General features: G+C 61.5%; 56 protein-coding genes (1 of these 56 only partly in view). 26 read left to right on the top strand and 30 right to left on the bottom strand.

Going from position 1 to position 54,810, the window contains the following annotated elements; genetic code table 11:
- From HWE17_RS21525 to HWE17_RS21515, 3 genes are all read right to left on the bottom strand, one after another.
- Positions 1–732 carry the 5' portion of a sensor histidine kinase KdpD gene (locus tag HWE17_RS21525; protein WP_176390173.1) on the bottom strand. It extends 396 nt beyond the left edge of the window, so 732 of the gene's 1,128 nt are visible here — the first part of the coding sequence; it begins with the start codon at positions 730–732; the stop codon falls past the left edge of the window.
- Between the two features lie 84 nt (positions 733–816).
- On the bottom strand, positions 817–1,692 hold the full coding sequence (locus HWE17_RS21520; protein WP_176390172.1) for a hypothetical protein: 876 nt from the start codon (positions 1,690–1,692) through the stop codon (positions 817–819).
- A 98-nt stretch (positions 1,693–1,790) separates the two neighbouring features.
- Entirely contained in the window at positions 1,791–3,998 is a 2,208-nt protein-coding gene (locus HWE17_RS21515) for a TonB-dependent siderophore receptor (RefSeq protein WP_035818826.1), read from the bottom strand.
- A gap of 234 nt (positions 3,999–4,232) precedes the next feature.
- Between HWE17_RS21515 and HWE17_RS21510 the strand changes: the two genes are divergently transcribed.
- From HWE17_RS21510 to HWE17_RS21500, 3 genes are all read left to right on the top strand, one after another.
- Positions 4,233–4,916 carry a hypothetical protein gene (locus HWE17_RS21510; RefSeq protein ID WP_176390171.1) on the top strand — a complete coding sequence of 228 codons (684 nt, stop codon included), beginning with the start codon at positions 4,233–4,235 and terminating at the stop codon, positions 4,914–4,916.
- A 177-nt stretch (positions 4,917–5,093) separates the two neighbouring features.
- On the top strand, positions 5,094–6,047 hold the full coding sequence (locus HWE17_RS21505; RefSeq protein ID WP_176390170.1) for a 2-hydroxyacid dehydrogenase: 954 nt from the start codon (positions 5,094–5,096) through the stop codon (positions 6,045–6,047).
- 46 nt (positions 6,048–6,093) lie between these two features.
- Complete coding sequence (locus tag HWE17_RS21500; protein WP_176390169.1) at positions 6,094–7,284, top strand: low temperature requirement protein A; 1,191 nt, start codon at positions 6,094–6,096, stop codon at positions 7,282–7,284.
- A 7-nt stretch (positions 7,285–7,291) separates the two neighbouring features.
- On the opposite strand, the gene HWE17_RS21495 is transcribed toward HWE17_RS21500, so the two are convergent.
- On the bottom strand, positions 7,292–7,822 hold the full coding sequence (locus HWE17_RS21495; RefSeq protein WP_099401931.1) for a GNAT family N-acetyltransferase: 531 nt from the start codon (positions 7,820–7,822) through the stop codon (positions 7,292–7,294).
- A 91-nt stretch (positions 7,823–7,913) separates the two neighbouring features.
- On the opposite strand from HWE17_RS21495, the gene HWE17_RS21490 reads away from it, so the two are divergent.
- On the top strand, positions 7,914–8,483 hold the full coding sequence (locus HWE17_RS21490) for an XRE family transcriptional regulator (protein WP_176390168.1): 570 nt from the start codon (positions 7,914–7,916) through the stop codon (positions 8,481–8,483).
- 2 nt (positions 8,484–8,485) lie between these two features.
- Here HWE17_RS21490 and HWE17_RS21485 read toward each other — a convergent pair whose 3' ends face one another.
- Positions 8,486–9,382, bottom strand: coding sequence for a LysR family transcriptional regulator (locus tag HWE17_RS21485; protein ID WP_255206341.1), 897 nt, complete (start codon positions 9,380–9,382; stop codon positions 8,486–8,488).
- A 63-nt stretch (positions 9,383–9,445) separates the two neighbouring features.
- On the opposite strand from HWE17_RS21485, the gene HWE17_RS21480 reads away from it, so the two are divergent.
- The 3 genes from HWE17_RS21480 to HWE17_RS21470 all read left to right on the top strand — a co-directional run bounded on the left by HWE17_RS21480 (position 9,446) and on the right by HWE17_RS21470 (position 12,953).
- Positions 9,446–10,942 carry an MFS transporter gene (locus tag HWE17_RS21480; protein ID WP_176390167.1) on the top strand — a complete coding sequence of 499 codons (1,497 nt, stop codon included), beginning with the start codon at positions 9,446–9,448 and terminating at the stop codon, positions 10,940–10,942.
- 92 nt (positions 10,943–11,034) lie between these two features.
- Positions 11,035–12,603 (top strand): EAL domain-containing protein, encoded by a 1,569-nt coding sequence (locus HWE17_RS21475; RefSeq protein WP_176390166.1) that lies wholly within the window; start codon positions 11,035–11,037, stop codon positions 12,601–12,603.
- Positions 12,600–12,953 (top strand): hypothetical protein, encoded by a 354-nt coding sequence (locus HWE17_RS21470; RefSeq protein WP_152598680.1) that lies wholly within the window; start codon positions 12,600–12,602, stop codon positions 12,951–12,953. The genes HWE17_RS21475 and HWE17_RS21470 overlap by 4 nt, the downstream gene beginning before the upstream one ends.
- Before the next feature lie 3 nt (positions 12,954–12,956).
- On the opposite strand, the gene HWE17_RS21465 is transcribed toward HWE17_RS21470, so the two are convergent.
- Both HWE17_RS21465 and HWE17_RS21460 read right to left on the bottom strand, forming a co-directional pair.
- Positions 12,957–14,309, bottom strand: a complete 1,353-nt coding sequence (locus tag HWE17_RS21465; protein ID WP_176390165.1) for a serine hydrolase — start codon at positions 14,307–14,309, stop codon at positions 12,957–12,959.
- Between the two features lie 104 nt (positions 14,310–14,413).
- Positions 14,414–15,361, bottom strand: a complete 948-nt coding sequence (locus HWE17_RS21460) for a DUF535 family protein (protein WP_176390164.1) — start codon at positions 15,359–15,361, stop codon at positions 14,414–14,416.
- A 188-nt stretch (positions 15,362–15,549) separates the two neighbouring features.
- Between HWE17_RS21460 and HWE17_RS21455 the strand changes: the two genes are divergently transcribed.
- The 5 genes from HWE17_RS21455 to HWE17_RS21435 are packed head-to-tail and all read left to right on the top strand — an operon-like array spanning position 15,550 to position 17,875.
- Positions 15,550–16,158, top strand: a complete 609-nt coding sequence (locus tag HWE17_RS21455) for a hypothetical protein (RefSeq protein ID WP_176390163.1) — start codon at positions 15,550–15,552, stop codon at positions 16,156–16,158.
- Between the two features lie 30 nt (positions 16,159–16,188).
- Positions 16,189–16,374: a hypothetical protein gene (locus HWE17_RS21450; RefSeq protein WP_176390162.1), complete on the top strand. Its 186-nt coding sequence runs from the start codon at positions 16,189–16,191 to the stop codon at positions 16,372–16,374.
- On the top strand, positions 16,371–16,922 hold the full coding sequence (locus tag HWE17_RS21445) for a hypothetical protein (protein WP_176390161.1): 552 nt from the start codon (positions 16,371–16,373) through the stop codon (positions 16,920–16,922). The genes HWE17_RS21450 and HWE17_RS21445 overlap by 4 nt, the downstream gene beginning before the upstream one ends.
- Before the next feature lie 21 nt (positions 16,923–16,943).
- Positions 16,944–17,387 carry a GNAT family N-acetyltransferase gene (locus HWE17_RS21440; RefSeq protein WP_176390160.1) on the top strand — a complete coding sequence of 148 codons (444 nt, stop codon included), beginning with the start codon at positions 16,944–16,946 and terminating at the stop codon, positions 17,385–17,387.
- On the top strand, positions 17,384–17,875 hold the full coding sequence (locus HWE17_RS21435; RefSeq protein ID WP_176390159.1) for a DUF3592 domain-containing protein: 492 nt from the start codon (positions 17,384–17,386) through the stop codon (positions 17,873–17,875). Before HWE17_RS21440 ends, HWE17_RS21435 begins: the two co-directional genes overlap by 4 nt.
- A gap of 268 nt (positions 17,876–18,143) precedes the next feature.
- On the opposite strand, the gene HWE17_RS21430 is transcribed toward HWE17_RS21435, so the two are convergent.
- Entirely contained in the window at positions 18,144–19,160 is a 1,017-nt protein-coding gene (locus tag HWE17_RS21430) for a DNA-binding protein (protein ID WP_176390158.1), read from the bottom strand.
- A gap of 221 nt (positions 19,161–19,381) precedes the next feature.
- Between HWE17_RS21430 and HWE17_RS21425 the strand changes: the two genes are divergently transcribed.
- Positions 19,382–20,401, top strand: coding sequence for a tyrosine-type recombinase/integrase (locus tag HWE17_RS21425; protein WP_255206340.1), 1,020 nt, complete (start codon positions 19,382–19,384; stop codon positions 20,399–20,401).
- 55 nt (positions 20,402–20,456) lie between these two features.
- Here HWE17_RS21425 and HWE17_RS21420 read toward each other — a convergent pair whose 3' ends face one another.
- The 7 genes from HWE17_RS21420 to HWE17_RS21390 all read right to left on the bottom strand — a co-directional run bounded on the left by HWE17_RS21420 (position 20,457) and on the right by HWE17_RS21390 (position 24,768).
- The gene (locus HWE17_RS21420) at positions 20,457–20,789 is read right to left on the bottom strand and encodes a hypothetical protein (RefSeq protein WP_152598682.1); all 333 of its coding nucleotides are present in this window, start codon (positions 20,787–20,789) and stop codon (positions 20,457–20,459) included.
- Entirely contained in the window at positions 20,786–21,082 is a 297-nt protein-coding gene (locus tag HWE17_RS21415) for a T6SS effector amidase Tae4 family protein (RefSeq protein WP_176390157.1), read from the bottom strand. The genes HWE17_RS21420 and HWE17_RS21415 overlap by 4 nt, the downstream gene beginning before the upstream one ends.
- A gap of 91 nt (positions 21,083–21,173) precedes the next feature.
- Positions 21,174–21,713: a hypothetical protein gene (locus HWE17_RS21410; RefSeq protein WP_035818853.1), complete on the bottom strand. Its 540-nt coding sequence runs from the start codon at positions 21,711–21,713 to the stop codon at positions 21,174–21,176.
- Between the two features lie 396 nt (positions 21,714–22,109).
- The gene (locus tag HWE17_RS21405) at positions 22,110–22,400 is read right to left on the bottom strand and encodes a hypothetical protein (protein ID WP_035818856.1); all 291 of its coding nucleotides are present in this window, start codon (positions 22,398–22,400) and stop codon (positions 22,110–22,112) included.
- 97 nt (positions 22,401–22,497) lie between these two features.
- Positions 22,498–22,950, bottom strand: a complete 453-nt coding sequence (locus HWE17_RS21400; RefSeq protein ID WP_035818857.1) for a PaaI family thioesterase — start codon at positions 22,948–22,950, stop codon at positions 22,498–22,500.
- Between the two features lie 72 nt (positions 22,951–23,022).
- The gene (locus HWE17_RS21395; RefSeq protein ID WP_176390156.1) at positions 23,023–23,547 is read right to left on the bottom strand and encodes a MarR family winged helix-turn-helix transcriptional regulator; all 525 of its coding nucleotides are present in this window, start codon (positions 23,545–23,547) and stop codon (positions 23,023–23,025) included.
- A 45-nt stretch (positions 23,548–23,592) separates the two neighbouring features.
- On the bottom strand, positions 23,593–24,768 hold the full coding sequence (locus HWE17_RS21390; protein ID WP_176390155.1) for a citrate synthase family protein: 1,176 nt from the start codon (positions 24,766–24,768) through the stop codon (positions 23,593–23,595).
- A 90-nt stretch (positions 24,769–24,858) separates the two neighbouring features.
- Between HWE17_RS21390 and HWE17_RS21385 the strand changes: the two genes are divergently transcribed.
- Positions 24,859–25,401, top strand: a complete 543-nt coding sequence (locus tag HWE17_RS21385; protein WP_176390154.1) for a GNAT family N-acetyltransferase — start codon at positions 24,859–24,861, stop codon at positions 25,399–25,401.
- A 22-nt stretch (positions 25,402–25,423) separates the two neighbouring features.
- On the top strand, positions 25,424–26,479 hold the full coding sequence (locus HWE17_RS21380; RefSeq protein WP_176390153.1) for an FAD-binding oxidoreductase: 1,056 nt from the start codon (positions 25,424–25,426) through the stop codon (positions 26,477–26,479).
- 3 nt (positions 26,480–26,482) lie between these two features.
- On the opposite strand, the gene HWE17_RS21375 is transcribed toward HWE17_RS21380, so the two are convergent.
- Both HWE17_RS21375 and HWE17_RS21370 read right to left on the bottom strand, forming a co-directional pair.
- Positions 26,483–26,941, bottom strand: coding sequence for a hypothetical protein (locus HWE17_RS21375; RefSeq protein ID WP_176390152.1), 459 nt, complete (start codon positions 26,939–26,941; stop codon positions 26,483–26,485).
- 30 nt (positions 26,942–26,971) lie between these two features.
- Positions 26,972–27,193 carry a DUF6434 domain-containing protein gene (locus tag HWE17_RS21370; RefSeq protein WP_099401951.1) on the bottom strand — a complete coding sequence of 74 codons (222 nt, stop codon included), beginning with the start codon at positions 27,191–27,193 and terminating at the stop codon, positions 26,972–26,974.
- A gap of 1,450 nt (positions 27,194–28,643) precedes the next feature.
- On the opposite strand from HWE17_RS21370, the gene HWE17_RS21365 reads away from it, so the two are divergent.
- The 5 genes from HWE17_RS21365 to HWE17_RS21345 all read left to right on the top strand — a co-directional run bounded on the left by HWE17_RS21365 (position 28,644) and on the right by HWE17_RS21345 (position 34,908).
- Positions 28,644–28,883 carry a hypothetical protein gene (locus HWE17_RS21365; protein ID WP_176390151.1) on the top strand — a complete coding sequence of 80 codons (240 nt, stop codon included), beginning with the start codon at positions 28,644–28,646 and terminating at the stop codon, positions 28,881–28,883.
- Positions 28,884–29,034: 151 nt separating this feature from the next.
- Complete coding sequence (locus HWE17_RS21360; protein ID WP_176390150.1) at positions 29,035–30,054, top strand: radical SAM protein; 1,020 nt, start codon at positions 29,035–29,037, stop codon at positions 30,052–30,054.
- 218 nt (positions 30,055–30,272) lie between these two features.
- A complete protein-coding gene (locus tag HWE17_RS21355) occupies positions 30,273–31,028 on the top strand; it encodes a hypothetical protein (protein WP_176390149.1) in 756 nt (251 codons plus the stop codon).
- A gap of 421 nt (positions 31,029–31,449) precedes the next feature.
- Positions 31,450–32,742, top strand: coding sequence for an HlyD family secretion protein (locus HWE17_RS21350; protein ID WP_176390148.1), 1,293 nt, complete (start codon positions 31,450–31,452; stop codon positions 32,740–32,742).
- A 30-nt stretch (positions 32,743–32,772) separates the two neighbouring features.
- The gene (locus HWE17_RS21345) at positions 32,773–34,908 is read left to right on the top strand and encodes a peptidase domain-containing ABC transporter (protein WP_176390147.1); all 2,136 of its coding nucleotides are present in this window, start codon (positions 32,773–32,775) and stop codon (positions 34,906–34,908) included.
- 49 nt (positions 34,909–34,957) lie between these two features.
- Here HWE17_RS21345 and HWE17_RS21340 read toward each other — a convergent pair whose 3' ends face one another.
- A complete protein-coding gene (locus HWE17_RS21340; RefSeq protein WP_176390146.1) occupies positions 34,958–35,839 on the bottom strand; it encodes a LysR family transcriptional regulator in 882 nt (293 codons plus the stop codon).
- 97 nt (positions 35,840–35,936) lie between these two features.
- Between HWE17_RS21340 and HWE17_RS21335 the strand changes: the two genes are divergently transcribed.
- On the top strand, positions 35,937–36,515 hold the full coding sequence (locus tag HWE17_RS21335; protein ID WP_176390145.1) for a GNAT family N-acetyltransferase: 579 nt from the start codon (positions 35,937–35,939) through the stop codon (positions 36,513–36,515).
- A 128-nt stretch (positions 36,516–36,643) separates the two neighbouring features.
- Positions 36,644–38,128 carry an MFS transporter gene (locus HWE17_RS21330; RefSeq protein WP_303625204.1) on the top strand — a complete coding sequence of 495 codons (1,485 nt, stop codon included), beginning with the start codon at positions 36,644–36,646 and terminating at the stop codon, positions 38,126–38,128.
- Between the two features lie 4 nt (positions 38,129–38,132).
- Here the strand turns inward: HWE17_RS21330 and HWE17_RS21325 are convergent, their stop codons facing one another.
- The 3 genes from HWE17_RS21325 to HWE17_RS21315 form a co-directional block, all read right to left on the bottom strand.
- Positions 38,133–39,176: an alpha/beta fold hydrolase gene (locus HWE17_RS21325; RefSeq protein ID WP_176390143.1), complete on the bottom strand. Its 1,044-nt coding sequence runs from the start codon at positions 39,174–39,176 to the stop codon at positions 38,133–38,135.
- Positions 39,177–39,204: 28 nt separating this feature from the next.
- A complete protein-coding gene (locus HWE17_RS21320) occupies positions 39,205–40,650 on the bottom strand; it encodes an alpha/beta fold hydrolase (RefSeq protein ID WP_176390142.1) in 1,446 nt (481 codons plus the stop codon).
- Between the two features lie 85 nt (positions 40,651–40,735).
- The gene (locus tag HWE17_RS21315; protein ID WP_176390141.1) at positions 40,736–43,045 is read right to left on the bottom strand and encodes a heavy metal translocating P-type ATPase; all 2,310 of its coding nucleotides are present in this window, start codon (positions 43,043–43,045) and stop codon (positions 40,736–40,738) included.
- A gap of 99 nt (positions 43,046–43,144) precedes the next feature.
- On the opposite strand from HWE17_RS21315, the gene cadR reads away from it, so the two are divergent.
- Both cadR and HWE17_RS21305 read left to right on the top strand, forming a co-directional pair.
- A complete protein-coding gene (gene cadR, locus HWE17_RS21310; RefSeq protein WP_035818887.1) occupies positions 43,145–43,576 on the top strand; it encodes a Cd(II)/Pb(II)-responsive transcriptional regulator in 432 nt (143 codons plus the stop codon).
- Positions 43,577–43,587: 11 nt separating this feature from the next.
- Positions 43,588–44,670: a hypothetical protein gene (locus HWE17_RS21305; protein WP_176390140.1), complete on the top strand. Its 1,083-nt coding sequence runs from the start codon at positions 43,588–43,590 to the stop codon at positions 44,668–44,670.
- Here the strand turns inward: HWE17_RS21305 and HWE17_RS21300 are convergent.
- From HWE17_RS21300 to HWE17_RS21270, 7 genes are all read right to left on the bottom strand, one after another.
- Complete coding sequence (locus tag HWE17_RS21300; protein WP_225241299.1) at positions 44,667–46,217, bottom strand: methyl-accepting chemotaxis protein; 1,551 nt, start codon at positions 46,215–46,217, stop codon at positions 44,667–44,669. The two genes, HWE17_RS21305 and HWE17_RS21300, sit on opposite strands and share 4 nt — an antisense overlap.
- Before the next feature lie 60 nt (positions 46,218–46,277).
- On the bottom strand, positions 46,278–46,745 hold the full coding sequence (locus tag HWE17_RS21295; RefSeq protein ID WP_341353794.1) for a cache domain-containing protein: 468 nt from the start codon (positions 46,743–46,745) through the stop codon (positions 46,278–46,280).
- 239 nt (positions 46,746–46,984) lie between these two features.
- Positions 46,985–47,422: a hypothetical protein gene (locus tag HWE17_RS21290; RefSeq protein ID WP_176390139.1), complete on the bottom strand. Its 438-nt coding sequence runs from the start codon at positions 47,420–47,422 to the stop codon at positions 46,985–46,987.
- A 13-nt stretch (positions 47,423–47,435) separates the two neighbouring features.
- Positions 47,436–47,822, bottom strand: coding sequence for a hypothetical protein (locus HWE17_RS21285; RefSeq protein ID WP_176390138.1), 387 nt, complete (start codon positions 47,820–47,822; stop codon positions 47,436–47,438).
- Between the two features lie 111 nt (positions 47,823–47,933).
- On the bottom strand, positions 47,934–48,485 hold the full coding sequence (locus tag HWE17_RS21280; RefSeq protein ID WP_176390137.1) for a DUF4142 domain-containing protein: 552 nt from the start codon (positions 48,483–48,485) through the stop codon (positions 47,934–47,936).
- A 566-nt stretch (positions 48,486–49,051) separates the two neighbouring features.
- Positions 49,052–49,705 carry an SMI1/KNR4 family protein gene (locus HWE17_RS21275; protein ID WP_176390136.1) on the bottom strand — a complete coding sequence of 218 codons (654 nt, stop codon included), beginning with the start codon at positions 49,703–49,705 and terminating at the stop codon, positions 49,052–49,054.
- Complete coding sequence (locus HWE17_RS21270) at positions 49,702–50,109, bottom strand: MerR family transcriptional regulator (protein WP_051958548.1); 408 nt, start codon at positions 50,107–50,109, stop codon at positions 49,702–49,704. Before HWE17_RS21270 ends, HWE17_RS21275 begins: the two co-directional genes overlap by 4 nt.
- 90 nt (positions 50,110–50,199) lie before the next feature.
- Here HWE17_RS21270 and HWE17_RS21265 point away from each other — a divergent pair, with 90 nt between their 5' ends.
- Positions 50,200–50,994 carry an SDR family oxidoreductase gene (locus HWE17_RS21265; protein ID WP_099401968.1) on the top strand — a complete coding sequence of 265 codons (795 nt, stop codon included), beginning with the start codon at positions 50,200–50,202 and terminating at the stop codon, positions 50,992–50,994.
- Between the two features lie 3 nt (positions 50,995–50,997).
- Here HWE17_RS21265 and HWE17_RS21260 read toward each other — a convergent pair whose 3' ends face one another.
- Complete coding sequence (locus HWE17_RS21260) at positions 50,998–52,299, bottom strand: NRAMP family divalent metal transporter (protein WP_176390135.1); 1,302 nt, start codon at positions 52,297–52,299, stop codon at positions 50,998–51,000.
- A 64-nt stretch (positions 52,300–52,363) separates the two neighbouring features.
- Positions 52,364–53,260 carry a LysR family transcriptional regulator gene (locus HWE17_RS21255; protein ID WP_176390134.1) on the bottom strand — a complete coding sequence of 299 codons (897 nt, stop codon included), beginning with the start codon at positions 53,258–53,260 and terminating at the stop codon, positions 52,364–52,366.
- A 101-nt stretch (positions 53,261–53,361) separates the two neighbouring features.
- On the opposite strand from HWE17_RS21255, the gene HWE17_RS21250 reads away from it, so the two are divergent.
- Positions 53,362–54,801, top strand: coding sequence for an amidase (locus HWE17_RS21250; protein ID WP_176390133.1), 1,440 nt, complete (start codon positions 53,362–53,364; stop codon positions 54,799–54,801).
- Positions 54,802–54,810 lie beyond the last annotated feature (9 nt).

Here is a 54,810-nt window from a genome sequence, read left to right as displayed (position 1 = left end):
ATGGCCCGTATTCACGCTGTCGGCCACCTGCTGCGCCAGCGGCAGGATATCGAAGCGATGCAAGACCAGCGGCAGTTTCTGCCCCCGGTGGTAGCTGAGCGTATCGAGCAATTCCTGGATCATGTCGTCGAGGCGCTTGCCGTGTTCGATGATTTTCGATGCCAGGGCCGGCACGTCGACCTGCTGCGCGCGCCGCTGCAGCAGCTGGGCGCTGTTGAGCATGACGGAGAGGGGATTGCGCATGTCGTGCGACAGGCCGGCCGCGATGCGCCGCTGGAAGCTTTCATGCATGGCCGTAAATTCCAGGATGGCTTCGCGGATGCCCGTGTCGATCGAGGCATTGATCACCTTCCAGTCGCGGCGCCGCAGCGGCACGCCCGCGTCGAGGGCGGCCTCGGCGAAACAGTCGCGGAAGATCTGGTATTCCTGGATCACCTGTTCCGGGCCATAACTGGTCATGCGCGCCCGTTCGTTGCCATGCACGGCCGGGGCGTTGGTGTTGCTGGTGGCATCGTCGCGCGGATAGCCTGGCGTCAGCGCCTCGGCCAGGTTATCGAAGAAAGTGGGCAAGGTATTGATCAGGATGGGCGTCAGCAAGGCGTCGGCGCCGCGTACCTTGGCGCGCACCTCGTGTTCCCACTGTGTCAGCACGGCATCGCGCATGCTGAAGAGCCGCCGCGTTCGCGCGGGCATGTCCAGCGTGTGCATTTTCTGGTCAGAGGCATAGGTCATCGTAGCTCTCCCTGGACAGCTCGGCATCCGCGCCGTGCATCGGCGGGAGCTAAAGTATCCTCCAAATCGGCGTGCAGGTGGTGTTCAATTCGGCGCGTCGACGCCTGCAATGACGGCGCTCAAATGGCTGAGGGTCGTATCCCATTGTTCCAGCGAAAAGTTCTGCGGATCGTCATGACCGTTCGCAAAACCTGTGTCGATCACGGCGTGGAAGGCGGGGATCAGCCACGTGCCCTTGCGCACGCTGGCGGCGATGTACAGCAAGGCCAGGCGCTCGTATTGCGCGGGCGTAAAACCGGGATCGGGCGCCAGGCCGTCGTTGCCCTTGCCGCCGCCGGGCACGGAGTGGCGCGGCTGCACCAGTTCCACGTGCAGGAACAGGCCCGCCAGCGACGGCTTGTCCTTTTCCAGCTTGCTGGCGTAGCTGGCCGTGCCGAAGTCGCGCACCAGCAGGGAGCCGCCCAGGCGGTTCACGTACACATGGCCTTTCGGACCGCCGCCCAGCGCCGGATTGCGTAGATTGAAATCGTTGAAATCCCAGCTGGCGTCGTTGATGTGATCGGGAATGGGTTCCAACAAAAAATTCGGGTAGCTGGTGTCGTGGATGACGAAATAGCGGGCCATCGGTGCGGCCAGCCGGCCCACGGCGCGCGACAATGGCGCGTCGACGGGGCCGCCCACATCCGCCTCGGCGATCCCCTGTTCCGCCAGCCAGGCCCGCAACCGGGCCGGGGCGATGCCCGTGCGCTGGCCGATGCGGGCGGCAAGAAACGCCGGCAGCGGCGCGCTGTCGCCCAGGCGCGCATACAGTTTGACGGGACGCAGCAAACACGTGGCTTGCGCCCGCGCATCACCCTTGAAGCCGCTTTTCCAGGCGGCGTACGGACAGGCGGCCTGCTTCTGGGCGGCAGCGGGCAGAGACAGGCAGAGCAGGAGCAGCAGGGCAGGGAGTCGTTTCATGCGGCATTGTCGCCCAAGCGCGGCTTGCGGCACAGGCGCGCACGCGAAAAAAAAGCTGCCCGAGCGCAGCTTTCGCGGTGCGACAGAGCGCGCGGCCTTTAAAACGCCACGCTGGCCGAGACGACCACGGTGCGCGGCGCGGCCAGCACCAGCGAGCCGATATTGAAGGACGACACGGCCGACGACCAGTAATTGCGGTCCGTCACGTTGTCCACGCGGGCGCGCAAGGTCACGTCACGGCCTGCCACTTGCGTCAGGTAGCGCGCGCCGATATCGAGGCGGGTCCACGATGGCAGTTGCTTGGTGTTGGCCTGGTCCGCGTATTGCGTCGAGGTGTAGATGGTGCGGGCGTTCAGGGTCAGGCCTGGCGCGCCGGGCACGTCCCATTCGCCGCCCACGCTCATCTGCGTTTCCGGTGCGCCAATGGGTTTCTTGCCATTATTCTCGGCCATGCCGGTATTGCTGAGCTTTGCATCGAGCCAGGTCAAGCCGCCCAGCAGGCGCACGCCCTGCATCGGCGTGCCGAAAACCGACAATTCCAGGCCACGGTTGCGCTGCTCGCCATCGAGTTCGGCCCGCTTGCCGACCACGGCCAGCAAAGGCTTGGCCGTGCTGAACAGTGCGGCGCTCATGCCCAGCTTGCCGCCGTCATATTTGACGCCGATTTCCTTTTGCTTCGATTTGTACGGCGCAAACACGTCGCCCATGTTGTCGACATTGAGCTGCTGGCCGTTTTCCACATACGTTCCAGTGGCCGTCGGACCTTTGACCAGCGCCTCGATGTAGTTGGCGTACAGCGACACGTTCCGGTTCGCCTTGAAGACGATGCCAGCCACGGGCGTCGTGGCGCTCTCGTCATAGGCCTTTCCTTGCAGCACCGAAGTGTTGTAGTCGTAGCCGGCATCCTTGATCTGCTGGCGGCGCAAGCCCACGGTCAGCAGCAGCTTGTCGTCCAGGAAGGCCATGGTGTCAGCCAGGGCATAGCTGTTGAGGATGGTTTTCTGGGTGATGCGCGGGTCGCTCATGATGCCGCCCGGGTAGGGCGTTGGCGGCGGGGCCACGCTGACCGGCGCATAAATATTGGTGGCAAACTTGTCGCCGATGGCATAGGCGTTCTTCGCCTCATTCCAGTGCCCGGACCAGCTGGCCACCAGGGTGTGCTTGACGGCGCCCGTCACGAGCTTGCCGCGAATACCCAGTTCGCCCGTGCGGATCTCCTGTTTGCGGGCGTTGTCAAAGCGCGACACTGTGGCGTCGCCATTGCTCGAGGTCAACGACGGCTCGGCAAGGCTATTGGCTTCCTTGGTCGAACGTGAACCAAATGCGGCCCAGGCCACGACATCCTTGGCCAGGTCCACCTCGGCGCGCGCCGTGCCGAACACATCGTGTTCCTTCGAATAGCTCCATGGCTGGGCAAAGTTCTTCGACGCATCGGGCGCGGATGGCAGCACGGCCACGCTGCCTATGCCGACGGAGGGGCGCGGCGCCGTCAGATCGAAATTCTGGTAGCCGGCATCGGCCGACAGGCGATAGCTGCTGCCGCGGTAGTCGAGGCCCACCGAAAACATGCCCACGTCGTGGTCTTCGCGCTTGATGCCGGTCTCGCCCTGGCGCTTGGCGGCGTTGACGCGCACGCCGAATTCCTTGTTTTCGCCAAAGCGGCGCGCCACGTCGATGGCCGCATAGGCGTGTCCGCCCGATTCCACGCCCACGGTCAATTCCGTCAGCGGCGTGTTGCCGGCGCGCTTGGGCATCAGGTTGATGGCGCCGCCGATGCCGCTGCCGCCAGGTGCCGCGCCGTTGAGGAAGGCGCTGGCGCCACGGAACACTTCCACGCGCTCAAGCAATTCCGGCGATACATATTGGCGCGGCAGCACGCCGTACAGGCCGTTGTAGGCCACATCATCGGAATCGAGGGCGAAACCGCGGATCACATACACTTCCTGGAAATTGCCATAGCCGCGCGACATGCGCACGGCCGGATCGCTCTGCAGCAGGTCGCCCACGCTGCGCGCTTGCTGGTCGGCGATGAATTGCTGCGTGTAACTGGTGCTGCCGAATGGCGTGTCCATCATGTCCACATTGCCCAGCAAACCCAGACGCCCGCCGCGCGCCACCTGGCCGCCCGCATACGCCTTCGACAAGCCTTCCGCCGACGCATCGGCCGACGCGTTGACGACCACGGTCGGCATGCTTTGCGCGTCGCCGGCCGGTGTGGTGGACGTGGTTTGGGCGTGGGCGGCGGCGCTGGCCAGCAGGAAGGCGGCCAGGGCGAACGGGGTAGGGACGAGGTGGAAGGTGCGCATGGTGTTATCTGGATATTAATGAGAATGATTATCATTATATTCCAGCGTGGCGCAGCGCGTGAGAAAGTGTGACAAAGCGATCAAAAAAGTCGCCATTCGTACAACACCGGGCACGCCAGGGTGCCGGAATCTGGCGGAAAAAGGCGCGCCAAACGATACCTTGTGGATTTATTAATGCGCATATCCAAGTTTCGCTAAAATGGACCACCGCGCCCCGCGCCCACAGGAAACCGCATGCCATTGCACCACCATCTACAGTCCGCTTCCATGCGTATGCGGGAGGGCTTGAGCCTGAAAGGCGCGGCCGTCGCGCTGATCCTGTGCATGCACGTGCTGGGCCTGTATTTTCTGCTGCTGCCGGCGCGGCAACTCAAGCAATACACGGAAGTGGCGTTCATGACCTTGCTGCCGTCCCGGCCAATGGCGCAGACGCCGCCGATGGCCTTGCCCATGCCCATGCCGGCTCCCTTGCCGCGCGCGCGGGCAACGGCACCGCCCGTCGCGCCGTCCGCCATCCTCGAACCACCCCCCGTCATAGTGGAGGCCATCACCGTGCCGGGCGAAGAGTTTCCCGCTGCGCCTGCCACGTCGCCTTCCACGGCGGACTTGCGCACGCGCGCCCGGCTGGCCGCGGGCGCCGCCGACAAGGCCTTGCGCGGCGAGCTCAAACAAGACCAGCCGTGGCTGGCCTCCGCCGACCTGAAGAGCGAAAGCACCTTCCAGAAGCTGGTCGCCTCCGCCTGGCGCGGCGGCCCCGTCATCCGCGTGGAGGAATTCCTCACGGCCGATGGCCGGCCCGCCACGCGCGTCGTCAGCGCCGGCGGCGCCACCTGCTATGGCATGGCCGACAATCCCGGCTCCGGCGCCGATCCGGCCAGGACGGGCGGCAAGGTGAAACGTGTGCCTTGCCCCGGTTGAGCCGACCTGACTATCTTCGTCGCGCCGCCCTACGCATGATGCAAGCGTGATCCATGCCGGGCAAAGACCGCACGGCGTGCAGGGTTTTAGGGGTGGTAATAGGGTATGCCACCCCCGGCAGGGTCTCAAATATGCTAAGTTGCGTCTGCAATTCATGTGACACGACCCAGGACGCCCATGCTCCCCGAACTCCTCATCCTCGCTCCCAGCCCTTCGGCAGCCGTCAACGCGCAGCTGGACCAGCAATATACCTGCCACCACGCCTGGCAAGTGCCGGCGCAAGAACGCCACGCCTGGCTGGCCCAGCGGACGCCGTCCATCCGCGGCGTCGTGACGACGGGCGCGCTGGGCTTGAACGCGACCGACATGGCCTTGCTGCCGAATCTGGAAATCATCGCCGTCAATGGCGTGGGTCTCGACGGCGTGGCGCTCGATGTGGCGCGCGAGCGCGGCATCGCCGTCACCACCACGCCGAACGTGCTGACGGATGACGTGGCCGACGTGGCGTTGGCCCTGCTGCTGGCCAGCGCGCGGCACATTGTGACGCTCGACCGTTTCGTGCGCGACGGCGGCTGGGAACGCCGTGAAGCCATCGCCCCCGCGTCCAGCCTGCGCGGCAAGACGGCCGGCATCTTCGGTTTCGGCCAGATCGGCCAGGCCATCGCGCTGCGCCTGGCCGCTTTCGGCGTCCATGTGCGCTACTTCCAGCCGCGCGCCATTCCCGGCACCGACGTGCCGCGCGCCGATTCCTTGCTGGCCCTGGCGCAGGAAAGCGATTATCTGATTGTCTGCGCGCCGGGCACGCCCGCCACGCGCAAGATCGTCGACCGCACCATACTCGAAGCGCTCGGTCCGCAAGGCACCCTGATCAACATCGCCCGCGGCGCCCTCATCGACGAAGTGGCCCTGATCGCCGCCTTGCAGGATGGCCACCTGGGCGCGGCAGGTCTCGACGTGTTTGCGGACGAACCGCGCGTACCAAACGCCTTGCGCGCCTTGCCCAACGTCGTGCTGACGCCGCACGTGGGCAGCCTGACCGTGGAAACTCGCCATGCGATGGGGCAACTGGTGGTCGATAACCTGGCCGCGCACTTCGCCGGCTTGCCCTTGTTGACACCCGTAAAGCCATAAAGTCCACGATGAACCGTTTTAATCAAGCTTGAATGAAAGAGTAGCTATGGAATTGACAAAATCGCTGTTGCGCACGCGCGGCGTGCAAGACAGCGGCAAGGTGGGCATGATCGAGCTGTTCTTCGATCTTGTGTTCGTGTTTGCCGTCACGCAACTGTCGCACGGCTTGCTGGCGCACCTGAGCGCCATGGGCTGGCTGCAGACGGGTTTGCTGCTGATGGCCGTCTGGTGGGTATGGATTTTCACGTCGTGGATCACCAACTGGCTCGACCCCGAACGCATTCCCGTGCGCATCAGCCTGTTCGCGCTGATGCTGGGCGGCCTGATCATGTCGGCCTCGATCCCCGAAGCGTTCGGCACGCGGGGCCTGGCTTTTGCCGGCGCCTACGTCGCCATGCAGGTGGGGCGGCCCCTGTTTGCCTGGTGGGCCGTGCGCCATGAAACGCTGTCGCGCCGCCGCAATTTCCAGCGCATCGCCCTGTGGGCCGTGTTGTCCGGCATCTTCTGGATCGCCGGCGGCCTCGCGTCGCCCGAGCAGCGCATCTTCTGGTGGATGCTGGCACTGGCGATCGACCTGGCCGGCCCCTGGATGCAATTCGGCCTGCCTGGCCTGGGCCGCTCGACGACGGCCGACTGGGACGTCGACGGCAGCCACATGGCCGAGCGCTGCGGCCTGTTCGTCATCATCGCCCTCGGCGAATCGTTGCTCGTGACGGGCGCCACCTTCGCGGGCCTGGAATGGACGGCCGCCAACTGGCTGGGCTTTTTGTCGGCCCTGGTCGGCAGCATCGCCATGTGGTGGATATACTTTGATACGGGCGCCGAGGCGGGCCACCACCGCATCGCCCACTCGAAGGATCCGGGCCGCATCGCCCGCAAGGCCTACACGTATATCCACGTGTTGATCGTCGGCGGCGTGATCGTCAGCGCCGTGGCCGATGAACTGGCCCTCGTGCATCCTGATGAGGCGAGTTTTGCCGGCATCAGCGCCTTGCTGGGCGGCCCGATCCTGTATCTGCTGGGCAATGCGCTGTTCAAATGGGTCAGCAGCGACCGTTCCACGCCGCCGCTGTCGCATCTGCTGGGCATTTTGATCATCCTGGCGCTGATCCCGATGGCGTATGGACGGCTGTATGCGCCCCTGCCCCTGGCCTGCATCACCAGCTGCGTGCTGGTCCTGGTGGCCGTGTGGGAACATATGGCGCTGCGCCGTCCGCCACCGGAGATTGATCCCTGATGCTTGCTTAGCCGGGCGGCGTGATGCCGTCCGGATCGCTGCGCGTATCGAGCTGCAGCTGCAAGAACGCCAGATCCAGCCAGGCGCCGAACTTGGTGCCCACCTGGCGCATCAATCCCACTTCCTCGAAGCCCAGCTGCTTGTGCAGGGCGATCGAGCCGGCATTGCCCGCCTCGATGCCCGCCACCATCACGTGCTTGCCCAGGCCGCGCGCCCGCGCGATCAATTCCGTCATCAAGGCCTTGCCGACGCCGGCGCCGCGACTATCGGCGCGCACGTACACGGAATGCTCGACCGTATGACGGAAGCCTTCGAACGGGCGCCAGTCGCCGAACGAGGCGTAGCCAGCGACAGTTCCTTCCGCATCGATGGCGACGAGCACCGGATAGCCGGCCCGCTGACGGTCGGCCAGCCAGGCGGCGCGGTTGGCGGCATCGACCGTCCGTTCATTCCAGATGGCCAGGGTGTTGCTGACGGCATCGTTGTAGATGGCCAGGATGGCTTCGATGTCGCCCGCATGGGCATCGCGTATCTGCATGTTGATTTCCTCGCAAGGCGTCTACTATAATGGACAAAGCATAGATTGCCGCTCGCACCTTGTCCAATAAAATCCGAATGGAAGCAGATATATGTCCACTAAACCAGACGAATTGAATCAGCGCATCGGCGCCAGGGTGCGCCTCGAGCGGGAAAACCTGGGCTGGTCGCTGACGGACCTGGCGGCCCGCTCGGGCGTGTCGCGCGCCATGGTGCACAAGGTGGAGCGGGGCGACTGCAGCCCTACGGCCACCTTGCTGGCGCGGCTGTCGGGCGCCTTCGACCTGAGCATGTCCGAGCTGATCGCCCGCGCCGAGATGCGGGCCGGGCGCTTGCTGCGCAAGCTTGAGCAGCCCGTGTGGGTCGACCCGCAGAGCGGCTATGTGCGGCGCCACGTGTCGCCCGCGTCCGACATGCCGCTCGACCTCGTGCATATTACCTTGCCGCCCGGCGCCGTGGTGGCCATGCCGGCCGCCGCCTATGTGTCGCGGCGACAACTCATCTGGTCGCTCAGCGGCAGCCTCGTGTTTATCGAAGGGGAGACCCGCCACGTGCTGGACGAAGGCGACTGCCTGGAACTGGGGCCGCCCGCCGACTGCGTGTTTCGCAATGAAACGGCCAGCGCCTGCACCTACGCCGTGGCGGTCTTGAAGAACAGCTGAAGTTAAACCAGCGCGTCCGCGCGCAGCTGGGCGATGAAGGCGCGCGCGGCGGGCGCCTGTTCGTGGCGGCGGAAGGCGACTGCGATTTCCGAGCTGATCTGCGGCCCTGCCAGTTCGCGAAAGCACACGCCAGGCAATTGCACGCTGGCCATCACGGAATGGGGCACGATGGCGCAGCCCACGCCCAGCGACACTTCCGTCAGCACGGCCACCAGACTGCCCGGGCGCGACACCACCTGCGCTGCAAAGCCGCCGCGCCGGCTCACTTCCAGCGTACCCAATTCCTGTTCCGGCACGATGAACGCCTGCTGCGCCAGCGCGGCCGGTGCCGCCACATCAAGCAAGGCCAACGGGCTGTCCGCCTGCACGGCCAGCACGAAGCGGTCGCGCAGCAAGACCACGCTGTCGATGCCTTCCGGCAAGTGCAGCGGCGGGCGCACGAAGGCCAGGTCAACCCGGCCCTGGTCCAGCAAGCCGGGCAGGGTATCCATCGCGGTTTCGCGCGCGCTGATGTGGATGCCGGGGTGGCTGGCGCGAAAGCGGGCAAACTGGTCTTGCAGCACGCCGGAATACGCGGCCGAGGCCACGTAGCCGATTTCCAGCCGTCCCAGTTCGCCCCGTCCGGCCCGCCGCGCCACTTCCTGCGCCTGCGCCAGTTGCCCCAGCGCGCGCGCAGCCTCGATGACGAACAGTTCCCCGGCGGCAGTCAGGGACACGGCGCGCTTGCTGCGCTGGAACAAGCGCGTGCCCAGCAGCAGCTCCGTTTCCTGCACCTGCTTGGTCAGCGCGGGCGGAGAGATGCCCAGCTCCGCGGCCGCGCGCGCGAAGTGCAGGCTGTGCGCCACGGCCAGCACGCAGCGGAAGTGCCGCAGTTCCATGTCTTTGACTATATTCACCATCAGTGAATTATAAGGCGTCTGTCTTATAACAGGAAATAATACAAGCCTGCTTACAATCGAGGCATGAAGAATACCAACTGGACCTTATACACGTGCTCGGGCGTGTGCGCGCTGATCATGCTCGACACCAACGTCGTCGCCGTCTCCTTGCCGTCGATCGCCCGCTCGCTGAACGCCAGCTTCGTCGACGTGGAATGGGTGGTCAGCGCCTACATGCTGGCGTTCGCCTCATTTTTGCTGCCCGCCGGCAGCATCGCCGACCGCCTGGGACGGCGCAGGGTCATGCTGTATGGCCTCTCCGTGTTCGCGCTGGCGTCCCTGTTGTGCGGCCTGGCGTGGACGCCGTTCGTGCTCAACGTGGCGCGCGCCGTCAAGGGACTCGGCGCGGCGCTGCTGCTGACATCCGCGCTGGCCGTCATCGGCCACACGTTTCACGCGGAAAAGGAGCGGGCGCGCGCCTGGTCCGTGTGGGGCGCAGCCATGGGCGTGGCCATGACGGTGGCGCCCCTGCTGGGCGGCCTGATCACGAGCGCCATCAACTGGCGCTGGATTTTCTATCTGAACCTGCCCGTCGTCGCCATGTTGATGTGGCTGGTAAGCAAGCACGTGGACGAGTCGAAGGATGCCTCCAACGCCAGTTTTGATCCATTCGGGGCGCTGCTGTTTTCCGCCGGCCTGTTCGCCATCATCTGGGGCTTGATCGACGCCAGCGTGGCGGGCTGGTCCAGCCGCGCCACCATGCTGCGCTTTGCCGCGGGCGCGGCACTGCTGGCCGTGTTCATCGTCGTGGAACGGCGCCAGCGCGCGCCCATGGTCGATTTGTCGCTGTTCGGCCGGCGCGTGTTCGTCGGCGCCGTGCTGGGCATGTTCGGCTACGCGATCGCCGCGCAAGTGATGATGACCTTTTTGCCCCTGTATTTGCAGAACGCCTTCGGCTTTTCCGCCGTGCTGGCCGGCTGCGCCATGCTGCCGTTTGCCGTCGCCATGGTGGCGCTGTCACGTCTGGCGCCGCGCGCCATGCGGGTTCTGGATGATCGCGGCATTCTGGTGACGGGCTTGCTGATCGTCGCCGTGGGCAACGTGGCCACGGCCCTGGCCGCCTCCAGTTTGCAATATGGCTGGGTGGCGGCCGGCATGGTGGTCACGGGCGCGGGGGCCGGATTGCTCAATGGCACGACCCAGAAGGCCATCCTTGCCTGCATCCCGCGCGAACGCACGGGCATGGGTTCCGGCATCAGCACGACGACGCGCTTTGTCGGCATCGTGCTGGCCGTGGGCGCGCTGGGCGCCGTGCTGGCCATGCGCACGGCCGCTTCGTTCAACGAGCTGGCGTGGCTGCACGGCTTGAAAGCGTCGCCTGAAATGATAGGCCGCATCGTTGCAGGCAACGCGGCCGAGGCCTTCGGCCAGTTGCCGCCTGCGATGCAGGCCGTGGCGCAGGAAGCGGCGCGCCACGCCTTCATCGACGGCTTTGCCAGCGTGCTCTACCTGGCGGGCGGACTGGCGGCCGTGGTGGCGGCGCTGGTCTTCGTGCTGGCGCGGCCGCAGGAAAAAGTGTAACTGTTCAGTAAGTTCCGCGTGCGCGGCCTCTGCTTGTAATATGATGCCATCGAGCAATACATGGCAATCATATAACTACCGCAGGTAATCACATGCGCAGAAAACGGATCATCATTACCAGTGTGCTGGTGGCAGTCATCGGCGTGGCCGCTCCCTTGAGCCTGGCCTTCTATCTGTCGTCCGTGCGCGCCGAGCAGGGCGAGCAGGAGCGCCTGCGCCTGCTGGCCGGCTACGCGCTCGAGCGCGCCCACCGTTCGATCGCCTCGGCCAGCATGGCGCTGCGCAGCGCCGATGCGCTGGACTTGGCGCCGTGTTCGGAAGCCCATGTCCAGCAATTGCGCCGCATCACCATCACCACGCGCAGCATCGACGATATCGGTTATGTGGAAAACGGCTTGCTCAAATGCACGTCGAATGGCATCGAGGACGAGCGCATCGCCATCACGCCCGCCGACTTCACGCTGGACAATGGCATGGGCCTCGATTTCAACCTGCGCCCCGTCGTCAGCGGCGGCAAGCGCATGGTGGGGCTGTCTTACCGCGCCCATAAGGTGCTGATCGATCCCGTGCGTTTTTCCGACGTCATCGTCGACAACGACATCCAGATGGCCGTGGCCATCGGCAAGGGCGGCGTGCTCGACACTTTGCACCATCCGGACCCGGCACTGGTCAATACGCTGCTCGCCGGCACGGGGGCGAAGGGCGAGCTGGCGCACGAGGACAGCATCCATGCGATGCTGTACCGCGATGGCTTGACGGCCGTCATGATCGAGCCGCGCAGCAAGCTCAGCGAGAGGTTGCGCCGCGAACAGCTGCTGCTCTTGCCGCTGGGCCTGTTGATGGCCGCCTTCATCGTCGGCATCGTCGTGTGGCTGTCGCGCCGCCGGCTGTCGCTGCGCGGCGAATTGGAAACGGCGGTCGAGCGGCGTGAATTCTTTGTCCACTATCAGCCCATCATCGCGCTCGACACGGGCGTGTGCGTGGGCGCCGAGGCGCTGATACGCTGGCGCCGCCCCGACGGCAGCATGATACGCCCCGACCTGTTCATCCCCGTGGCCGAGGAGGCCGAACTGATACTGCCGATCACCGATCAGGTCATCGATTGCGTCATTGCCGACATGCGCGCCGCGCTGCTGGCCGACCGCGAGCTGCACATCGCCATCAACCTGTGCGCCAGCGACATCGAAACGGGCCGGGTGCTCGACGTGCTGGAACGCGCGCTGGACGGCACGGGCATCGAGGCGCAGCAGATCTGGCTGGAAGCGACGGAGCGGGGCTTCATCAACGTGGAAGCGGCCCGCGCCACCATCGAAAAGGCCAGGGCGCGCGGCCATGCCGTGGCCATCGACGACTTCGGCACCGGCTATTCCAGCCTGTCGAGCCTGCAAAACCTGCCGCTCGACGCCCTGAAAATCGACAAGTCGTTCGTCGACACCATCGGCACGGACGCGGCCACCAGCAGCGTCACGCCGCACATCATCGCCATGGCCCGCACCTTGAACATGCTGATCGTGGCCGAAGGCATCGAAACGCAGCAGCAAGCGGACTATCTGCTGGAGCGCAAGGTCGAATTCGGCCAGGGATGGCTGTTCGCGAAAGCGCTGCCGGCCGCGGAATTTCTCACCTTTTACCGGGCGCGCCGCGCGCCATCGTCCACATGAAACAGCCACGCTTTCCCTATCCCTTGCAGCCGCTGCGCGTCCCGGGCGGCTGGCACATCACCGTCAACACCCTGTTCGAGGTAGAAACTGGCCCCGATACGATGGAATGGTTCAGCAGCGCATTGCTGCTGTGGGGCAGCTGCCGCGACTCCGGTTACTGCTTCAACTCGCATTTTGAACCGGAGGACGATCCACAGGGCGAATTCGTGCTGGAGATGGGCAAGGTGGCATATGACCGCCACGGCAAGATCGTCCAGGGCAGCGACGCCTTCCTGGGCGAATTTCGCACGCGCAGCAAGGCGGAATTTGTCGCCCGGGTCGAGCAATTCATGCAAGACCCGGCAGCGTGATTTTTACGGCTTGCGCGGCAGAATGACGTCCTGCCCGCCTTGCTTGAGCACGGCACTGGCGATCTTGCCCGCGGCATCGCGCGTAAACGCCAGGTCCGCATCGATGGCGCGGAAAAAGAATTGGTCTTTCGCGCTGGCAAACAAGGGCGCCGATCCCATGCCCGTGCCGGCCGCTTCCAGGCCATTCTTGCCCAAGCTCACCGTCAACGTGAAATCCTTGTCCAATGGATACTCGCCCACGTACTCGGCCAGCGCGGCGCGCGGCAGCGCGATGGCCGCTTGCGGCTTCTTCAGCGGCGGCAGCGGTGTGCCGGGCAGCAGGGTGGACAGGCCCAGGGCGTCGACGTCGCGCGCCGTGTTCGTCAGCACCGTCACGCCCCGCTTGCCGTCCGTTGTGAACGCCGCATAACTGGCGTAGCCGCCCGTCTGGCCGCTGTGCCAGGCGTAGCTGTGGCCCTGTTTCTGCTCCAGCAGCCAGGACAGGCCGATTTTCGTGTCGCCGTCGGCCGCCAGCGGGCGCTGCGGCAGGATGGCCAGCGCATACGGGCGCAGCGGCTTGAACATATACGCTTGCAGGTAGGCGATCATGTCGCGCGCGCTCGAATACACGCCGCCGGCCGGCGCCACCACGTTCAAATCCCAGGCCGGTGTCGGCTCGCCCGACAGTAAATGGCCGGGCGCCAGGCGCGCCAGCATGCCGTGCGTGGGCTGGTTCGAGGTGGAACGCATGCCGAGCGGCACGGCGATGCGCTTTTGCAGCAGCGCTTCATAGCTGCTGCTCGCCTGTGCGGCCAGGGCCGTGCCCAGCACGGCGTAGCCGATGTTCGAGTAGTCAAATGCCGTGCCAGGCGCATGCGGCAGGTGGTAGGCGGCGAGAAATTGCCGCTGTTTCGCTTCCGTGTAGTCCGCATACGGGTTGGCCGTATCCTTGGGCGCGAAGTTGTCGGGCAGGCGCGGCAGCGAAGAATAATGCGTGGCCAGGTCGAGCAGGCTGATCGTCTTGCCATCGAAGGCGGGCAAGGTATAGCCGGGCAATAAAGTGGCCACCGGCTCGTCGAGTTTGACCTTGTTTTCGGCGACGGCGTCGGCCAGCAGCAAGGCCGTCATGGTCTTGGTGACGGAACCGATCTGGTAGACGGTGTCGGCGCCCGGTTTGATGTGCTTGCCGGCGTGTACGCTGCCGAAGCCGTAGACGGCGCTGTCCTTGCCGTCGATCACGGCGATGACGATGCTCGCGTGCATGCCCGTGCGCGTCAGTTCTTCCGCGCGCTGGCGCACGGCGTCGTCCAGCACGGGGGCGGCCAGTGCAGCGGTGCCAGCGAGGCAAAGGGGGAGGAGGGCGAAAGTGGGTGTCATGGGGAAACCTTGTCCAGGGTGGATCGAATGCACGCCGGCCCTTGCAGAAGGTGGCTGGCATGCCCGGTGCAGGATACGGCCCCAACATGAAGGCTTCCTGAGGTTTATGGCATTTTTGTCAGTATGCCAAGGCTTGCGCTTGCGCATTTTTCAGCCATGGGCGCGTCCAGCAAACCCGCCAGCTGCGCGCGCATGTCGGCGGACATACATTGCAGCAATTCGCCGCGCCGGCGCGCATCGGCGCGTTTCTTCGACGGCACGGCGGCCAGCTCCGGCGCCCGGTAAGCCGCGCAGGGCAAGTGATAATTACCGTCGCGCATGCGCAAGGCGTGCAATTCCTGCCACACATGGTCGTAATCGGCGGCGATATGGCGGCGGCGCCGCGCATTCAGGGCGCTGCGGTTGTCGTTGCTGATCAAGAACAGGTTATTGCAGGCAAAAAAATCGCCGAAATCGCGCAAGGCCGTCACCATCAGGTTTTTCGGGCGGCAACCGTGCAGCGCCCGCGTGGCTTCCTTGACGGCCAGCTTGCCCGCTTCCGAGCGCAAGCCTTGCAGAGCGCCCAGCTGCAGCGAGACGCCATCGGCGCGCGGCAGGAATAAAAAACTGGCCAGGTAGAATGGCTGGCCGTCGCGCGTCAGGCGCAGGCACAGTTCGCCTTCGCGGTAGCTGTCGTGGATGGCCGTCAGCTGCAAGCGGTACAGCGCCCCATCCTTGCCGTCAAACGCGGCCAGCACCACCGCTTGGCGCGCGGCCCGCTCGACCAGGGTGCGCGCGCCCGCTTGCCACAGGAAACGGTAATGCCCTTCCAGCAAGGCCAGGCGGTCCGTGCAACCGAGTTGGCGCGAGGCGTACGGGCGGTAGATCTTGAAGCGCAAACAAGGATGCAGCTGCGCCAGCGAATTCAGGCCCGGCATGCTGCCCAGGAAGGCTTGCCAGCGCGTGCGCTGGCGTGGAAAGAAGAGGGCGCCCAGCGCCGCTTTCAGGCGGTGTCCGCTGGCACGGCGGGGTAGGGCGGCGCCGTGGCGCAGGGATAAAGCGATGTCAGTCATGGTTCAGCCGGAAAATGGCAGGCGCTGCACAATGAGAGCCTTGCCAATCTGAATGCTACGTGGGCCGGGTGAATTTCATATTAAGACGCTGTTCCATCCATATTTAGAGGATGACAACTAAACATTTGCCTTTTAGTAATACTGGCGCTTATTCTCCCTGCTCGCCAACCCGATGACTGATGCCTTTCATGAACCACCGCCAATTGCTTGTCATTCCCATGCTGCTTGCCGCACTGGCCGCCCACGCGCAAGACCGCACGGCCGATCCCCTGGGGCCCTTGGCCCAATGCATCAATCGCAGCGAGTTTCAGTTCAGGCAGCAGGACCGCCTGCCCGCCCACGTGACGACGCGCAGCGTCAAGCTGGCAACGGGTGAGGGGCAGGTATCGGTGGCCGACGGCTATCGGCTGATGCTGTTCCACAAGAGCAGCTTGCCCTTCGTGAACCTGAAGATCGAACGCAGCGCTGAAGGCAGGTTTGCCGCCGACCGTGACACGATCCTGGCGCAAATGCAGCAGATGTCCGCCAACAGCAAGCCGCCACAGCTGGTGCCGCTGGAAACGGACACGCGCCAGGGCGTGGAAGTGCTAGGATTGAATAACCCGTATATCACGCAATCGTCGGGCGTGATCAGCGTATACACCTTGCTGCATGCCGCCAGCGGGACGGTCGCCACCGCCTACCTGCTCAATCAGCCGGCAGACAAGCGGGAATTCGCGACGGATGCGCAGTACCAGGCTTTGCGCGACCAGTTCCTTGCCGCGCTGGTTCCCTGCATGGCCAACCCAGCGCAGTAAGGCGCGCGCGCGGTGAAGGAGATGCCAGCCATGAACGAACCGTGCACGCCGCCCGAAGATGTGGCGGAGAATGCCGCCTCCGCCGCCAGCCAGCTCGATGCGAAAATCGCCTCGCTGGCGCACTGGCGCGGCAAAACCCTGGCCAGCGTGCGCGCGCTGATACGCGCCGCTGTGGCCCTGAACACGTCGACGACACCAAAACGGACCACTACTTGAGACATTATCTGTATATCTGGCACGATCCGGCCGAGCGCATGCTGGTCGCTTCCGGCATTGAATTCAAGGATTGTATTGCTGCCCTCGGCAAGGCGGATGGCATCGTGCTGCGCAGGGGCAGTGCCGGCACGCTCAAAAAGCCTGCCGCCTGGCAGACCTTGACGCGGCAGCAACTGCCAGCCCTGGCGCACGAAGATATCCATGCCTGGGGCAGCCATGCCTGGGCCGATTGGCAGGGTGCGCCGTCCGCTTCCGATGATGCGCACGTGGCCGCGATGCTCGGCCACCATGGCGCGCTCGCGCCGCTGCCCGCCTTGCGCAGCCGCTTCCTCGCCTTTGCCCACGACGACGGCTGGTATCTGAAACTGTTTTATGGAGAATGGGATGACGCTGCGGCCTTGCTCGCTGGCGCCATCGCGCCAAGCCTGGGCACGCTCGACATGGAGGCGCTGCAACAGGGAGCCGACGGCTACTGGCTGCAAGACGGCGTGCTCCAGGTGGAGCTGAAAACCCATGATATCGACAGCGTGCTGAACCGCCGCCTGTAAGGAATGGATAACGCGCCAGCCATGTGCCTGATTCGACCTTTCGCCAGCGGGGACACGCAGTCCTGCACCGCCATCCTGGCCCTGGCCGGGCGCGACGCCTTCGGCCCGGTCGCCGGCAGCGTCGTTTTCACGGCGGCGACGCAGGGCGAAGCCATCCTCGTTGCCGAGTCCGATGGCAGCGTCACCGGCTTTGCCGCCGTGTACACGGGCGACGCCCCGGAGTACTTCCTGCACCATTTGTACGTGCACCCGGCGCACAGCGGCCTGGGCATCGGCGCGCACCTGCTGGCGGCCGTTGTCGCCCGCTTCGGCCCTCACCTGAGCCTCAAGACGCAGCTGGCCAATACGGGTGCGCGGCGCTTTTATGCGCGCGCGGGCTGGATCGAAGACGCGGCGGACAGCGGCGTGGACGCCATGGGCGCGTGGGTACGGGTGCGCTACCAGGCCGGGGCACCTGTGCGATGAAGGATCCAGGTGCGATGGACCCGGCCCTGGCGAGAATGATGGGCTGGTTCCTGATCCTGCTCGCCATTTCGGCAGGCTATTTTTCCTTCTGGCGCGCGTACGACAAGCTCACGTCGCCCGCATGGCCCGTGGCCAACGCCGAAATCGTACGCAGCAGCATGTATCAGCGTACGGGCAAGTCGCAGGACTGGTGCGTCAAACTAAGCTACCGCTACAGCGTGGATGGCAAGGTTTACCGCAGTTCGCGCATCGGTGTTTCGCGCATCGGCAACACCGGCTGCCACCGCAACCAGTCCGTCACGGCCTGGCGCCTGGCCAGCATGGCGCCAGGCGCGCACATCCGCGTGCATTTCCGGCCGAGCGCCCCGAACGAGACCGCCGTGTTTCTCGCCGGCCTCGATTTCCTCGATTATTTTGGCGTTGCCGTGGCGCTCGTCCTGTTCGTGGTGGGCGTGTCGGAAGCCCGCAAGCGAGCGCCCCCAGCCTGATCCGCTCCGCCAAACGTGGTATCCATGGCTCGACATCCATGCCCCGGTCGTCATATGGGAAAACGATGACCGCACATTGCCGAAGTCCGTTGCGAGCGCGCACCAGCGCGCGCATTGCAGGCGGCTTTTCGGCAGTTCAAATGGAACGCTGAGATAACATACTCGTCCCCGCCGGCCGTCATCGGGCAGGTGATTAGTGGGGCAAGCCCTGGAAACTGGCGCTGCCCGTTCTGGGACCAGCATATACATCCCAGGCCATGTAACCGGTTCAAGCATCGCGCTGCTCCTTGTCGTGCAGCGCCAAGCGCGCCGCCATGCCGGCATTGTCGCGCAACAAGCCGTCGCGCTCCTGCGCCCATGCTTCCATTTTCTGCTGCGATAGTTGCCCATTTTCCGCCAGCATGTCGAGCTGCCGGTCTTGCGCGGCCAGCGCCACCTTGGCGTCGTTCAGCGCCAGCAGGGCCGTATCGAGCTTGGCCAGCAGGGCGTCGGCCGACGCGGCCGCCTGCAGGTATTGAAATTCGAACTGGTCGCGCTCGGGACGCACGGTGGCCAGCGCTGCGCGGTCGGCGGCCGCTTCGTCAGCCAGGCGCGCGTGCTCCGCCTGCAACTGCGCCAGCCGCATGTCTTGCTGCACAAGGTTGGCTTGCTGGCCCTGCAAACGCTGCTGCAGCTGGGCGTTTTCCTGCTCCAGCCTGCTTTCCCGCTGCTGTGCCTGGGCCCGTTCCTCGCTGCGCTGGGTGGCAGCCGCTTCCTGATAATGGTCGAACTGCGAACGCACCTGCGCCAGCTGGCGGTTCAGGGCGGCGATGTCCTCGCCCCGGTCGGCCAGACGCTGCGTCAGGCCCGCGTTATCGCTGTGCAAGGTGGCCAGGGTGACGGCGCGAAAATGGTGTTCTTCCTTCAGTTGCGCCAGTGCGTGCTGCGTGGCGCGCAATTCCTGGGTGAGGGCGGCGCGCGCCTCCGTCAGTTTCAATCGTTCCATTTCCGTCTTTTTCAATTTTTCCAGCGCCGCGTCGAGTTCGGCGCGATTCTGCTGCATGCCCGTTTCCAGCTGCTGCGCCACGTCGCGCTGCTGTTTTTCATAGACGCCGCGCATCGCTTCCATCAGCTCCGCCGGCAAGCCCGCTTCCGTTTTGACGGCGCCCGCGCCCTGGAACTCTTCCTTCCAGCGCTTGAGCAGGGGAGCGATGGTGCTCTTGCTGCCCGTGCTGCCCAGCGCTTCGCGCACGCTGTCGACCGTGGGATTGCGCCCATCGGCAGTGACGATTTGGGCTGCTTTCATAACATCAGAGTACAGAATGCCGGTACGGGCCATAAAACCACCTATGAGCGAAATTTAGTAACGTATTACATGATACGTAATATCGCATAAGATTACGATATAAATTTTTGCGTTCCTTGAAAAATATAAGTCACGATAAGATTGCTTATCGCGTGTTATGGGGGTGTTTGGCATGCTATTCTGTGTGTCTCCCAGTACAAAACCGCGATTTCGCCGCCGCCATGCCTGATTTGCCCCTCTCGAAACGCCGTGCCGCCGTGTCAAAAAGCATCGCCACCGCCACCGCGCCCTTACACGGCGCCCTGATCGATGCGGAGCTGACCGCGCGTCACCAGGCATTTCTCGCCGCCGCCACGTCCGATAACACGCGCCGCACCTACCGTTCCGCCATCCGCCACTTCCAGGCCTGGGGCGGGGCGCTGCCCGCCGACGAGTCCACCGTCATCCGTTACCTGATGGCGTATGCGGACAGCCTGAACGCCCGCACCCTGGCCCTGCGCCTGACGGCCCTGTCGCAATGGCATGTGTACCAGGGCTTTGCCGACCCCGCGTCCACGCCCACCGTGCGCAAAACCCTGGCCGGCATCGCCCGCCTGCACGGCAAGCCAAAGAAAAAGGCCAAGGCCTTGCCATTGGAAGATCTGGAAACGATCGTGTCCAGACTGGCCGCGCTGGGCAAGGTCAAGGCCTTGCGCGACAGCGCCTTGCTGCAGCTGGGCTTTTTTGGCGGTTTCCGGCGCAGCGAACTGGTGGGGTTGATGCTGGAAGACGTGAGCTGGGAGCCGCAGGGCATGGTCATCACCTTGCCCCGCTCGAAAACGGATCAACTGGGGGAGGGCATCGTCAAGGCGATTCCGTTCGGTGACGGCGTCTGCTGTCCTGCCACGGCCTTGCGCGCCTGGCTGGCCGCCGCGCACATCCGCACGGGCCCGCTATTGCGCACGGTGAACCAGTGGGGGCACGTGGGCGCGAAGGGATTGCACGCGAGCAGCATCAACACGATACTGGAGGGCTGCGCCAGGCTGGCGGAGCTCGATTACGTGCCGGAACTATCGAGCCACAGCCTGCGCCGCGGCATGGCCACCAGCGCCCACCGGGCCGGCGCCGATTTCCAGGCCATCAAGCGCCAGGGCGGCTGGCGCCACGACGGCACCGTGCATGGCTATATAGAAGAGGCAGGACGCTTCGAGGAAAATGCGGCCGGGAGTTTGTTGAAGGCGAAGAAGAAGGCGGCGGGCTGAGGCGCCCGACGACACCGTGCAGCGGAGCGCCAGTTGACCGATTGTTATCCCACATTCAACTGATGACATACCCGAGCAAATACAGTGCAAACGTAAAGACTGCCAGCAGCAAGAGTCTGCTCAGTTTTTTAGATGTGGTCACGCCGGGCTTTGCGCTAAGCCATCCCGTCACCATAAAAATGAACGATGGGCCAAGAAGATAGGCGACAAGCGCGGCAGTGACCCACCAGGATACCGAACACGGCCCTATTTCGTAGCAAGCGCTGGAGTCGTGGCGCAACAGCTTGACATGAAACCAGAACGGCAGGTGACTGCCAGCGACCGTTGCAGCCCAGCTTGTTAGCAGTCCAGCAATAAGAAACCCTACTGATAAGCCGATACGTTTCACTTGACCTCCCAAAACAGGATGACGCTCGCGTTGCTCAAGTCCGAGTAGCCAATCGAGGTGCCGGGAATATGAGCACTTGATACGCCAATTCTTCTGCCCACCACCGCGATGAAACCTTCAGCGCCAGAGACCGTCATTCGCTTGCCATTCCAAAAATCAATATAGCCTCCGCTTGCGCTGTCGGGTGCTTCCCCATCGCGAGTCCAGTCAGCATGAAACATGATGATAGCGGTGCGCGCCTTGACCTTGGATTCCCACTCCTTGCCGGTGACGTCCTCGGGCTTATTTGGCAAGCCGCAAAAGGCTGTAGTTTATTGAAGGCGAAGAAGAGGGCGGCGGGTTGAGGGTGTCCGCCAGCGCGTCCGGTTGAATGGGTGACTGGGTTTATTCAGGCAATTCCGGGATGAGCAAAAGATCGAAATATTGCTCGCGCAGCTTGGCGAGCCGCGCCATCTGCGGCGGAACAGGACGCATCTGCAAAGCCTCCCGCATGTATTCCAGGCGAGACTCTGCATCATCACGGTGTTCCTCATCGGGTTTTATAAAGTAGTCGATTGCCTGCTCCTCTTGATATACCAGCTGCTCGAGCGAGTACCAACCGACGTAGTAGCCCAAATTAAAGAATTCCTCAAAGGACTCGGCGATCACTACGTTGTTTTCGTCTGCGGATGGCAGAGTCATTATGATAGGCAAAGTTCCGTTAGTGGATACAAAATCTTTGAGATAACTGTAATGGACACCGTCCCCGCCTGTGCTTGCAAAGGGAACGACGTTGGTAGGGGTGCACCAGTATTGCTCTTCTATTTGAATCATTTCCAGGATAAGGCCACAAGGCTCGAAGACCATATCGGCGGAAGTTTTAAACTTAATTGCGGCAGCATCAGCGACTTGATGCAGTTTTTCAAGCTGAACGGGTAGTTTCATATTTTTAGGCCCAACCTGTTAGACATTGCAAAACGACGAGTTAGCATGGGCGCCTGCGATGTAGCATCTCATGCTGTCGACTCAAGGATCCAGCATGGTTGAGTGTATGGCATCATTGCCTCTTTGGCAAGTAGGAGATATGCATGCAGCTTTGTGAGGCATTTAGAGGCAGCATACGCTGCGCCAACCCCGTCTTGCGGTGCGCGGGAAGCACACCGCCAAGCCAGCGATACAAAAAGCCATCCTCGTCCGCATTCCCAGCTTACAGCCTAGGGGCTGGCCGCAGCGCACATCCTTTCAGGGCCGCTTCGAGAAGGATGCGGCCGGCAGTTTATTGAAGGCGAAGAAGAAACCGGCGGACTGAGGCCGCCCCAAAAAAAGCATTGCGCTTGAAAATCAGGGATGTTGCTGCTTGTAGAGAAACCAGGTCAAGACTGCCATGACTGTCAGAGAGAATAGCGCGCTGATACACACTATCCGCGTTGCGTGATGCTTTCCAATCACTATCCCCAGAAGCGCGCCCCAGGCTATGGGCAAGGTCGCGTAGATGACGACCGACACGACCTTCAGCAAGTTGGAGCATGATTCGCGGCAAATATTGGTCTTGGCAACGACCTCAAACGCATGAGGCAGCATATCGAAGGCGATGCCAACCAGTAAGCCGAGGACAGCAATCTTTTTAACCATCGTTTGACCTCGGGCAGAATGGCTCAGTGTATGGCGTTGTTGCTCCCATGGCAAGCCAGGAGCACACGCCAGGCTTCCGCGGTGCTGCCAGGCCGTATCATGCGGCCGCCTGCTCCCGCGGGCGGATGATCATGCAGGTGGCCGTCGCGTGCGCGTACACTTTACCGGCTTCGTCGCGGATCGTGCCTTCGGAAATGACCAGGTTGCGTCCCGCATTGATGACCTTGCCTTCTGCAAACACCGTCACGTTGAAGGGCAGGGGGCGGCACATCTTGATGTTCAGGTCCGTCGTGCCGTAGCTTTCGCCGGCCGGCAAGACCGTGTGCGTGGCGCAGCCGGTGACCGTGTCGAGCACGGTGGCGGCGAATCCGCCATGCACGCCACCCATGGGATTGGTGTGCGTTTCATTCGCCGTGGCCGTGAAGACGACGCGGCCATGCTCGACCGTGTGCGCATCCATGGGCATGGTCTTGGAAATGCCGGGCCGTGGAAACAGGCCTTGCGCGAAAGCTTGCATCAGTTGCAAGCCGGTCATGTCGTTGGGGTGCATGGGTAACTCCTGTGGGTTAGAAAAAAGGGGATGAAAATGCTTAACCCAACGGCAATGACCGGGGTCAGACCCTCAGGGTCTGACCCCAGCTTTTGTCTGTGGGTTGGCTTGATCTTGCGCAAAACGCAGGCGCGAGGCGTGCAGCAGGAAGCGGGCGACGACGGCCAGCTCTTCCTCGCTGAAACCCGCTTTCAGTTGTTCATTCAGGCTGTCGAGCAGGGGCAGGGCGGCGGCCAGCACCTCGCCACCCCTGGGCGACATGTGCAGGGTGCCGGCGCGCGCATCGAGCGCAGACTGGCCGCGCACGATCAGGCCGTTTTCTTCCATGCGCGCCACCAGGCCCGTGACGGCCGAGTTTTTCAGTTGTAGCGCCCGCCCCAGATCCTTCAATTGACAGCCTTCCTCGCCCTTCAGGGCGAACAGGGCGACGACTTGCGTGCCGGAAAAACCCAGTTCGCTGGTAAAGACGGCGTCGGCCGAGCGGAACAGATTCTGCCGCGCCAGGTTGAGCAGATTGAACAGGCGCGGCGAACGCTCGCCCAACGGGCAGGCGGCGGCATCGGGGACGTCTGAAGTAGGAGAATTATTGGTACGCATACGAAGTATACTACTACGTATGCGTAATAAATCAAGCGACTATTGTCAGTCGCGCTGGTGGCGTCCGATATAGCGTGCGCGTGGCCGTATCAGCGCCGCGCTGGCGGCTTGCTCGGCGGCATGCGCGATCCAGCCGGCCGAGCGGGCCAGGGCAAACACGCTCAATGCTGCGCCCTCGGGCCAGCCGAACGCCAGCTCCATGGCCGCCAGTGCCAGATCAGCGTTCGGACGCGCATCGAGCAGTTCGCCCGCCACCGCGCACGCCGCCAGGATGGCGCGCAACTGCGGATACGCTTGCGACAGCGCCGACAGACGGTCCAGCAGATACGCGGCGCGCGGGTCGCCCAGCGGATACAGCGGGTGGCCAAAGCCGGCGAATTCCGGCGTAATGCTCTTGTAAAAGGCGTCGATGCTATCCCTGGCGTCTGGCGCGGCCAGCACCTGCGTCAACATGCACCTGGCCGCCGCGCTGCCGCCGCCGTGTCTGTCTCCGGACAAGGCCGCCAATCCGGCCCCCAGTGCGGCCGGCAGGCTGGCGCCCGTCGAGGCGACGCAGCGCACGGCAAAGGTCGACGCATTCAATTCATGGTCGGCCAGCAGCACGAGGGCGGCGCGCAGCAATTCAGTCTGGTCCGGGTCCGCCTGCCACGCCTGGGCCAGTTGCTGGTGCAGCGGTAAGGCGGATGGCGCCGTCTGCAGCAGGGAGGCGGCCAGCAGGCGCATCAAGGCTGGGCCGGACTGCAGCATGTCAGCAGGCGCAGGCAGGGACGACAGCATGGCCATGGCCAGCATGGCGCGTGCCAGCGGCTTCGCATCTGATGCGCAGGCCAGTCCTGGCGGCAGGGCCGGCGCATCTTGCTGGAAATAGTCTGTCGCGTTGTCGTCCCACAGCAGGCCGGCGGCCGTCTCCAGCGTCGCGGACTCGGCCAGCGCCGTCGCATCGCATCCCCGGTACAGCAGCCGGCCATCGAGAATGTGGGAAATCCGCGTCTCGAGCACGGGCAAGCCCCAGTGCATGGCGGCCACGGCCGTCTGGCCGCCGCGCTTGGCGTCATTTCTACGGGCCGCCAGACGCAGCACGTCCTCCTGCGGATAGCGCTTGCGGCGCGAGTCTCCCTTGCTGACGGAAGCCAGCAAGCCCCGGCTCACGTAGGAATACAGAGTGGGCAGGCTGACGCCGAGGAGGCGCGCCGCGTCAGAAGCGGATAAGTCGTTGTTCATGGCGCGATTGTATCTGTATATTGATTCGTAGAATCAATATTGACGGGCCGGGCAGCGCGTCACTAGACTCATGCCTTTCCAGGAGTCCCCATGAGTACACACATCATTCGCACCCTCCGCCCCGACGACGCCGCGCCGCTACTGGCTTTCGAGCAAGCCAACCGGACTTGGTTCGAGCGCCATATCGACCGGCGTCCCGATGCTTTTTACAGCGCTGACGGCATCCAGGCCCACGTCGCGCAATTCCTGGACGAGCACGCACAGGGCCGCATGCACCCCTGCGTCATCGTCGACGAACACGGGCAATTGATCGGCCGCGCCAACCTCAAGGACATTGACCGGCAAGCGCAAACGGCCGAAGTCGGCTACCGCATCGGAGAACAACAAGCGGGCAAGGGCCTGGCCACGGCCGCGCTGCACCACCTGATCGCCCTGGCGCAAGACGAGTGGCGGCTGGCCAGTCTGTGCGCCTACGCCATTGACGGCAATGCGGCCTCGATCCGCGTGCTGGAACGCTGCGGTTTCGTGCAGGGAATTGCTGTGCCCGATATTGCCATCGTGGCAGGCAAGGTTGTCGATGGCCATGCCTATGTGCTGGATTTGCGGGCGGCTGGGGTAGACTATGCCCTGTGATAAATAAACAAAATTGACAGATATGAATCGCGAAAAGCCCCAGCACATCATCGTCATCGGCGCCGGCATCGTGGGCGCCTCGCTCGCATATCACTTGGCCAGCAAGGGTAAAAAAGTCACCGTGGTCGAGGCGGGCGGCATCGCTTGCGGCGTGACGGGTACGTCGTTTGCCTGGATTAATACGTCCTGTGCCGGGATTGACCCCATTGCGGCCCTGCGCGGCGGCGCCATCGCGGCCTGGCGCCGGCTGGAAACGCAGGTGCCCGGCTTGACGGTACGCTGGCATGGAGCCTTGTCGTATGGCACGCAGGATGGACGGGTGTCGCCCGAGTCCCTATTGATAGACCGCGCGCGCATCACCGAGCTTGAACCGCGTCTGCGGCAGCCGCCGGAACAGGCGATCTTTGAGCCGGAACAGGGCGCGCTCGACGCCGTTGCCGCCACACACGCCTTGCTGGCAGCGGCCCGGGTGCTGGGCGCGACCATCCGCACGCATACGCCTGTGCTGGGTTTTGTGGTCCAGGACGCGCGGGTGACGGGCGTGAAAACGGCCGCTGGCCTCATGGAAGCGGACGTGGTCGTGCTGGCGGCAGGCACGGGAACTGCTGCGCTGGCGGCGATGCTGGGCGCCAGCCTGCCCATCCACGCCTCGCCCGCCATTTTCATGCGCTACCAGGCGCCGCCGGGCCTGGTGCACGGCATTATTTCCAGCCATGCAATGGAAGTGCGGCAAGGCGAGGACGGCACCATGCTGGCGGCGGAAGATTACCTCGACGATGCGCCGGAAAACCAGCCCGCCGCCATGGTGCAGCGCACGGCCAGCGCGATCCGCAATGAACTGGAAGGAGCCGAGGCCATCGCGCCAGAATTCGCCGGCATCGGCCTGCGTCCCATGCCGGCCGATGGCGTGCCCATCGTCGGCTACTTGCCCCAGGTCGAAGGCGCGTACGTGTGCGCCATGCATCCGGGTGTCGTGCTGGCAGCCATCGTGGGGCAGCTGGCCAGCGAGGAAATCGTCACTGACAAGCCCGTGTCAGCCCTGGAGGCTTGCCGGCCTGCGCGCTTTCTGGCGTGCTGATTCCTACGGCACAGGCACCACGAACACGGGCAGGACGAATGGCGCTGCCTCCTGCTCATCGTCATTCTCCGATGGTGACTGCATATAATGTTCGTTGCGCCAGTCCCCGTTCACCACGCGCTCGGCGATCAGCGCCAGATCCTGCGTTTCGCGCAACTCGCAACGAAACGGCAAGCGGCCATGCGAGCGCGACACCAGGCTGTAGCGCAACTGCCGGCATTGCGCATCGTGCCAGCAATAGAACAGCATGTCTTCGCCAGCGAGTGCGCTACTGCGCGCCGCGATCACCTCACCAATGAACTCGACGATATCGGCCGCATGGATCTGCGGCGTTTCCTCGTCCGTGGGCGAAAAGCTCCACATATTGGTTCGGGCTTCGTGGTTGATGTCGTCGGGATCAATTTCCACGGCATCGTCTTTTGCCATGGCGAGCCAGTTGTTGAGGACAGCTGATTGAATCATGTAAAGCTTTCAGTACTTATCAATATTTATTTATGCATCGCCGGCTTGAGTATGCCGACGCATCCATTCATCGGCCACATCGCCCATGGTTTTGGCGGCGCCATCGCGTATCCAGGCCATGAGATCACGGTCCAGTCTGAATCCGGGGCCGCACTGATCCAACAGGAAGCGCCTGACGTTTTGCGTGTTTTTATAGCGGGCGTCGACGCTGGTCTGCCGGGTAATGACGCCGCCGTGCCAATCGAAATCCATGCTGTGCTCCTTAGTAATACCGACGTACAGCGCAAGCTGGATGCCGACAGAGAGGTGAGATGAGACAGAATTGTATGCCAGCATCATCCCATCCAGAAATTTTTAGGACTAATCTTATATGCAGCAGAATTTATTGGCTTTAGGATAAGCAGCATCACTGCGCAGTGATGATTGTTGCATCAAATACTCTTGAATAGCCATGAAAAATTTTGATAAAAGCATCATTATGTCGATAATTTTTTTCGCGACATCGATTTCCCTGCTATTTTTCCTATTGAGTGAATGCGCATGGATTTATTATTGCTTGCTGAATTTCTCAATGCGCAACCCTTCCATTTTTAACGGAATAATTATATTTTTAATCTCATTGACCTTTGTTTCTTTCTATATTTACAAATCAAGAAAGAGGAAATTTAACAAGGTAGAGCAATAGCAGAACTTGCAAAAAAATGAATGTGTCTCCTGATGGCGTTCCTCGGGAATAGGGCGCGCCAGTAACAGGAAGGTTAATTTGTACGGTTTTTGAGGCTGTTACAGGTATGCGTCTGGCCGTAGACAAAGTTTGTGCCAATATTCCTATTTTGCAAAGTGAGGCATCTTCCGTAATCAAGTAATATATCCGCGTTCTATCAAATTTCGCGCCCATCTCTCAGCCACTATTCCGCCAGCAAGCCGTCGAATTTATCAGCACGAACTAGTAAAGCACCGTCATGCTCGCAAGCGAGGTTAGCCGTCTCTTTCTGCCCTGGTTGCCCCTTGCCATCGCGCTGATTATCGACAGGTTGGCGCCATCGCCGGATGCGTGTCAAGGAGTGGGAGCGGCGCGCGCGAGGTGCAGTTCGTGCTGTCGGGCGAGCGTAGCCGCAACAGTCCGGGTGCGCCTCAGTAAGTCGTCTCGTTTGACATTTAGTTGTCGAACGCGCCGTACTCAGCGCGGCCATTGGCGGCCACAATTAACTGTTTCCCGCCGTGACTTACTCACTGGTCGGAATTGCCAAGCTGAGTGGTGTGGTCCCTGAGCGCGGTCTGTGCTATTTGCTGGCCCATATCGCTGACAATCGAGTTAGCCGATTCGATGACCTCCTGCATTGGTGTTGTACCGTGCAGATTCCAACGGCCTGCGAAATTCCGGTTCTATTGCTTAAATTAGGACCAGTCCTATTTTCAGGATGGAGATCGTAAGCCAGCATGAAGATGCAAGGGAAGTTCACTTGCTTTGCCACCTTTAAGTAATCAAAGAGAGCCTAAGAAATCAGTAATTTAATATTTTTTACGTCCAAGCTATGGGTTTAATTCATTGACCTATGAGGTTGACTATTTGAAATTATCGATTGATTAGAGTCTCTAATGCTCAGTACATTCTCACTATCGTAAAAAATTATTATTGAGAATTTTTATGATTTTTAAATGTACTAATTTATTAAATATTTTTAATTATGCGGAATTTAAAATGAAGAAATCCAACATTATTTCAGTTGATATTGAAGCAATAACTTTTGATGAAAACGGAGAAATGGTTGTACTTGACGATCATCTTTTGGCGTTAATTTCTGGTGGAGCTAAACCGAAACCATCACCATCACCATCACCGATACCTCCAATTGGAAGTGGCAATAATGCAATCTGTGGAGTTAACTTTTTTTGCCCAAGCCCCAGCCCCACTCCAAAGCCTCCTGGCGGTCTCGGTTAACTAATTTTAGGCCTGTCTTTTTAAAAAATAGGCAGGCTTATTCAATTATAAAAATAATTAGAATACACGTCATCAATAAAATACTCTTCAGATTATAAGATTGCAGTTTTAAAGATTCACAGAAATATATTTATATTTTTTTGGATATTTCATGATAAATAAAGAATTTTATAACTTGCTAGACCCAAACCACCTTCAGCTTATTTTGCTGCCAACTGAAAATTGTAATTTTCGATGCACATATTGCTATGAAGATTTTGAAGTTGGCAGAATGAAAGATGATACAATTAAGGCAATAAAAATTTTAATCAGAAAACGACTATCTAAAATCCATTCGCTTTCATTGAGTTGGTTTGGCGGTGAGCCGTTAATTGCTAAAGATATAGTGAAAGATATAACTGCCTATGCACAGCAAGCTGCTGCTGAAGCGGGAGCAGTTTTTTATGCAGACATCACCACAAATGCCTACACGCTAAACAAATTTACCTTCGAGTCTTTAGCTGAGCTGGGCATTCGTTCTTATCAAATATCCCTTGATGGTGACAAAATTGAACACGATAAAACGAGAAAGCTTACTTCTGGCAATGGCTCATTCTCAAAAATCTGGTCTAATTTGATTTCGATAAAGTCAAGTAAACTGCAATTCCAAATTGTTCTACGTATTCATCTACATAAAGACAACGTTGAAAGTGTAAAATTACTACTAGACAAAATTTATCACGAGTTTTATTCAGATGAACGTTTTTCTATTTTTTTTAAAGCTGTTGGTGATTGGGGCGGTGACAGAGTAAAGGAAATGAATCTCATGATGTCTTCTGCTGAAGTTATTGCAGGACTTAACACGTATCTTACGCAACTTGGTTGGTATCTTCCTCGGACATCCGAGGTGATCGAATCCACAGTAAGGGCATGCTATGCAGCATTACCTAATTCGTTTGTAATACGTGCTGATGGTTCTTTAGCCAAATGTACGGTCGCATTCAATGATGAGAGAAATGGGGTCGGGAAAATCAATAGTGATGGGACATTAACGATCGAGAACAAAGCAATGCAAAGTTTCATGAGGGGATTTCAAAGCATGAATCCGCTAGATTTGCTGTGCCCAATCAAAGAGATGCCGAAAAAAGTACAAGTTATTCAATTTTACAAAATTCCTACAGTTTTGGAGTAGTGTGGCAATGAGAATATTTTTTAAAATTTCATTATTTTACTTGAAAAATATTGGCAAAAATGAATCGATATGCAATTTTATTAATAATTTTTTTTATATGTGCCCCATCTTCCGCGCATTGGCAATCATTCAAATGGGGAGAGATAAAATACGGCTCAGAGGTAATAGAAAAAGGATCCATACTTCTTCCCGTTAAACTGGACGGTGTGGAGTGTGAGATGCAACTCGATACAGGTGCAGGTATCAGCAAACTTTATCGAGATGCCTTGCCTAGGCAATATTCGCGACTATTAAAGCCTGATACACTTTTAATTAGGAAATTTTCTTTTTCGGAGCCATCGTCGAGAATTTTTGAGTTGATGTACGCAGTGAAAAAAGATAGGTCTAAAAATTGCAGCAACTCAAAAAAAAATATCTTGGTTGGTACTCTTGCCAACGACTATTTTTTAGGTGGCAATCTCAGCCTGGATCTTGCACGCACAACGTTTAAATATACGAGGGGCGCATTTCGAAAAACTGAAGGAAAAAATTATACTTCTATAGAAATTAATATATCAAAAATCGGAAATCATGGCAGCTTCCCTATGGCTATATTAATACTGGGGAATGGGGAAAAAAGGAAGATGGTATTTGATACTGGGAGCGTAATTGCAGATCTTGTTGTTTTACAAGAAGGCGACTGGTTAAAGTTAGTCGGATTGAAAAAAATCGATGATGTAAAGCCTAAATTTATTCCTCGTTGGGGGCAAAGTGTTCCCTGCTATTTTGCACCGATTGTTGAATCAGTTTCTCTAGGAAGTATGATACTTAATTCAAAAAATATTGCTGTGTACTGTCATGATCCAAGAGCAATTGTAAATATAAAAAATCCGATCTTTGGGTTCATTGGTCTGGCTCCATTTGGTGAAAGTGTTGTCACAATAGATTATGTCTTAGGAAGATTGTTCATTGAATTGGATACCGCGAAAAATTGATTTCGTATGGAAAAAGCAATGCGAAATTTTTGACCGCCTGCGGATACGCTATTTTTATTGCTAAAGCCATTTACAATAATAAACGTCAATCTTTATTTATTTTATCTCATTCCAAGATTGGCCAGGGGCCTCTTCTTTCATGCCGCCTTCCCTATATATTCAAGCGAGGTTTATAGAAATTTTAAAATTTAAGTAGTAGACGTTATGGTGCTGCAATAAGAGAAAATAAATATTTTTGCTGCAATAAAAATATTTCCTTGGATATATAAATAATTGTATATTTTTATTCTATGCTTAATCACCATCGCGCTTAAAAAATATAATATTTGAATTTCTTGAATTTCTTGAATTTTGGCGAAGTTAATAAGTTTATTTACTATTAGTTTCTAAGTGAAAAGAAAAATATTTTTCGCAATAAATTATGACCATCTCCACCGCAGTAGTCCCTGCTACAGTTGTTCAACGACTGTTCCGCCAGCAAGCCATCGAGCATCTAGGCAATAAACAATACGGCACCGTATTGCTTGCGCGCCCCGTCAGCCATGTATTCCTGACCTGGCTGTTCCTCGCCATCGCGCTGGCCATCGTGGCATTTTTCATCTTCTTCAGCACCACCCGCAAGGCGCAGTCGCAGGGCGTGCTGTTGCCGACCAGCGGCGTGATCCGCATCATGCCGGGCCAGGCGGGCGTCATTGCCGGGGTGCGCGTCAAGGAAGGGCAGGCCGTGCGCGCGGGCGAGGTGCTGTTCGTGCTGTCGGGCGAGCGCAGCAGCACCAATGCTGGGGCGCCCCAGCAGGTCGTATCAAGCCTGTTGAAAAGCCGGCGCGACAGTTATGACGCTGAATTGCAGCAGTCGCGCCTGCAATCGCGCCAGCGCATGGCGGCGGGCCAGCGCCGTGCCAGCGACCTGGCGGCGGAAATCGGCCGCATGGATGACCAGATCGTGCTGCAACAGCGCCGCATCACCCTGGCGGAACAGTCCTACCAGCGCTACGGCGAGCTGCACGCCACCCATTACATTTCGTCGGCGCAACTGCAGGATAAGCAGGCCGAGCTGCTGGACCAGCACCAGCGCCTGGCCGAACTGCAGCGCATCAAGTCGGCCAGCGGCCGCGACCTGGCCACGACGCAAGCGGACGTGCGCGACTTGCAGGTGCAGGCGCAACGCGACACGGAAGGATTGCAGCGCAATGTGTCCGCCATCGAACAGGACCTGACGGAAAACGAGGCGCGCCGCGAAATCCTCGTGCGCGCGGCGCAGGATGGCATGGTCACGGCCATCACCACCGAGCTGGGGCAGACCGTGGCGGCCAACAGCGTGCTCGCCTCCGTGCTGCCGCAAGGCGCCCAGCTGGAAGCGGAAATCTACGCGCCGTCGCGCTCGGTTGGCTTCATCAAGCCGGGCATGACGGTGCTGCTGCGCTACCAGGCCTATCCGTACCAGAAATTCGGCCAGTATCCGGCGCTGGTGCGCGAAGTGGCCAGCACCTCGCTGCGCCCCGAAGAGCTGGCAGTGCCGGGCGCCGTCAGCGGCACGAATGGCGAACCCTTGTACCGCATCCGCCTGACCTTGCAGCGCCAGAGCGTGCGGGCGTATGGCGAAACCCTGCCACTGAAGTCGGGCATGCTGGTCGACGCCAGCGTGCTGCTGGAACAGCGGCGCCTGTATGAATGGGTGCTGGAACCCCTGTTCAGCATTTCCGGGCGCCTGTAAGCCCTCTCTTGATTGATACCCACAATACGCATGCACCTTCCTGATCTTGCCCACCTGTCCTTCTGGCGCAGTCAGCGCCTGCCCGTCCTGCTGCAAACGGAAGCGGCCGAATGCGGCCTGGCCTGCTTGTGCATGGTGGCCAGCTACTGGGGCCACCAGACCGACATTTCCAGCATGCGCCGGCGTTTTTCCGTCTCCCTCAAGGGCGTCACTTTAAAAGGGCTGATGGCGATGGCGCAGGGGCTGGCCCTGCATACGCGGCCGTTGAAACTCGACATGCAGCATTTGCCCGAGCTGAAGCTGCCCGCCATCCTGCATTGGGACTTGAACCATTTTGTCGTGCTCAAGTCCGTCTCCGGCAGCCATGCGGTGATCCACGACCCGGCCGTGGGCGAGCGCCGCCTGCCCTTGGCGGAAGTGGCGAAACATTTTACGGGCGTGGCGCTGGAGCTGACGCCCACCGCCGAGTTCCAAAAGGCCGAGGAAAAGCAGCAGTTCTCGCTGCTGTCGCTGATGGGGCGCGTGGTGGGGCTGAAACGCGGCTTGCTGCAATTACTGGTGCTGGGCCTGGCCTTGCAGGTGTGCGCGCTGGTGGCGCCGTTCTACATGCAATGGCTGGTCGATGAAGCCTTGCTGGCCGCCGACCGCGACCTGATCACCGTGCTCGGCTGCGGCTTCTTGCTGCTGGTGCTGGTACAGACGGCCATCGGCGCCGTGCGTTCCTGGATCACGACGGTGCTGGCCACGAATCTGAACTTGCAATGGCTGGGCAACGCCTTTGCCCACTTGCTGAAGCTGCCGCTGCCGTACTTCGAGAAGCGCCACACGGGCGATATCGTCTCGCGCTTCAATTCCATCGAAACCATGCAACATAGCCTGACGACGCAGTTTATCGAAGGCGCCATCGACGGCGTGCTGGTGCTGGCCACCCTGGGCATGATGCTGTTCTACAGCCCGCTGCTGGCGGGCGTGGCCTGCATCGCCGTGCTGCTGTATGTGATGCTGCGCTGGGCCCTGTTCAAGGCCATGCGCGAAGCGACGGCCGAACAGATCATCCATGCGGCAAAACAGCAAACGCATTTCCTGGAATCCGTGCGCGGCATCCAGAGCATCCGCCTGTTCGGCCGCGCCGCCGAGCGCCGCGCCAGCTGGACCAACGCGCTGGCCGACCAGTTCAATGCCGACCTGCGCATCGCCAAGCTGTCCGTTTCCTACCAGACGGCCAATACCTTGCTCTTCAGCGCCGAACGGGTAATCGTCATCTGGATGGCGGCGCTGGCCGTGCTGGACAACCGCTTTTCGGTGGGCATGCTGTTCGCATTCATCAGCTACAAGGACCAGTTCAGCCAGCGCATGGCCAGCCTGGTCGACAAACTGTTCGAGCTGCGCATGCTGCGCCTGCATGGCGAACGGGTGGCCGACATCGTCCTGACGGACGCGGAAGAAGACGGCAGCGACGTTGAGGTCGACATGGACGATATCTCGCCATCGATCGAGATCCGCAACCTGACGTTCCGGTATGCCGATGGCGAACCGGATGTACTGAGCGGCCTCAATCTGCACATTCCCGCAGGTCAGTGCATCGCCATTACCGGCCCGTCCGGCTGCGGCAAGACAACCTTGCTCAAGTTGTTGCTCGGCTTGCTGCAGCCGACGCAAGGCGAGATCCTCATCGGCGGCATCCAGCTGGCCAGCCTGGGCTTGACGAACTACCGGCAATTGCTGGGCACAGTGATGCAGGAAGACACCCTGTTCGCTGGCTCGATCGCCGACAACATCAGCTTTTTTGCCCCGTCTCCGAATGACCGGCAAGTGCAAGCCTGCGCGCACCTGGCTGCCGTGCATGCAGAAATCACCGCCATGCCGATGGGCTTCAATACCCTGGTAGGCGACATCGGCAGCGGCCTGTCCGGTGGCCAGAAACAGCGCATCCTGCTGGCACGCGCCCTATATAAGAACCCGAAGTTGCTGGTGCTCGACGAAGCGACCAGCCACCTCGATACGCGCAACGAACAGGCCGTGAACGCGGCGATCCAAACAATCACGCTCACGCGCGTGATCGTTGCGCACAGGCCGGAAACCATCGCCATGGCGCAAAGGGTGGTGGTGCTGCAGCAAGGAACAATCGTTGTGGATGTCATGCAAGAAACACCGGATGCCTCATGAACGTCGCTACCGCTTCCTGAGCAACAGGTCCATTACATCGCAGCGTACCTCACCCCCGCGGCCCATCCAGCAGCAACTCCGCCAGCCTCGTCGTCAGCCACAAACTCGTCTCGCTGAGCTTTTTTCCATGTATCGACAAGCGCCGCACGGGCAGGCGCGACAAGGCCAGTGCGGGGCAGGGCACTTCCTGCAAATACCCCTTGTAATTGTCGTAATTGGCGATGTTCAGGGGCAGGATGGCCCAGCCCAGCCCGTCCGCGACCATCTCGGCAATACTGTAAAAACTATCGGAAAACCAGACGGCGGGGCTGAAGGCGTGTTCGCGGTTGAGCTCGGAATCCATGATCAGCTGGCGGTAGCGGGTCAGCTCATTGCGGCTCACTTCCTGGCCATGCGCCATGGCGTGGCCTTTTGCCACGAACACGCCTTGCGCCACGCTGCCGATGTGCTGCTGTTCCAGTATGGGAGAAATCGGGCCGCGGTCGAAGTGGAAGGCCACGTCGGCTTGCTGCTGCTCCACGTATTGCGCCACCTCGGACGCCGTGGCGTTGAGCATCACCAGTTCCAGCGCCGGGTAGCGCGCCGCCAGTTCCTTGACCAGGGTGCCGATGGCCAGGTAGGGCAGGGCTTCGTCCAGCGCCAGGGTCAGCCGGGCTTCGGGGGCCTCGCTCAGCAACTGGGCGCGCAGCTGCAATCGCTCGGCCTGGCGCAGCAATTCGCACGCTTCCAGGTGCATCACCTTGCCCGCTTCCGTCAGCACGGCGCTGCGGCGCGAGCGGTCGAACAGTTCCACGCCGAATTCCGCTTCCAGCAGCCCGATCGAGGTGCTGACCACCGATTGCGCGCGGCCCAGCCGGCGCGCCGCGCCCGAGAAAGAACCGGCCGCGACGGCCGCTTCAAAGTAGCGCATTTGTTCCAAAGTCCATTGCATGGCATACACCTATCTGTTTTGCAGATGGATTTTAACTTGAATGCCATTCAGGGGCGACATAAAATGCCTTTACACTTTCAACAACACGAGATCCGCCATGAAAAACGCTCAAGCCAATTCACCCGCCATCAGCTTCAGCTGGTGTCACGATGCCACCGCCGAAGATACCTTGTGCAAGTTATATCTTGACAACGTCAACGCCGATTACATCTCCCATTCGGAGCTGCAGGGCGAGCGCGCCGATGCGCCGGGCAACTGGCGCGCGGACTTGCCTGAGGTCATCCGTGGCGAAATCCGCGCCGCCCTGTCGCATGACTGGGCGCATGGCGATTCGACCCTGCTCGCTGTCGCCACATCGGGCGAGGCCATCGTCGGCATGGCGTTGGTCTCCATCGACACGCGCCAGCGCGCTTCGAAATCGTTCGCCGCGCTGGACGACCTGGTCTTGCTGCCTTCCGTGCGCGGCAGCGGCATCGGCAGCCAGCTGGTGGAGTGGGTAGCAAGCGAGTTGCGCAACCACGGCATCGCCCGTTTGTTCCTCGAATGCGGCGCGCACAACCTGACGGCGCAACAATTCTTCCAGGGCCGCGGCTTCAAGCAAGTGTCCGTCGTCATGCTGCGCGAACTCGACGCGATGACCTCCGCCGTGGATGACAAGGATGGTGACCGTGGCTGACGCCCGCCGCCCCCGACAAGCCCAGGCCCGTGGCAGCCTGGAACGTAAATATTTGCGCAGCACCCGCTTTATCCAAACAGATAGTTGTTAAAAATTACACTAAAATTACTGAGTTACCCATGCATCCAATGAAAAAATGGCTGACGCTGGCCATCGTCTCCAGCGCCTTGTTCCTGATCGTGGTCGACATGACCGTGCTCTACACCGCCTTGCCTGCGCTGACGCGCGACTTGCAGGCTACTTCCTCGCAAAAACTGTGGATCATCAACGTGTACGCGCTGGTTGTCTCCGGTCTGCTGCCCGGCCTCGGCACCCTCGGTGACCGCTTGAGCCACAAACCCGTTTTCCTTGCCGGCCTGGCCGTGTTCGGCATCGCCTCGCTGTGCGCCGCGTTTTCGCCCGCGCCGGAACTGTTGATTTTTTCGCGCATCCTGCTGGCCATCGGCGCCGCCTTGATGATGCCGGCCACCTTGTCCATCATTCGCCTGACCTTTACGGACAACCGCGAGCGCTCGTTCGCCATCGGCGTGTGGGCGGCGATTGCCTCCGGCGGCGCCGCGTTTGGCCCCGTGCTCGGCGGTTTCCTGATGGAACATTACTGGTGGGGTTCCGTCTTCCTGATCAACGTGCCCATCGTGCTGCTGACCCTGGTGCTGGCCGCCGTTGTCCTGCCGAAACGGGCCGGTAACCGCGACAAACCGTGGGATTTGAAGGGTTCTTTGCAAATCATGATGGGTCTGCTTGGTGGCGTGTATGCGATCAAGGAACTGGGCAAGTCGCAGCCGTCGTATGCGCTGGCCGCCGCTTCGTTCGCCGTCGGCGCCTTCTTCATGCTCAAATTCGTGCGTCGCCAGAAGCGGCAAGCCAAGCCGCTGATCGACTTCGCCCTGTTCCGCGAACTGCCGTTTTCCAGCGCCGTGGCCGCCGCCATGGTGGCGTCCGCCGCCCTGATCGGCATGGAACTGGCGCTGAGCCAGCACATGCAGTTGGTGCGTGAGTTATCTCCGCTGGAAGCGGGTCTGCTGTTGTTGCCGCTGCCGCTGGCGTCCGTGTTTGCGGGGCCGCTGACGGGTTTCATGCTGCCGCGCGCCGACAAGGCCAAGGTACTGTGGGGTTCGCTGCTGCTGTCCGGTATCGGCATGGCAGCGTATCTGGTGCTGCATGACGCCGCCGTCTCGGCGCAAGTGGCCAGCCTGGTAATTTTAGGCCTGGGCCTGGGCGCCGTCATGACGGCCGCATCGAGCGCCGTGATGCTCAACGTGGCGCCCCAGCAAGCGGGCATGGCCGCCTCGATCGAGGAAGTGTCGTATGAACTGGGCGCCGTGATCGGCGTGACGGTGCTGGGCACGATTATGTCGGCCGTCTACAGCGCCACCCTGGTGATACCGGAAAGCGCTGGCATCTTGCCGAACGCCCACGACACCCTGGATGCGGCGCTGCTGGCCGCCGAGCAATTGCCTGCCGAACTGGGCTTGCAAGTGTCGGAACTGGCCCGCTCGGCCTTCGACAAGGCGTTCATTGTCGTGCTGGCTACGGCTTCCGCCATCCTGATGGCGGCCGCGGCCACCATCCGCCACCTGCATCTGCGGGCACGCCGGGCGATCTCGATCTGATGGATCAGCGCTTCAGCAGCGGCGCCACCTTGTCGCGCAAGACCGTCCATTGGGCGTCGTGCACGGCCTGGTTGGGGTCGTGCCCGGCCCGTTGCACCACGGTGAAATCCTTGGCCGGCGCCGTGATGCTGTCAAAGTACCTGCGCGCGATGACGGGCGAGGTCAGCAAGTCCGCTTCGCCCATGATGAAAAACACGGGTAAGTCAAAGCGCGTGCCCAGCGCGGGCAGGTCGACCTTGGCGAACATGCCGTCGCCGCGCAGGCCGATGAACTGGATGTACGAGTAGTCATCGGCCGCCTCGGCATCGGCCAAGGCTTGCGGCGTGGCGTAGAACGGCGCCGGCTGCCACCAGTGCTTGGGCGGCGGATCCGTTGCCAAACCTTCATATTTGCGGTCGAAGCGGCGCAAGATGCCGAAGTTGCGCGGGTCCGTCCATGGCGGTGCACCGAGCGCCGTCAGCTTGTCCACCGTGGCGGTATCGCCAGCCGCTTGCGCCAGCGCCATCACTTCCCGGTACATGCCGGTCTCATTGTCCCTGGCATTGACCACCTGCGCCGTGCCGATATACGCGTGGAACAGGTCGGGGCGCGCCTTGGCCATGTGCACGCCCAGTATCGATCCCCAGGAACTGCCCATCAAAATGACTTTCTGCTGGCCCAGATGCTGTTCGATATAGCGCGCCACGGCGATGCCGTCGTCGCGCATCTGTTCCACCGTCAAGGTCATGTCTTCCGTCGGCTGCTGTTTCGCATACGTCATGCCGGCGCCGCGCTGGTCCCACTGCACCAGGGTGTAGTGGCGTTCCCAACCGGTATAGATGGCCTCCGCGTAGGGACTCAGTGCGTTGCCGGGGCCGCCATGGATGAACAGGATCACGGGATTGCCGCAGGCGGCGCCCGTGACCGTGATCCATTGCTCGATGCCATTGATGGGCACATAGCCTTGCTCGCGCACGGCTTGCGTAGGCGAGGCACACGCAGGTACGGGAGCCGCTTGCGCCGTGTTGAAACAAGTTAAGAGCAGCAATGCCAGGCCTGTGATGCGCATATCGTCCTCTTCTATATAGTGGGGGGAACTACAGCGTGCAATCGTGCGCCGGTTTGCCGGCAATAAAACGGGTGCTGGCCTGTTCAAAGCAGGCGGGCGCCGTCCACAACAGGAAATGCGGGGCCTTGTGCACGGTGGACAGGGCCACCTTGCCGGCCTTGCTCTGCGTCAAAGCCTGCACTTGCGCCTGCGCGCCCGCGTACGGCGTCTTCGGGTCCAGAGTTCCTTGCAGCACCAGGGTCGGCGGCATTTTCGCCGGCAAGGCGCCGAAATAGGCGTCGCGCGGGTAGGTGGGCAAGCCGCCGCCCAGCAGGATGCGGGGCAGGGGACTGGTAAACAGCAAATCGGCCTCGTCACGGTCGATGTCGGCGGCCGTCCAGCCGGGGCGCAACGATGGCTGCAGATTGTTTTCCGAATTGCTGATGATGCTGACCAGCGGAATCGACAGCGGAGACTGGGGATAGCTGCCCAGGCTGGCCGCCGCCTGCGTCAAGGTGGCGCGCACGGACGCCAGTTCCGTCTCGCCGCCCTGGTCCAGCTCGCGCAGCAGATACGGGATGCGGGCGCGGGCGTTTGGTACGTCGAGCATGCCGCCCAGGAAGTTTTTCAGGTTCTTGCCGGGGATCTTCGCCAGCAGGGCGGGGGCCGCTTGCGCCTTGTCCAGCACGCGGCGGTACAGCGTTTCAGCCGGCTCGCCCAGTGCGGCATGGCAAGCCGCATCCGCGTCGCATTCGGCCAGCACCTGCATGCCGACGGTGTTGACCACGTGCGAACGCTGGCTCAAATCCCAGCGCGCATCCGTTTGCGGCGGCACCAGCGAGTCGAAGATGACGCCCTTGACGGGCAGCGGTCCCAGCTGCAATGCCCGCAAGACCAGCTGCGTGCCATACGACACACTATATACATAGGCGGGCGGCTGTCTGCCTTTAGCCTTGCGTTCGCCTTCGATCAGGGCTTGCAAGTCGTGCGCCGCCATCGTGATGGAAAACTGGCCCGCGTATTCCGGTACAAGGTTGAGACCGGCAAAGCAGCTGCCCCATTCAGCGCCAGCCAGCGCGCGGCCGCCGGGGCTTTGTTCCGACTCTTCCAGCTTGCACAAGCGCGACGAATGGCCCGTGCCGCGGTGGTCGGGGATGAGGAATTCAAAGCCGGGAAAGCTGCGGCGCAAGGTCGGCAGCAAGCGGTAGAACGAGGCGCCCGATTCGCCGGGACCGCCCGCCACCAGCCACAGGGTGCCCTTGGCGGGTTTGCCAGCAGGTACATCGGCGGCAAACTTGCGCACGAAGACGTGCATGGCGTCCGTATCGCCCACGGCGCGGCCCTGGTCATCGTAGCTGCCGGGCACGTTCAAGCCCGAGCACAGGCTGCCGGGGGCGGCCGTATCGGAGCAGGGGGTGAAGAACATCGGTTCGGCATGCAAGGATGCGCTGGAAAGCAGTACAGCCAGCAGGGTCAGGCGGGGCAGTAAGGTCATCGGCTACTTTGGCGGCTGTGGGGAATAGCTGCCAAAGTAGCGTTTTTTACACCAATTGTCCAGATGGAAAGTTTTCCACGTGGATTTATTTGGCCTTGCTGCCACGCAACAGCCTGAGACCGTTCGCCACCACCAGCAGGCTGGCGCCCACGTCGGCGAACACGGCCATCCACAAGGTTGCCATGCTGGCCAGGGCCAGGCCGAAGAACACGGCCTTGATGCCGATGGCAAAGCTGATGTTTTGCACGAGGATGTTGCGCGTGCGCTGGCTCAGGCTGATGAATTCAGGCAATTTGCCCAGTTCATCATCCATCAGGGCCACGTCCGCCGTTTCGATGGCCGTGTCGCTGCCGGCCGCGCCCATGGCAAAGCCGATGTCGGCCTGCGCCAGGGCCGGGGCGTCGTTGACGCCATCGCCAAGCATGGCCACCACGCCGAATTGCTGCTGCAAGGCCTTGATTTCATCGAGCTTGTTTTCCGGCAGCAACTCCGCCTTGACCAGGCTGACACCGACTTCATCGCCGATGCGCTGCGCCGTCAGCACATTGTCGCCCGTCAGCATCACGGTGGTAACGCCCAGCGCATTCAGTCTGGCGATGGCGGACGCCGCCGTCGGGCGCAGCACGTCGGCCACGGCGATCACGCCCAGCGCACCGGCCGAGGTGGCCAATACCATGGCCGTGTACGCCTGCTGCTCCAGCCGCACCAGGATGGCTTGCAGTGCCGGCGTCAAGACCTTCAATTCCGTCATCAGGCGGGCATTGCCCAGGTAATACGTCTGGCCATCGATACTGCCTTGCACGCCGCGTCCATGCAGGGCGGTAAACTGGGTCACGGGCAAGTGGCTGCCGGCGGGCGGACCGGCCTTGACGATGGCGGCGGCCAGGGGGTGGGCGGAGTTCGCGTCCAAACTGGCGGCCAGCAGCAGGATAGTGTCGCGGTTGCCGCCCTCGAGCGCCACCACGTCCGTGACGGCTGGTTTGCCCATGGTCAAGGTGCCCGTCTTGTCGACGGCGATGGCCTTGATACGATAACCGGTCTCCAGGAATTGCCCGCCTTTCACCAGGATGCCGCGCCGCGCCGCCGCCGTCAGGCCGCTGACGACGGTGACCGGGGTGGAAATGACGAGCGCGCACGGGCAGGCGATCACCAGCATCACCAGGGCCTTGTAGATCCAGTCCATGAAGGGCGCGCCGAAAAGCAGGGGCGGCAGCACGGCCACGAGGATGGCGAAGACGACGACGGCCGGCGTGTAGTAGCGGGCGAAATTGTCGACAAAGCGCTGCGTGGGCGCCTGTTTTCCTTGTGTTTCCTCGATCACCTTGACGATTTTCGCCAGGGTGCTGTTGCCGCTGTTGGCCGTCACCGTGACGTCGAGCAAGCCCCGTTCATTGATGGTGCCCGCATACACGACGTCGCCCACGGCCTTGTCTACCGGCATGCTTTCACCGGTGATCGGCGCCTGGTTGACGGACGACTCGCCGCTTTGCACGATGCCGTCAAGGGCGATGCGCTCGCCCGGCTTGACGCGCATCAGGGTGCCGATGGCCACCGTGGCGACGGGCACTGGCTGCCAGGCGCCGCTGGCGTCGGCGACCGTTGCCGTGTCGGGCGCCAGCTGCATCAGGCTGTGCACGGCATTGCGCGCCCGGTTCAGCGACAAGCCTTCGATCAGCTCGGCAATGGCGAACAGGAAGATGACCATGGCCGCTTCCGGCCACTGGCCGATGGCGACGGCGCCGAAAACTGCCAGACTCATCAGGAAATTGATGTTCAGCGTGAACGTTTTCAGGGCGATCCAGCCCTTTTTCAGGGTCGGCCAGCCGCCCGTGGCAATCGACAGCAGGGCCAGGGCGATGACAAGGGGCGAACTGTCTTCATGCGTGGTCCAGGCCAGCGCTTCGGCGGCCGCGGCAGCCAGGCCGGAGACGACCAGCAAGCCTTTTTGCAGAGTGCTCAGGCTGCCTTCGTTCGGGTCGCGCGCAACGGCGGCGTCCGCTGCCAAGGGGATCGCTTCCATGCCGATGCCGTGCAGGGCCGCTTCCACCGTGGCCAGTGTAGGCAGCGTGTGGTGCACGTCGAGCACCCGGTTCATCAGGTTGAAATCGAGGCCCACGACGCCAGCCATATTGCCCAGCTTGTTGCGGATCAGCCGTTCTTCCGTGGGGCAATCCATGTTGGCGATACGGTATTTGGCCGTGTTCGCGCCGGCGATGGCTGCGCTGGGCAGGGCCGGTGCGGATGCGTCGGCAGGCGTGGACGAGCACGCATGCTGGCTGGAGCAGCAGCTGGCCGCCTTGGGTGCATGGTCATGCTTGTGCCCATGGTCGTGCTTATGGTCATGCTTGTGCGCGTGGTCGTGGTCGTGCGTATGGGTATGGCTATCGTGTGGCATCGCATTCGTCCTTCCGGTTTCGTGTATGCTTCCATTAGAAAGCCTGTAGCCGCTACAGGGTCAAGCAGAATTTGCATGAAAGAATGAAAAGGGGATGCCATGCGTATCGGAGAACTGGCCAAACGGACAGATTGTGACGTGGAAACCGTGCGTTACTATGAAAAGGCGGGTTTGCTGCAGGAACCGGGGCGCAATAGCGCCGGCTACCGCGAGTACCGCGAAGAACACCAGGAACGGCTGCAATTCATCCGCCATTGCCGCTCGCTGCAGATCGGTTTGACGGATATCCGCGCCTTGCTGGAATTTAAGAACAACCCGGCCGAAGGCTGCCACAGCGTCAATGAATTGCTCGACCACCATATCTTGCGCATTGCCGAACAAATGGCGAATTTACAAATATTGCAGCAGCAACTGGTAACCTTGCGCCACCAATGCGACCAGCCGCAGCCGTCGCAAGATTGCGCCATCCTGCAGAACCTGTCGGAAGCGGCCAGCGGCCACGATTGCGCCTGCCATACCGAACTGCATTGAACGATTGCTGCATGCTGAAACTGAAACCTGGAAGCACTTTACTGGCCTTATCCCTGCTGTCGCCGCTGAGCCATGCCGCCGATGCGCCCGCCGCAGCCAGCCACTACCTGACCCTGTACGCCGCGCCCGGCGTGCCGCAAGACGATGACCCGTATACCTGGAGCACGGTTGGCGGCAAGCAACTGAGCAAAGGCGTGACCACGGCGGACGGCCGCGCCTATGTCAAGGGGGAAGACGGCGAAGAAAACTATATTTTGAAAACCGTCAGCATGCGCTGGCAACTGAAGGTCCCGGCGCAATGCTGGCAGGGCGCCCCAGATGCCTTCCAGCAATGCATGCAACTGGCCAAAACCACGAGCCGCCATGATGAAGAGCAGGATGCGCGCAAGCTGGCGGAGCAGCAGAAAGAAGCCAAGATGCAGGCCCGGATCGCCGCCTATGCGGTGCAAGCGCGGGCCAACGACGATGCGCTGGGCTGGCTGGGCCGGCTGCCTTCGAGCTGGACGATAGAGAGCTATGGTAAGCGCCTGCTGGCCATCGGCGACAAGGTTGCCGCGCAGATTGGCAACGCGCTCAAGGATGGCGGGCCCGATGCACGCCAGTTCGTCTGCCGCGCACCCGATGACTACGGCCCCGTGCCGGACCAGGCCTTTGTCGACGCCTGGACAGGCGCGCCGCGCGCCGTGCGCAGCGTACGCTCCGGCCCCGCCTGGGATGGGCTGGTGGCGGCCGGTGAAAAGGGCAACTGGATGGCCCGTCTGGAACTGTATTACGCCTTGTCCAGCGTGAATGTCAGCGAATTGAGCCTGCTGGAACAGTACCGCATCGTGCAATTGATGGAATGGCTGCACAAGAAGCAGATCGGCGGACTGTATGGTTACTTCAGCGCCAGTATGCCTGAGGCGCCCGGCAATTCCCGCAGCGCCACCTGGCGTTTGCAGGACCAGGCCTCGCTGTATGCGGCCATGCTGGACAGTTATGACGATCAGAACAGCCGGGGCAAGGTCTTGCAGACGGATCAGGACGCCGCCCTGGCCGCGGCGGGCAGGAAAATGCTGGCCTGTGCCAGGGCCGCCTTGCCGGACCGGCGCTAACGCGGCAGCAAAGGCGGGCCGCCATCACCGAGGCGGAAGGCGTCGACCACGCGCAATAAATCATGCGCCTGGTCCTGCATGCTTTGCGCGGCGGCGGCCGATTGCTCGACGAGGGCGGCATTGCGCTGGGTCAATTCATCCATTTCCGTGATGGCATTGTTGACTTCCTCGATGCCCTTGCTCTGGCGCTGGCTGGCCGCCGTGATGTCGTTCATGATTTCCGTCACCTGCTGGACGGAGGCAACGATATCGCCCATGGTGCGCCCGGCGCTGTCGGCCAGCTCGCTGCCGGTTTCTATACGGGCCACGGAATCCTCGATCAGCTGCTTGATTTCGCGCGCCGCCGTGGCCGAGCGCTGCGCCAGGCCCCGCACTTCGGTGGCGACGACGGCAAAGCCGCGCCCCTGTTCGCCCGCGCGCGCCGCTTCCACGGCCGCGTTCAAGGCGAGGATATTCGTCTGGAACGCGATGCCGTCGATGACGGCGATGATATCGACGATGCGTCCTGAACTGGCCTTGATCGAACCCATCGTCTCGACCACCTGGCCCACCACGCGGCCGCCTTCCAGCGCCACGTTCGACGTCGACAACACCATCTGGTTGGCCTGGTGCGCGTGGCTGGCATTCTCGCGCACGGTATCGGTCAGGGCGTGCATGGACGTTGCCGTTTCTTGCAAGGAATGAGCCTGCGATTCCGTGCGGGCCGACAAGTCCGCATTGCCGAGCGCGATTTCACTCGCTTCCACCGTGATGGTGGAGCCCGCCTGGCGTATCTCGCCCAATAAAGTGTTCCAGTTTTTCAGCACGGTGGCCAGCGCACGCGACAGCTTGCCCACTTCATCGTCGCCCTGCGCCTCGATGCGCGTGGTCAGGTCGCCGGCGGCCAGCGATTCGGCGGCGCGGCAGGCATCATCGATGGGCCGCACCACGGAGCGCGCCACCCAGGTGGCGATCAGGGCCAGCAGAGCGAAGCCGACGGCCATGGTGCCCAGCGACAGCCAGCCGGCGCGTTGGCCCGCATTTTTTGTTTCCTGCAAGGCGACAACGGTACGGTGGTCCAGGTTGAGCAGCACCTGGCGCAGCTGTCCGCGCACTTGCTGGTAGTGTCCGGCGGCATTTTGCATCGCCGCCACGCCCGTATTCGGGTCCATGGACGCCAGGTCCAGCGCTTGCGCCACGCTGGCACGGTAGCGCTCGATGCCGGGCAGCGCCTGACCCGCTTCCGTGGCGGCGCCCGAGAATTTCTGCAATTCCTTCAAGCCTTGCGCGATGGCGTTCAGCTGGCCATCCGTTTGCGCGCCGAATTGCTTGAACTGTTCCTCCGACAGGCTGGCGGCGATGGCGATCTTCGCATACACGTCGGCGTGCACCTGGCCCAGGGCAATGGCTTGCTGGTTGGCAAGCCGCTCGGCCGTCAGGGTCACGTCTTTCAGTTCGCGCATGCGCTGCTCGTTCTGCTGCATGGCGAAGTAGGACAAGGCCCCCATGGCCAGCAGGCAAGCCAGCGCGACCACCGGGACGATCAACATCTTCTGTGCGATTTTCATCGGAACCCATATCGTCAAGAGAGCGGAAAACCATCCCGGCGCTGGCGGCGCGGCGGCTGGCTACAGGTAGATGCCGCCGCAGACGACGGTCTCGGCCAGCTTTTCGCAGTACATCGCCTTCGGTTCGATCTTCTTGGTTTCCGGATTCGTGAATTTGTATTCCTGCCAGAACGTACCCTTGCTCTTGGCCAAGTCGACTCGTTCCTTGACGAAAGCCTTGCCATCGATATCCTTCAGCTCGATCAAGTTCTTGCCCACCATTTTCTGGTTGGCGCCATGCGCGGCGACCGTGCCGTCAAGTTTGTAGACGACCAGGTACAGGTCGTGCAGGATGAATTGCGGCGACTTGGCCGTGATCTCGCCATACGCCTTGGCGTCGCCGGCGCTCTTGATGTAGGCCACGCCTTTCTTGACCATGGCTTCCGCGTCGGCGCGCGTGGCGCCGCCTTCGGCAGCGCTGGCAATACACGGCAGAGTAGCGGCGGCAAGCATGAGCGACAGGCACATGGCAGGGGCGAACTTGGGCATGAGAATCTCCTTCACATTGCGGCAGAGGGACGCCGGTGGGGAACCGGCGCGGTGAGGCGGCGCCTATCGGAATGCCGACGGTGCATGGTAGCGCGATGCCAGCGAAGATGCGCTGGTGCAACAGATATTTTTTCAGACGGGCGTTTTTGCAACGTTGCGTGCACGATGCAGCAATCGATATGTCATAGGGGGAAGGAGGGCGCAGGCTATCGTGTCGATAGTGTGGCGCCAGTGCCGCGCTACCAGCTGGCCGGGTCTTCCGCCGCCGCGCGCGCCAGATCGTCGCGCCAGTCTTGCCGCAACAGACGGTGGATATCGGCAAAGAAGGCGCGCGGGTCGTCCATCTCGTCCCACAAGGCGGGCAGGGCGTATGTGCTTTCGGGGTCGTGTTCGAGGATGGCCTGGAAATCGTAGGCAGGGTCTTGCAAGGCCTGCGCCAGCACGGCCACCAGCGCGTGGCGGTGGCGGTAGCTGAGCTCCTTGTATCGCGAGGTGATGTCGCGCCGTATCAGGGCCGCGCGCTGGGCTGGATCGTTCATGTCCCAGGTGTCGAGCTCCACGCCCAGGGTGTGTTCGCGGTCATACACATCGAAAGGGCCGAGGAAATGGTACAAGGTGGGAACGTAGAGAGTGTCGCTCCAGGGGCCACGCAACCCCTTTTGTTTTACTTCTTGCATGAAGGTTCCCCGTTCACGCGCATTCTGGCAAGGTCCAGCCTTCGTAACCCAGGTCGGTCGGGTAGATGGCGCGGTTCTGGTTCTGGCCCCAGCGAGCATGGTCGAGGATGCCGTCTTCATGCATGTCCAGCACCCATTCCGTGCTTTCCAGCAAAGTGCCATCCTTGTGGTACACGCGGAAGAAAGTGGAGGTGCTCAGCGCGCGCACGATGTTCTGCGGCACGCCGTTGCCGTAATGCGGTACATAGGTCTTGATCACGCACGTGCCCTGGTCGTTCCACTGCTGTGCATAGACGGTGGCATTGCGCGCCGCGCTTACCTTGATGAAGAGCCAGCCTGCCAGCAGGAAGATGAGCAGGAAGGCGGCGGCGATCAGGCCGGTTTTCTTGAGTAGCTGCATGAGGTCATGGCATGGCCGAAAACGAAGTTGCGGCATTGTATGTCAAGAGCCGAAATACTTGCTGTACAGCACGTACGGCAAGCATGTCCCCGCTAATTGCCGTCAACTTGGCTATTTGCCCACCGCCGCATGCAAGGTATTCGCCATGTCCAGGTGATGTTGCAACGCTGGCAAGGTTTTCGCGGCAAAAGCCTTGATCTCGGGATCGCTCGCCTTCTGGCTGGCATCCGTAAACAGTTTCACGGCGTCCTTGTGCGCCGCCACGCCGATGCTTGCCGCATATTCCTTGTCGAACTGCTGGCCTTCCAGGCGGCTCAGCTTGTCAATCTGCGCCTGGTGTTTCTTGCCGGGCTGGTCGCTGACCTCGATCTGCTTGCTGCTGGCCAGCTGTTTCAGCTCGTCAGCCACTTTCGTGTGGTCCGCGACCATGGCATCGGCGAATGCCTTTACTTGCGCATTGCTGCTTTTGCTTTGCGCCACTTTGCTGGCGGCAATTTCCGTACTGCCCGCATCGGCAGCCTTGCTGAGGAATTGCTTGTCGTACGCGCCCGGCGCGGCAGCGGCGATGCTGTTGATGGCGATGCCGCTCAACAGCGCCACGGCGGCGCCGATGGCTACGCTTTTCAGGGAGGGGGTACGGGAACTGGTGGTAGAGATAGGCATAAGAACTCCTTTCGTGTATGGCGCAGAAAATCGAACGACATTCGCGGTCATGCCGTCAAATCGTGCGTGATTTTTTTACAAGCTGATTGGAATGTTAATCCAGCCAATCACACACACCCATAGGACAGGAACGATCTTCTCTGTAGGATTGATCCTGTTCGCCGGAGAAGGTTCGAAGAGGTCGGTCGTCAGATTGCTCCGACAGCAAATTTAAGAGGAGTCTGATATGCAGGGCGAATCACTATGCCTAGTATTGGATTGTTGATTCTTAATTGTCATGGGGAAAGTAATATGCGTTACTTAAAAATTCTGTCGTTTGGCACGTGCGGTGGCCTGATCGCATGGGCAATGACTTCTTCATCGAGCTTCAATGGCTGGAATCTGCTATCGAGTGTGATCATTTTTAATGCGATTGCATTCGCCGCTTCCTTGACTGCGCAACGACGTAAAAAATCCCATTGATAGCGATTCGTGAAAAGGCGGTCTGCAAACCGATGCTGTTCAGCTAATACTGAACAGCATTTTATTTTGCCAGTCTTGAGGTCGCTGTCGAGCAGCCCACAGGACTAGTCCTGTTCGTTAGCGCACAATTCGACTTGTTTCAGGGTAAACAAAGCGGCGATGCCGGCATCGCGGCGCCAGGCGGGCATGCCGATATCGAGCCATTCCGCCATCGCGTCCAGGTGCGATGGCTCCGAGACGCTGTGTTCGAGTTCGTCGAGTACCGTGTCGCGGTCGATGTACAGGCTGTCCAGCCAGGCGTCGAACGAGGGCGCCAGTTCCATCAGGCCGTGGGCGCGCTTGCCCGTCCAGTCCGGCAATTCCTGCACATAGGCCAGCACGCGGCCGCCGCCTTCCTCGGTCAGGTCCAGGTAGACCATGGAATTGCCGCCATCGCGGGCGAACGGCAGGATGCGCGCCGGCATGTCCGTATGCTTGCGCGCGGCGCGAATCTCTCCCACCAAGGTTTCATCGCAGAAATCGCCTTCGTCGGCGCTGAAGAAGGTATTGAAGCCCATTTTTTCTACGCCGCCATTACCGTCCGGCACATCGCTGGTGTAATCAAAATAAGCGCCGTTGGCCACTTGCAAGAACGCCAGGAAGGCGGGCGGCAACGGTGCTTCCAGCAAGGCTTCGATGGCGGCGATCTGCTGCGCCGTGGGGGCAGGCTTGGCGCCCTCGATAGCCAGGTGGCGGTAGCGCGTGTAATGGTTGCTCATTGATTCTCCTTGTATTTATTCTTGTCTACGCGCACTGGCGCCGCATCGGTGCAGCCCGTCTCCACCTTGGCCAGCGCATCGACGAGGCCGGCGCGCAGCACGGCCATCGAGCGGGCCTTGTCGTCGATCTGGGCAATTTTCGTTTCCAGCATAGCTCGTTTGGTCTGCGCATCGAGCGCATTTTCCTGCCAGACGGCAATGACTTCGGCAATTTCCTTCAAGGTAAAACCCAGCGCCTTGGCGTGACCGATCAGCTCGATGCGCCGCAAGGCCTGCGCCGAGTACTCTTTATAGTTGTTCGTCAGGCCCGGCTGCGGCGCTTCGTCCAGCAGCCCCTGGCGCTCGTAAAAGCGCACGGTGTCCTTGCTGACGCCCGTCAGGCGGGTGATTTCTCCGATGCGCATCGTTTTTTGACTTTCTTTGCATTCCACGCTTGACCGTGGACTAAAGTCGACAGTTTACAGTGAATTTCCCTTCACTACGATTCCATTGCCATGACCGCTTTCAATTTCACCAACCAGACCGTGCTGATCACGGGCGCCTCGTCCGGCATCGGCCGCGTGTTTGCGGAAACCCTGGCCGCGCGCGGCGCCCATTTGCTGTTGCTGGCCCGTTCCGGCGCCGTGCTCGACAATTTGGCCAAAGAACTTTCGCAGCGCCATGGCATCCGCGCGCATGCGCTGGTGGCCGACCTGAGCCAGCCCGGCGCTGCGGCACAAGCCCATGCGCAAGCCTGGTCGATGGGCATGGCGCCCGATGTACTGATCAATAATGCGGGCTTCGCCACGCACGGCCGCTTCGAAAGCATCGATCTCGCGCGCCAGACGGCCGAAGTGACCGTCAATTGCACGGCGCTCATGGAAATGACGCACTGCGTCTTGCCGCACATGCTGACAAAAGGACGGGGCGCCATCATCAACGTGGCGTCCACGGCGGCCCTGCAGCCCGATCCCTACATGGCCGTATATGGCGCCAGCAAGGCTTTCGTGCTGTCGTTCTCGGAAGCCCTGTGGGCGGAAAACCGCAGCCGCGGCGTGCGCGTGCTGGCCCTGTGCCCGGGCGCAACCGAGACGGCCTTCTTCGACGTGGTGGCCGCGCCCGAAGCGGCCGTGGGCAAGCGCATGGATCCGCAAGCCGTCGTCGATGAAGCGCTGCGGGCGCTGGACCGGGGCCGCAGCAGCCATGTGGCGGGCCGGCCCAACCGGCTGCTGGCCTGGCTGCCGCGCTTGCTGCCGCGCCAGACCGTGCTGGGCATCGTGGAAGGCATGCTCAAGCCGAAGGCGGCCTAGGCATCAAAACGCCATGGTGGCGAACATGGCCAGCACGGCCGTCGCCATGACGACGGTCGACAGCCAGCCCAGCGCCCGCAGGCGGCGTGAGATGGTCAATGTGCCCATGATGGCGGGGCGCGACGCCATCACCATCATCAGAGCCATGATGGGCACGGAAATGACGCCATTGATGACGGCGCTCCAGTACAGGGCCTTGATGGGGTCGAGCGGCGAAAAGCACAGGGCCGCGCCGATCACCGTGGCCGTGACGATGATGCCGTAGAACTTCTTGGCTGCCCTGGGCGCCAGTTCCAGGCTGTTTTTCCAGTGAAAGGCGCCGGCCATGGCGTAGGCGGCCGAGCCGGCCAGCACGGGAATGGCCAGCAAGCCTGTGCCGATGATGCCCAGGCTGAACAGGGCAAAGGCGAACTCGCCAGCGATGGGGCGCAGGGCGGAGGCGGCCTGGGCCGACGTGTCGATATGCGTGATGCCTTGCGCGCCCAGGGTCACGGCCGTCGTCAGCATGATGAAAAACGCCACCAGGTTGGAGAAGCCCATGCCGATGGCCGTGTCCATCTTGATGCGCTGGAATTGCCGCGGCGCCTGCTCCGGCGCGCGGCGCAAGGCTTGCGCGCCAGCATCGGCCTGCAAGTCTTCCACTTCCTGTGATGCCTGCCAGAAAAATAAATAGGGACTGATCGTGGTGCCGAACACGGCCACGATCATGGTGACCGAGGCGGCAGACCAGGTGAACTGGGGCCACACCGTGCGCAGCGCCACCTCGCGCCACGGAATGTGGATCGTCAGCACGGTGGCCACATAGGCCAGCAAGCCCAGGGTCAGCCATTTCAGGATGCGCACGTATTGTTGATACGGAATGAACACTTGCAGCAGCAGGGACAGCAGACCGAAGCCGACGGCGTACAAATGCGTGGGGCCGCCGATGATCAGGGTCAAGGCATCGCCCATGGCGGCCACGTCGGCGGCGATATTGATGACATTAGCCAGCAGCAGCAAGCCGACGATGGCGTACAGCAAGGATTTCGGATAATGGCGGCGAATATTCGTCGCCAGCCCATGCCCGCTGACCCGGCCAATCTTGGCGCTGATGACCTGGATGCCTAGCATCAGGGGGAACGTCAGGCACACGGTCCACAGCATGCCAAAACCGAACTGGGCGCCGGCCTGCGAATACGTGGCGATGCCGCTGGGGTCGTCGTCGGCCGCACCCGTGATCAGGCCGGGCCCCAGCTTGCCCAGCCAAGTGTCGGAAGGGGCTGCCGGCTGGCGGGCTGTATCTGCGCGGCCGCTGTCGGTGGGCATGCGTGGCTCCTGTGTGGTGGAGCCAGCAGCGTATCACAGGAGGGTGGGGTGTTTTACAGATAAATCACAGCGCCGCCATGATGCGCTCGCGCAGCCAGCGGTGCGCCGGATCCAGGTGCATGCGCTCGTGCCACACCATGGCCATCTTGTAGTCGGGCAGGCTGACGGGCGGTTCCCACGTGCGCAGACCGCCCAGCGCATTTTTCAGCAGGCGCGACGGCAGTAGGGCCACCATGTCGGACGCCGCCAGCAAGGGTGGGACGATCAGAAAGTGCGGCACGGACAGCACCACCTTGCGCGTTCGTCCCAACAGTTCCAGCGCCGTATCGACATTGCTGCGGAAACCGCCGCCGTTGGGTGAGACAACGATGAATTCCAGCGCGCAAAATTGATCGAGGCTCGGCTGTGCCTGCAGCAACGGGTGCTCGTGGCGGCCCGCCAGCACGTAATGTTCGGTAAACAGGGTGCGGTGGCGTAAACCAGGCGGCGCTTCTTCCCGGGCCAAAAAGCCCAGGTCGACCTGGCCGCTTTCCAGGTCGTGCGCCATGCGTGCGGGCACCGCTTCGAACACGGCCATGCGCGACAACGGCGCCTGCGCGCGCAGAGCCGGCAGCATGGGCAGCAAAATCGCGTATTCGGTGGCATCGGCCGCCGCCAGGTTCCAGCACACCTCGGCCGTGGCCGGTTCAAACGCCGATTCCGGCTGCAAGACTTGCTCCAGCTGTGCCAGCACGGCTTGCAAGGGCGCGAACAGGGCCAGCGCCCGCGCCGTAGGCAGCATGCCGCGCGGACCGGGCAGCAGCAGCGGATCGTCGAAAGCGGCGCGCAACTTGCCCAGCTGCACGCTGACGGAAGGCTGGCTCAGGTGCAGCCGCGCTGCCGCCCGCGTGACGTTGCGTTCAATCAGCAAGGCATTCAGGGTCAGCAGCAGATTCAAGTCCAGCTTGTGTAAATTGTTCATGACTATACCTTGTATATCAACTATTCATTTCCACTATGATAGCGCAAGCCCTACAGTAGTTCCTGTGATATCCACTCTTCATCCATTACAGGAATAAACTGATGCAACTCCATGAATATGCTAGCTTTGATGGGTTGGGACTGGCCCAGCTAATGCGCGACGGCGCCGTTTCCGCCGCCGAATTGCACGACGCCGCCATGCGCGCCTGCGCCACCGTCAACCCGCACATCAACGCCGTGGTCGAAGTGTGGCCGGCGGATCTGTCCGCCATCGACCACGCGGCGCCGTTCGCCGGCGTGCCATTCCTGATCAAGGATGTGGCCGTCACCATGGCGGGCCGGCGCAGCGAAGCGGGCAGCCGGCTGGGCGCCGGCCATGTTGCCACACTCGACTCCCACCTGATGACGCAGTTTCGCGCAGCTGGCTTGGCTACCTTTGGCCGCACCAGCACGCCGGAAATGGCGTTTGCCACCACCACGGAACCCGAGCTCTACGGTGCTACGCGCAATCCCTGGAACCTGAACTTGAGCGCGGGCGGCTCCAGCGGCGGCGCGGCGGCGGCCGTGGCGGCCGGCATCGTGCCGCTGGCCCATGCGACGGACGCGGCCGGGTCCATCCGCGTGCCTGCCGCGTCGACGGGGCTGTTCGGCCTGAAGCCGAGCCGGGGCAGGGTCTCGAACGGCCCCGCCATGGACGAGATCTTCAGCGGCCTGGGCGTGCAGCTGGGCGTGAGTCGCACGGTGCGCGACAGCGCCGCCTTGCTCGACTGCGTGCAGGGCGTGCTGCCGGGCGAGCCGTATGTGACGAGTCCGCCCGGCCACAGCTGGCTGTCGCAGGTGAGCGTGGCGCCAGGCAAGCTGCGCATCGCCGTGCAGCGCGCCGCCTGCAACGGCGCCCAGCCCGTGCCAGCCATCGATGCCGCGCTGGACACGACCGTGCGCCTGCTGGAAAGTCTGGGCCACCATGTGGAAAAAGTGGCGCCCGCGCTGGGCGTGTCGTGGGAAGCCTTCGTGCACGCGAACGCCAGCATCTGGTGCGCCAATCTGGTGCCGTGGATAGCCGCCCTGGCGCAGGAAAGCGGGCGCGCCGTGTCGCTCGACACCCTGGAAGCGGCGACCCTGGCCTGCTACCGCCATGGCAAAACGGTGTCGGCAATCGATTTCGTGGCGGCCCTCGACGTGCGCAACATGGTCACGCGCCAGGCCGGCGCCTTGTTCGGCCAGTACGACGTGCTGCTGACGCCCACCTTGCCGGACTTGCCGTGGCAACTGGGGCGCTATGGTGAAAAGGAGGAACAGCTTGACGGCCTGGGCTGGACGGCGCGCCTGTTCGAGCATTCGCCGTACACGCCGCTGGCCAACGTGGCGGGATTGCCGGCCATGTCCGTGCCACTCGCCATGTCGGATGACGGTTTGCCGATCGGCATGCAGTTCATGGCTGGCTATGCGAACGATGGGATCTTGCTGCGCCTGGCTGGGCAGCTGGAGCGGGCGGCGCCGTGGGGACAACGGCGGCCGCCCGTGTGGGCGGGCAAGGTGTAAGCATGCCAT

Origin of the sequence: Janthinobacterium sp. BJB401, assembly GCF_013372745.1 — a bacterium.
Lineage (GTDB): Bacteria > Pseudomonadota > Gammaproteobacteria > Burkholderiales > Burkholderiaceae_D > Janthinobacterium > Janthinobacterium rivuli.
The sequence above is the reverse complement of the archived record's forward strand: the minus strand, read 5'-3'. Positions and strand labels throughout refer to the sequence as shown.

Excerpts from the sequence above, each read along its gene's own strand:
- HWE17_RS21520 (WP_176390172.1), bottom strand. The coding sequence starts at position 1,692 with ATGAAACGACTCCCTGCCCTGCTGCTCCTGCTCTGCCTGTCTCTGCCC.
- HWE17_RS21515 (WP_035818826.1), bottom strand. The coding sequence starts at position 3,998 with ATGCGCACCTTCCACCTCGTCCCTACCCCGTTCGCCCTGGCCGCCTTC.
- HWE17_RS21510 (WP_176390171.1), top strand. The coding sequence starts at position 4,233 with ATGCCATTGCACCACCATCTACAGTCCGCTTCCATGCGTATGCGGGAG.
- HWE17_RS21505 (WP_176390170.1), top strand. The coding sequence starts at position 5,094 with ATGCTCCCCGAACTCCTCATCCTCGCTCCCAGCCCTTCGGCAGCCGTC.
- HWE17_RS21500 (WP_176390169.1), top strand. The coding sequence starts at position 6,094 with ATGGAATTGACAAAATCGCTGTTGCGCACGCGCGGCGTGCAAGACAGC.
- HWE17_RS21495 (WP_099401931.1), bottom strand. The coding sequence starts at position 7,822 with ATGCAGATACGCGATGCCCATGCGGGCGACATCGAAGCCATCCTGGCC.
- HWE17_RS21490 (WP_176390168.1), top strand. The coding sequence starts at position 7,914 with ATGTCCACTAAACCAGACGAATTGAATCAGCGCATCGGCGCCAGGGTG.
- HWE17_RS21485 (WP_255206341.1), bottom strand. The coding sequence starts at position 9,382 with ATGGTGAATATAGTCAAAGACATGGAACTGCGGCACTTCCGCTGCGTG.
- HWE17_RS21480 (WP_176390167.1), top strand. The coding sequence starts at position 9,446 with ATGAAGAATACCAACTGGACCTTATACACGTGCTCGGGCGTGTGCGCG.
- HWE17_RS21475 (WP_176390166.1), top strand. The coding sequence starts at position 11,035 with ATGCGCAGAAAACGGATCATCATTACCAGTGTGCTGGTGGCAGTCATC.
- HWE17_RS21470 (WP_152598680.1), top strand. The coding sequence starts at position 12,600 with ATGAAACAGCCACGCTTTCCCTATCCCTTGCAGCCGCTGCGCGTCCCG.
- HWE17_RS21465 (WP_176390165.1), bottom strand. The coding sequence starts at position 14,309 with ATGACACCCACTTTCGCCCTCCTCCCCCTTTGCCTCGCTGGCACCGCT.
- HWE17_RS21460 (WP_176390164.1), bottom strand. The coding sequence starts at position 15,361 with ATGACTGACATCGCTTTATCCCTGCGCCACGGCGCCGCCCTACCCCGC.
- HWE17_RS21455 (WP_176390163.1), top strand. The coding sequence starts at position 15,550 with ATGAACCACCGCCAATTGCTTGTCATTCCCATGCTGCTTGCCGCACTG.
- HWE17_RS21450 (WP_176390162.1), top strand. The coding sequence starts at position 16,189 with ATGAACGAACCGTGCACGCCGCCCGAAGATGTGGCGGAGAATGCCGCC.
- HWE17_RS21440 (WP_176390160.1), top strand. The coding sequence starts at position 16,944 with ATGTGCCTGATTCGACCTTTCGCCAGCGGGGACACGCAGTCCTGCACC.
- HWE17_RS21435 (WP_176390159.1), top strand. The coding sequence starts at position 17,384 with ATGAAGGATCCAGGTGCGATGGACCCGGCCCTGGCGAGAATGATGGGC.
- HWE17_RS21430 (WP_176390158.1), bottom strand. The coding sequence starts at position 19,160 with ATGAAAGCAGCCCAAATCGTCACTGCCGATGGGCGCAATCCCACGGTC.
- HWE17_RS21425 (WP_255206340.1), top strand. The coding sequence starts at position 19,382 with ATGCCTGATTTGCCCCTCTCGAAACGCCGTGCCGCCGTGTCAAAAAGC.
- HWE17_RS21410 (WP_035818853.1), bottom strand. The coding sequence starts at position 21,713 with ATGAAACTACCCGTTCAGCTTGAAAAACTGCATCAAGTCGCTGATGCT.
- HWE17_RS21405 (WP_035818856.1), bottom strand. The coding sequence starts at position 22,400 with ATGGTTAAAAAGATTGCTGTCCTCGGCTTACTGGTTGGCATCGCCTTC.
- HWE17_RS21400 (WP_035818857.1), bottom strand. The coding sequence starts at position 22,950 with ATGCACCCCAACGACATGACCGGCTTGCAACTGATGCAAGCTTTCGCG.
- HWE17_RS21395 (WP_176390156.1), bottom strand. The coding sequence starts at position 23,547 with ATGCGTACCAATAATTCTCCTACTTCAGACGTCCCCGATGCCGCCGCC.
- HWE17_RS21390 (WP_176390155.1), bottom strand. The coding sequence starts at position 24,768 with ATGAACAACGACTTATCCGCTTCTGACGCGGCGCGCCTCCTCGGCGTC.
- HWE17_RS21385 (WP_176390154.1), top strand. The coding sequence starts at position 24,859 with ATGAGTACACACATCATTCGCACCCTCCGCCCCGACGACGCCGCGCCG.
- HWE17_RS21380 (WP_176390153.1), top strand. The coding sequence starts at position 25,424 with ATGAATCGCGAAAAGCCCCAGCACATCATCGTCATCGGCGCCGGCATC.
- HWE17_RS21375 (WP_176390152.1), bottom strand. The coding sequence starts at position 26,941 with ATGATTCAATCAGCTGTCCTCAACAACTGGCTCGCCATGGCAAAAGAC.
- HWE17_RS21370 (WP_099401951.1), bottom strand. The coding sequence starts at position 27,193 with ATGGATTTCGATTGGCACGGCGGCGTCATTACCCGGCAGACCAGCGTC.
- HWE17_RS21365 (WP_176390151.1), top strand. The coding sequence starts at position 28,644 with ATGAAGAAATCCAACATTATTTCAGTTGATATTGAAGCAATAACTTTT.
- HWE17_RS21360 (WP_176390150.1), top strand. The coding sequence starts at position 29,035 with ATGATAAATAAAGAATTTTATAACTTGCTAGACCCAAACCACCTTCAG.
- HWE17_RS21355 (WP_176390149.1), top strand. The coding sequence starts at position 30,273 with ATGCAACTCGATACAGGTGCAGGTATCAGCAAACTTTATCGAGATGCC.
- HWE17_RS21350 (WP_176390148.1), top strand. The coding sequence starts at position 31,450 with ATGACCATCTCCACCGCAGTAGTCCCTGCTACAGTTGTTCAACGACTG.
- HWE17_RS21345 (WP_176390147.1), top strand. The coding sequence starts at position 32,773 with ATGCACCTTCCTGATCTTGCCCACCTGTCCTTCTGGCGCAGTCAGCGC.
- HWE17_RS21340 (WP_176390146.1), bottom strand. The coding sequence starts at position 35,839 with ATGCAATGGACTTTGGAACAAATGCGCTACTTTGAAGCGGCCGTCGCG.
- HWE17_RS21335 (WP_176390145.1), top strand. The coding sequence starts at position 35,937 with ATGAAAAACGCTCAAGCCAATTCACCCGCCATCAGCTTCAGCTGGTGT.
- HWE17_RS21330 (WP_303625204.1), top strand. The coding sequence starts at position 36,644 with ATGAAAAAATGGCTGACGCTGGCCATCGTCTCCAGCGCCTTGTTCCTG.
- HWE17_RS21325 (WP_176390143.1), bottom strand. The coding sequence starts at position 39,176 with ATGCGCATCACAGGCCTGGCATTGCTGCTCTTAACTTGTTTCAACACG.
- HWE17_RS21320 (WP_176390142.1), bottom strand. The coding sequence starts at position 40,650 with ATGACCTTACTGCCCCGCCTGACCCTGCTGGCTGTACTGCTTTCCAGC.
- HWE17_RS21315 (WP_176390141.1), bottom strand. The coding sequence starts at position 43,045 with ATGCCACACGATAGCCATACCCATACGCACGACCACGACCACGCGCAC.
- cadR (WP_035818887.1), top strand. The coding sequence starts at position 43,145 with ATGCGTATCGGAGAACTGGCCAAACGGACAGATTGTGACGTGGAAACC.
- HWE17_RS21305 (WP_176390140.1), top strand. The coding sequence starts at position 43,588 with ATGCTGAAACTGAAACCTGGAAGCACTTTACTGGCCTTATCCCTGCTG.
- HWE17_RS21300 (WP_225241299.1), bottom strand. The coding sequence starts at position 46,217 with ATGAAAATCGCACAGAAGATGTTGATCGTCCCGGTGGTCGCGCTGGCT.
- HWE17_RS21295 (WP_341353794.1), bottom strand. The coding sequence starts at position 46,745 with ATGCCCAAGTTCGCCCCTGCCATGTGCCTGTCGCTCATGCTTGCCGCC.
- HWE17_RS21290 (WP_176390139.1), bottom strand. The coding sequence starts at position 47,422 with ATGCAAGAAGTAAAACAAAAGGGGTTGCGTGGCCCCTGGAGCGACACT.
- HWE17_RS21285 (WP_176390138.1), bottom strand. The coding sequence starts at position 47,822 with ATGCAGCTACTCAAGAAAACCGGCCTGATCGCCGCCGCCTTCCTGCTC.
- HWE17_RS21280 (WP_176390137.1), bottom strand. The coding sequence starts at position 48,485 with ATGCCTATCTCTACCACCAGTTCCCGTACCCCCTCCCTGAAAAGCGTA.
- HWE17_RS21275 (WP_176390136.1), bottom strand. The coding sequence starts at position 49,705 with ATGAGCAACCATTACACGCGCTACCGCCACCTGGCTATCGAGGGCGCC.
- HWE17_RS21270 (WP_051958548.1), bottom strand. The coding sequence starts at position 50,109 with ATGCGCATCGGAGAAATCACCCGCCTGACGGGCGTCAGCAAGGACACC.
- HWE17_RS21265 (WP_099401968.1), top strand. The coding sequence starts at position 50,200 with ATGACCGCTTTCAATTTCACCAACCAGACCGTGCTGATCACGGGCGCC.
- HWE17_RS21260 (WP_176390135.1), bottom strand. The coding sequence starts at position 52,299 with ATGCCCACCGACAGCGGCCGCGCAGATACAGCCCGCCAGCCGGCAGCC.
- HWE17_RS21255 (WP_176390134.1), bottom strand. The coding sequence starts at position 53,260 with ATGAACAATTTACACAAGCTGGACTTGAATCTGCTGCTGACCCTGAAT.
- HWE17_RS21250 (WP_176390133.1), top strand. The coding sequence starts at position 53,362 with ATGCAACTCCATGAATATGCTAGCTTTGATGGGTTGGGACTGGCCCAG.